This is a genomic window from Balneola sp. (genome assembly GCA_002694685.1).
In the GTDB taxonomy this organism is placed as follows: Bacteria; Bacteroidota; Rhodothermia; order Balneolales; family Balneolaceae; genus Gracilimonas.
In genome coordinates, this window is sequence record NZMW01000011.1 from 1 (window position 1) to 57,671 (window position 57,671).

The 57,671-nt window shown below is 39.6% G+C and carries 50 protein-coding genes and 1 tRNA gene (1 of these 51 running past the window's edge); 21 read left to right on the forward strand and 30 right to left on the reverse strand.

Features of this window, described 5'->3' with window-relative positions; genetic code table 11:
* Nucleotides 1-275 precede the first annotated feature (275 nt).
* Both CL667_12395 and CL667_12400 read right to left on the reverse strand, forming a co-directional pair.
* The gene (locus CL667_12395; GenBank protein MAL18497.1) at nucleotides 276-2,924 is read right to left on the reverse strand and encodes a restriction endonuclease; all 2,649 of its coding nucleotides are present in this window, start codon (nucleotides 2,922-2,924) and stop codon (nucleotides 276-278) included.
* Nucleotides 2,925-3,123: 199 nt separating this feature from the next.
* Nucleotides 3,124-4,944 carry a site-specific DNA-methyltransferase gene (locus CL667_12400; GenBank protein ID MAL18498.1) on the reverse strand — a complete coding sequence of 607 codons (1,821 nt, stop codon included), beginning with the start codon at nucleotides 4,942-4,944 and terminating at the stop codon, nucleotides 3,124-3,126.
* A gap of 200 nt (nucleotides 4,945-5,144) precedes the next feature.
* Here CL667_12400 and CL667_12405 point away from each other — a divergent pair, with 200 nt between their 5' ends.
* Entirely contained in the window at nucleotides 5,145-5,390 is a 246-nt protein-coding gene (locus CL667_12405) for a hypothetical protein (protein ID MAL18499.1), read from the forward strand.
* A 42-nt stretch (nucleotides 5,391-5,432) separates the two neighbouring features.
* Nucleotides 5,433-5,669, forward strand: a complete 237-nt coding sequence (locus CL667_12410; protein MAL18500.1) for a hypothetical protein — start codon at nucleotides 5,433-5,435, stop codon at nucleotides 5,667-5,669.
* A gap of 123 nt (nucleotides 5,670-5,792) precedes the next feature.
* Here the strand turns inward: CL667_12410 and CL667_12415 are convergent, their stop codons facing one another.
* Nucleotides 5,793-6,908, reverse strand: coding sequence for a hypothetical protein (locus CL667_12415; protein MAL18501.1), 1,116 nt, complete (start codon nucleotides 6,906-6,908; stop codon nucleotides 5,793-5,795).
* Between the two features lie 104 nt (nucleotides 6,909-7,012).
* Between CL667_12415 and CL667_12420 the strand changes: the two genes are divergently transcribed.
* Both CL667_12420 and CL667_12425 read left to right on the forward strand, forming a co-directional pair.
* A tRNA-Pro gene (locus CL667_12420) sits at nucleotides 7,013-7,089 on the forward strand.
* A gap of 150 nt (nucleotides 7,090-7,239) precedes the next feature.
* Nucleotides 7,240-8,355 (forward strand): hypothetical protein, encoded by a 1,116-nt coding sequence (locus CL667_12425; protein MAL18502.1) that lies wholly within the window; start codon nucleotides 7,240-7,242, stop codon nucleotides 8,353-8,355.
* A 28-nt stretch (nucleotides 8,356-8,383) separates the two neighbouring features.
* Here the strand turns inward: CL667_12425 and CL667_12430 are convergent, their stop codons facing one another.
* From CL667_12430 to CL667_12440, 3 genes are all read right to left on the reverse strand, one after another.
* A complete protein-coding gene (locus CL667_12430; protein MAL18503.1) occupies nucleotides 8,384-9,823 on the reverse strand; it encodes a hypothetical protein in 1,440 nt (479 codons plus the stop codon).
* A gap of 101 nt (nucleotides 9,824-9,924) precedes the next feature.
* On the reverse strand, nucleotides 9,925-12,171 hold the full coding sequence (locus CL667_12435; GenBank protein ID MAL18504.1) for a hypothetical protein: 2,247 nt from the start codon (nucleotides 12,169-12,171) through the stop codon (nucleotides 9,925-9,927).
* A 90-nt stretch (nucleotides 12,172-12,261) separates the two neighbouring features.
* Complete coding sequence (locus CL667_12440) at nucleotides 12,262-13,599, reverse strand: hypothetical protein (GenBank protein ID MAL18505.1); 1,338 nt, start codon at nucleotides 13,597-13,599, stop codon at nucleotides 12,262-12,264.
* 69 nt (nucleotides 13,600-13,668) lie between these two features.
* Here CL667_12440 and CL667_12445 point away from each other — a divergent pair, with 69 nt between their 5' ends.
* Complete coding sequence (locus CL667_12445; GenBank protein ID MAL18506.1) at nucleotides 13,669-14,271, forward strand: hypothetical protein; 603 nt, start codon at nucleotides 13,669-13,671, stop codon at nucleotides 14,269-14,271.
* 68 nt (nucleotides 14,272-14,339) lie between these two features.
* Nucleotides 14,340-14,723 carry a hypothetical protein gene (locus tag CL667_12450; GenBank protein MAL18507.1) on the forward strand — a complete coding sequence of 128 codons (384 nt, stop codon included), beginning with the start codon at nucleotides 14,340-14,342 and terminating at the stop codon, nucleotides 14,721-14,723.
* A gap of 6 nt (nucleotides 14,724-14,729) precedes the next feature.
* On the opposite strand, the gene CL667_12455 is transcribed toward CL667_12450, so the two are convergent.
* Both CL667_12455 and CL667_12460 read right to left on the reverse strand, forming a co-directional pair.
* Complete coding sequence (locus CL667_12455) at nucleotides 14,730-14,942, reverse strand: hypothetical protein (protein ID MAL18508.1); 213 nt, start codon at nucleotides 14,940-14,942, stop codon at nucleotides 14,730-14,732.
* A 14-nt stretch (nucleotides 14,943-14,956) separates the two neighbouring features.
* The gene (locus CL667_12460) at nucleotides 14,957-15,679 is read right to left on the reverse strand and encodes a hypothetical protein (protein MAL18509.1); all 723 of its coding nucleotides are present in this window, start codon (nucleotides 15,677-15,679) and stop codon (nucleotides 14,957-14,959) included.
* 146 nt (nucleotides 15,680-15,825) lie between these two features.
* Between CL667_12460 and CL667_12465 the strand changes: the two genes are divergently transcribed.
* The gene (locus CL667_12465) at nucleotides 15,826-17,889 is read left to right on the forward strand and encodes a hypothetical protein (GenBank protein ID MAL18510.1); all 2,064 of its coding nucleotides are present in this window, start codon (nucleotides 15,826-15,828) and stop codon (nucleotides 17,887-17,889) included.
* 624 nt (nucleotides 17,890-18,513) lie between these two features.
* On the opposite strand, the gene CL667_12470 is transcribed toward CL667_12465, so the two are convergent.
* The 7 genes from CL667_12470 to CL667_12500 form a co-directional block, all read right to left on the reverse strand.
* On the reverse strand, nucleotides 18,514-21,708 hold the full coding sequence (locus CL667_12470) for a DEAD/DEAH box helicase (GenBank protein ID MAL18511.1): 3,195 nt from the start codon (nucleotides 21,706-21,708) through the stop codon (nucleotides 18,514-18,516).
* A 21-nt stretch (nucleotides 21,709-21,729) separates the two neighbouring features.
* Nucleotides 21,730-22,215, reverse strand: coding sequence for a hypothetical protein (locus CL667_12475; protein MAL18512.1), 486 nt, complete (start codon nucleotides 22,213-22,215; stop codon nucleotides 21,730-21,732).
* Nucleotides 22,188-23,348, reverse strand: a complete 1,161-nt coding sequence (locus tag CL667_12480) for a hypothetical protein (protein ID MAL18513.1) — start codon at nucleotides 23,346-23,348, stop codon at nucleotides 22,188-22,190. The genes CL667_12475 and CL667_12480 overlap by 28 nt, the downstream gene beginning before the upstream one ends.
* A gap of 81 nt (nucleotides 23,349-23,429) precedes the next feature.
* A complete protein-coding gene (locus CL667_12485; GenBank protein MAL18514.1) occupies nucleotides 23,430-24,131 on the reverse strand; it encodes a hypothetical protein in 702 nt (233 codons plus the stop codon).
* A complete protein-coding gene (locus CL667_12490; GenBank protein ID MAL18515.1) occupies nucleotides 24,128-25,312 on the reverse strand; it encodes a restriction endonuclease in 1,185 nt (394 codons plus the stop codon). Before CL667_12490 ends, CL667_12485 begins: the two co-directional genes overlap by 4 nt.
* Nucleotides 25,309-26,904, reverse strand: a complete 1,596-nt coding sequence (locus CL667_12495; protein ID MAL18516.1) for a hypothetical protein — start codon at nucleotides 26,902-26,904, stop codon at nucleotides 25,309-25,311. The genes CL667_12490 and CL667_12495 overlap by 4 nt, the downstream gene beginning before the upstream one ends.
* 152 nt (nucleotides 26,905-27,056) lie before the next feature.
* Nucleotides 27,057-27,257, reverse strand: coding sequence for a hypothetical protein (locus CL667_12500; protein ID MAL18517.1), 201 nt, complete (start codon nucleotides 27,255-27,257; stop codon nucleotides 27,057-27,059).
* A gap of 57 nt (nucleotides 27,258-27,314) precedes the next feature.
* Between CL667_12500 and CL667_12505 the strand changes: the two genes are divergently transcribed.
* Nucleotides 27,315-27,596 carry a hypothetical protein gene (locus CL667_12505; protein MAL18518.1) on the forward strand — a complete coding sequence of 94 codons (282 nt, stop codon included), beginning with the start codon at nucleotides 27,315-27,317 and terminating at the stop codon, nucleotides 27,594-27,596.
* A 51-nt stretch (nucleotides 27,597-27,647) separates the two neighbouring features.
* Complete coding sequence (locus CL667_12510) at nucleotides 27,648-27,839, forward strand: hypothetical protein (protein MAL18519.1); 192 nt, start codon at nucleotides 27,648-27,650, stop codon at nucleotides 27,837-27,839.
* Between the two features lie 21 nt (nucleotides 27,840-27,860).
* Here CL667_12510 and CL667_12515 read toward each other — a convergent pair whose 3' ends face one another.
* Nucleotides 27,861-28,724, reverse strand: coding sequence for a hypothetical protein (locus CL667_12515; GenBank protein ID MAL18520.1), 864 nt, complete (start codon nucleotides 28,722-28,724; stop codon nucleotides 27,861-27,863).
* Nucleotides 28,725-29,289: 565 nt separating this feature from the next.
* Between CL667_12515 and CL667_12520 the strand changes: the two genes are divergently transcribed.
* Together CL667_12520 and CL667_12525 are read left to right on the forward strand one after the other, a co-directional pair.
* Complete coding sequence (locus tag CL667_12520; protein MAL18521.1) at nucleotides 29,290-29,718, forward strand: hypothetical protein; 429 nt, start codon at nucleotides 29,290-29,292, stop codon at nucleotides 29,716-29,718.
* Nucleotides 29,715-29,990: a hypothetical protein gene (locus CL667_12525; protein MAL18522.1), complete on the forward strand. Its 276-nt coding sequence runs from the start codon at nucleotides 29,715-29,717 to the stop codon at nucleotides 29,988-29,990. Before CL667_12520 ends, CL667_12525 begins: the two co-directional genes overlap by 4 nt.
* Before the next feature lie 195 nt (nucleotides 29,991-30,185).
* Here CL667_12525 and CL667_12530 read toward each other — a convergent pair whose 3' ends face one another.
* Complete coding sequence (locus tag CL667_12530; protein MAL18523.1) at nucleotides 30,186-30,605, reverse strand: hypothetical protein; 420 nt, start codon at nucleotides 30,603-30,605, stop codon at nucleotides 30,186-30,188.
* Nucleotides 30,606-30,625: 20 nt separating this feature from the next.
* Here CL667_12530 and CL667_12535 point away from each other — a divergent pair, with 20 nt between their 5' ends.
* Both CL667_12535 and CL667_12540 read left to right on the forward strand, forming a co-directional pair.
* Entirely contained in the window at nucleotides 30,626-31,618 is a 993-nt protein-coding gene (locus CL667_12535; GenBank protein ID MAL18524.1) for a hypothetical protein, read from the forward strand.
* Nucleotides 31,619-31,624: 6 nt separating this feature from the next.
* On the forward strand, nucleotides 31,625-32,533 hold the full coding sequence (locus tag CL667_12540; protein ID MAL18525.1) for a hypothetical protein: 909 nt from the start codon (nucleotides 31,625-31,627) through the stop codon (nucleotides 32,531-32,533).
* Nucleotide 32,534: 1 nt separating this feature from the next.
* Here CL667_12540 and CL667_12545 read toward each other — a convergent pair whose 3' ends face one another.
* Both CL667_12545 and CL667_12550 read right to left on the reverse strand, forming a co-directional pair.
* Nucleotides 32,535-34,937 carry a hypothetical protein gene (locus CL667_12545; GenBank protein ID MAL18526.1) on the reverse strand — a complete coding sequence of 801 codons (2,403 nt, stop codon included), beginning with the start codon at nucleotides 34,935-34,937 and terminating at the stop codon, nucleotides 32,535-32,537.
* Between the two features lie 2 nt (nucleotides 34,938-34,939).
* Nucleotides 34,940-35,914, reverse strand: coding sequence for a hypothetical protein (locus CL667_12550; protein ID MAL18527.1), 975 nt, complete (start codon nucleotides 35,912-35,914; stop codon nucleotides 34,940-34,942).
* A 451-nt stretch (nucleotides 35,915-36,365) separates the two neighbouring features.
* Between CL667_12550 and CL667_12555 the strand changes: the two genes are divergently transcribed.
* The 4 genes from CL667_12555 to CL667_12570 all read left to right on the forward strand — a co-directional run bounded on the left by CL667_12555 (nucleotide 36,366) and on the right by CL667_12570 (nucleotide 40,856).
* The gene (locus CL667_12555; protein MAL18528.1) at nucleotides 36,366-37,643 is read left to right on the forward strand and encodes a hypothetical protein; all 1,278 of its coding nucleotides are present in this window, start codon (nucleotides 36,366-36,368) and stop codon (nucleotides 37,641-37,643) included.
* A 177-nt stretch (nucleotides 37,644-37,820) separates the two neighbouring features.
* On the forward strand, nucleotides 37,821-38,273 hold the full coding sequence (locus tag CL667_12560; GenBank protein MAL18529.1) for a hypothetical protein: 453 nt from the start codon (nucleotides 37,821-37,823) through the stop codon (nucleotides 38,271-38,273).
* A gap of 229 nt (nucleotides 38,274-38,502) precedes the next feature.
* Nucleotides 38,503-38,922 carry a hypothetical protein gene (locus CL667_12565; GenBank protein MAL18530.1) on the forward strand — a complete coding sequence of 140 codons (420 nt, stop codon included), beginning with the start codon at nucleotides 38,503-38,505 and terminating at the stop codon, nucleotides 38,920-38,922.
* 419 nt (nucleotides 38,923-39,341) lie between these two features.
* Nucleotides 39,342-40,856, forward strand: coding sequence for a hypothetical protein (locus CL667_12570; GenBank protein ID MAL18531.1), 1,515 nt, complete (start codon nucleotides 39,342-39,344; stop codon nucleotides 40,854-40,856).
* Between the two features lie 72 nt (nucleotides 40,857-40,928).
* Here CL667_12570 and CL667_12575 read toward each other — a convergent pair whose 3' ends face one another.
* The 6 genes from CL667_12575 to CL667_12600 form a co-directional block, all read right to left on the reverse strand.
* Nucleotides 40,929-41,762, reverse strand: a complete 834-nt coding sequence (locus CL667_12575; protein ID MAL18532.1) for a fatty acid hydroxylase — start codon at nucleotides 41,760-41,762, stop codon at nucleotides 40,929-40,931.
* A gap of 24 nt (nucleotides 41,763-41,786) precedes the next feature.
* On the reverse strand, nucleotides 41,787-42,215 hold the full coding sequence (locus tag CL667_12580) for a hypothetical protein (GenBank protein ID MAL18533.1): 429 nt from the start codon (nucleotides 42,213-42,215) through the stop codon (nucleotides 41,787-41,789).
* On the reverse strand, nucleotides 42,212-42,787 hold the full coding sequence (locus tag CL667_12585; GenBank protein ID MAL18534.1) for an SCO family protein: 576 nt from the start codon (nucleotides 42,785-42,787) through the stop codon (nucleotides 42,212-42,214). Before CL667_12585 ends, CL667_12580 begins: the two co-directional genes overlap by 4 nt.
* 109 nt (nucleotides 42,788-42,896) lie before the next feature.
* Nucleotides 42,897-43,826: a cation transporter gene (locus CL667_12590; GenBank protein MAL18535.1), complete on the reverse strand. Its 930-nt coding sequence runs from the start codon at nucleotides 43,824-43,826 to the stop codon at nucleotides 42,897-42,899.
* A gap of 141 nt (nucleotides 43,827-43,967) precedes the next feature.
* Nucleotides 43,968-44,432, reverse strand: a complete 465-nt coding sequence (locus tag CL667_12595) for a hypothetical protein (GenBank protein ID MAL18536.1) — start codon at nucleotides 44,430-44,432, stop codon at nucleotides 43,968-43,970.
* A gap of 40 nt (nucleotides 44,433-44,472) precedes the next feature.
* Complete coding sequence (locus CL667_12600) at nucleotides 44,473-45,750, reverse strand: hypothetical protein (GenBank protein MAL18537.1); 1,278 nt, start codon at nucleotides 45,748-45,750, stop codon at nucleotides 44,473-44,475.
* Nucleotides 45,751-45,932: 182 nt separating this feature from the next.
* Between CL667_12600 and CL667_12605 the strand changes: the two genes are divergently transcribed.
* Both CL667_12605 and CL667_12610 read left to right on the forward strand, forming a co-directional pair.
* Entirely contained in the window at nucleotides 45,933-47,825 is a 1,893-nt protein-coding gene (locus CL667_12605; protein ID MAL18538.1) for a hypothetical protein, read from the forward strand.
* A 3-nt stretch (nucleotides 47,826-47,828) separates the two neighbouring features.
* On the forward strand, nucleotides 47,829-52,379 hold the full coding sequence (locus tag CL667_12610; protein MAL18539.1) for a hypothetical protein: 4,551 nt from the start codon (nucleotides 47,829-47,831) through the stop codon (nucleotides 52,377-52,379).
* 229 nt (nucleotides 52,380-52,608) lie between these two features.
* Here the strand turns inward: CL667_12610 and CL667_12615 are convergent, their stop codons facing one another.
* From CL667_12615 to CL667_12625, 3 genes are all read right to left on the reverse strand, one after another.
* Nucleotides 52,609-53,523, reverse strand: a complete 915-nt coding sequence (locus tag CL667_12615) for an MBL fold metallo-hydrolase (protein MAL18540.1) — start codon at nucleotides 53,521-53,523, stop codon at nucleotides 52,609-52,611.
* A gap of 606 nt (nucleotides 53,524-54,129) precedes the next feature.
* A complete protein-coding gene (locus tag CL667_12620; protein MAL18541.1) occupies nucleotides 54,130-54,795 on the reverse strand; it encodes a hypothetical protein in 666 nt (221 codons plus the stop codon).
* Nucleotides 54,795-55,166 (reverse strand): chaperonin, encoded by a 372-nt coding sequence (locus CL667_12625; GenBank protein ID MAL18542.1) that lies wholly within the window; start codon nucleotides 55,164-55,166, stop codon nucleotides 54,795-54,797. The genes CL667_12620 and CL667_12625 overlap by 1 nt, the downstream gene beginning before the upstream one ends.
* A gap of 77 nt (nucleotides 55,167-55,243) precedes the next feature.
* On the opposite strand from CL667_12625, the gene CL667_12630 reads away from it, so the two are divergent.
* Entirely contained in the window at nucleotides 55,244-55,696 is a 453-nt protein-coding gene (locus CL667_12630) for a hypothetical protein (protein ID MAL18543.1), read from the forward strand.
* A gap of 275 nt (nucleotides 55,697-55,971) precedes the next feature.
* Complete coding sequence (locus CL667_12635; protein MAL18544.1) at nucleotides 55,972-56,808, forward strand: retinol dehydrogenase; 837 nt, start codon at nucleotides 55,972-55,974, stop codon at nucleotides 56,806-56,808.
* Between the two features lie 346 nt (nucleotides 56,809-57,154).
* Here CL667_12635 and CL667_12640 read toward each other — a convergent pair whose 3' ends face one another.
* Together CL667_12640 and CL667_12645 are read right to left on the reverse strand one after the other, a co-directional pair.
* Entirely contained in the window at nucleotides 57,155-57,358 is a 204-nt protein-coding gene (locus CL667_12640) for a hypothetical protein (protein MAL18545.1), read from the reverse strand.
* Nucleotides 57,359-57,523: 165 nt separating this feature from the next.
* Nucleotides 57,524-57,671, reverse strand: partial view of a hypothetical protein gene (locus CL667_12645; protein ID MAL18546.1) — the end only. 329 nt of this gene lie beyond the right edge of the window; only the last 148 of its 477 coding nucleotides appear in the window; the start codon falls outside the window, past its right edge; it ends in the stop codon at nucleotides 57,524-57,526.

A 57,671-nucleotide genomic window follows, 5' to 3' on the forward strand; every position in this document is an offset into this window, starting at 1 on the left:
TAATTTGGAAGTAGAAGTACAAACATCTGCGTTAGATACATTGCAACTTATGCTGATGGATAACTGGAAAAGTCAGTTAAAGAGAGTTCAAGAGCAGTCTAAATAGTTGTCAAAGTGGTAAAGTGACGAAAAATGCTAAAAACTCTTCTAGAGAAATAATGAGGTTTAATAAACGAACTGATTATACTGATGCTGTTACTAGCTGAGTCAGCGGAAGGAAGGGCGCCTGCTCTTTCATTTAGTTGAACTTTCTTCAGAATTTGGCCACTAAGTCACTATAACTCTGAAACTATGTCCCGAATTTGATTTGCGTTGTATGCTCCCTCTATTGCATTATGATTAAATACCATGAGATAACGATAGCTTTTCCCTGCTAAGTCGGCCCATTGCTTACCCAATTTAAGTTTTGCAATACTATCCGAATTATCACGGTCATCACCTTTAGTCTCTATAATTACCACATTTCCTTTTTCTGTATAAATCAAAAAATCAGGATAGTGATTACCTTTAAAACCATTGATGGCAAAGCCTTTACCCCTCTCAAGATTTCTATGCCAGAATTTAACGTTATCAAGGTTGTGGATTTTTAGCAGGATTTCTTCCTCAAACTTGTTAATTGAAGCCTCTCTTTCATAAAGTGATCTGCTAATATTGGGGGCTAAATTTCCCGGCGCTAGCTGTTCTTTTAGCTTAAAGTTTGGGTGAGCTTTTATCTTATTTGTATCTACTTTCTTTTGGAATTCCTTTTCAGCATGTTCGTCAGCTAAGGTTCTGATCTTTCGTTTTATAATATCTTTGTAGGTATATTTATTTTGCACACAGTCGATGAGCTGCTCACTATTCATATCACTCAAAATTCTACTGACATACAATTTAATATCCTCTTCGGGTATTGGATAAATACTGCCAATAAGCTCAATTAACGTGTGAGCGACATTCTTAACCTGTGTTTCCTTCGGCTGTGATCGGATGTATTCCACCAATGGTTCCCGAACTCTGTCATCTTCTATTCTGGCAAAAGACGGAGTAGATTGATTGTTACCCGTTTCTTCTAGATCCACTTTATAGAGCTCCGATTCTAACTCAGAAAAATTGATTTCTGCGTTTTGGTTACTAAGCCGAAAATCTTCTAACAAATAATTCTGATCTAATGGTACCAATTCAGATTCGGTTCCAAACAATTCATTGCCAGCTCCTTTGATTTCAATAAAAAATTGGGGAAGCTCCAGTTTTAAAGCATCTTCCTTAAAATGGTCTTTCATTCTATACATGTTCACCTTGGCATGTTTGAGGTCATTGTATTTTTCGGCTTCAGAATCTCCTGTACCCTGAATTTTACGCTCAAATTCTTCACTCTCTTTTTTCGCTGTTTCCTGAATGTCAGAGACAATCTCATCTTCAACTTCTGCGTCTTCAGTGTCCTCCGATCTAAATCGGATACGGCTTGTTTCAATAGGTTCATCTTCTTCTACTATGGGCTTTTGTTCGGACTCACCTAAAACCAATTGTTCTAAGGGATCAGTTGATTCTTCTTTTGATTCAGCCTTTCGATCTTTTTTTCGATAATCACGTTTACTAAACCCGGATTCCTGCAATGCCTCAACGATGTTATCAAGGGTTTCAGCAAATTGATTGGAAGCTGTAAGTACATAAGAAAGGTTCAGTAGCGGAGAATCATGTTTTGCCACATAAGGTTGACGTAGAACTCTCCCTAAAATCTGCTCTACATCTACAGCCGATGAACGGTTAGCCAAGGAAGCTAAGATATAGGCAAACGGACAGTCCCATCCTTCTTTCAGTGCGTTAATGGTAATGATATAGCGAATAGGACAATCCTTAGACATCAAATCTTTACCATCAAGATCATTGATGTTTGCTGTTTTGATTGCAATCTGTTCTTCCGGGATCTGAAGCTCTAAAAGCTGTTCTTTGATTTTTGTGAAGGTTGTTGAATCATCGTCTCTATCTGCCTGGGCCTGAAAGAGCACAATAGGGCGAATGTATTTTCCGCCCTTTTCATGTTCCTCTTTAGCCAGCCTTTCTAATTTGCTCTGCAAGTGAAGGGCACTATTTACGACCTCTGTTTTATCATGATGGTTATATACAATTACCGGCAATTTAACCATGTGCTCTCTTTTGAGCGCCATAGCCGAAGCCGAAGAGATGATATTGCTATTACTTTTTGGTGTAGCCGTCAGGTCAAGAATAAAACTTGGCCGTAGATCTTTAAGCATTTCAACACTTAATTCGGTTTCCGCATTATGGCTTTCATCTAAAACAACTACTGGATTCAGTTTTCTTATCACATTAATAAGAGCGGTCTCATCGGTATCTTCCAACACATGATCGCTTGTTTCAAAAGCATCTGCAAAGCTCGCAAGCTGCCCATTTTCCTCAAATACTTTTCGGTCTTCTCTTCTTCTAGCTCGTAAACTTGCAAAACTCATCACAAAAATACTGAGCTGCTCTTCAACTACCGTTGGGTTGAAATTGGCTCCCTGTAGAAGATCCTCTTTTTTATAAATGCCAACTCGATGATTGAATAGTGTATTTAATTTCTGCCGATACGGATGATCCGGGTCCGAAAGTGCTTCATATGCCTGATCTAATAAATTCCTCCAGGGCACCAACCACACTACTGCTTTAGGCTTACTGGTATCAAAGGCATTGAAGATAGTACGGAGGCCGTTTACAGCAATGAATGTTTTACCACCGGCAGTCGGAACTTTAATACAAGCATGAACCGCGCCGGGCACATTATTTTTATACGGACGCATCCCATCTCTGGTAACAGGATTGTAAGCTCCAATCTTATCTTCCCAAAACCGATTGAACGCTTTACCATAGTCATGATCTTCCTGAATGTATTCCAAGTACAATTCCAGATCATCCAGTACATCTTGTTGGTAGGGTTTAAGCTCCATTTTATAAAATCTTACATCCTGAAAGGATCATTATGACAAATTTATTATAGCTGAACTGTAAAGAGCTCTGTAACATTTGATCTCCAACAATTAGCATTTTCTCTGAACTGCACGGATTTTCCGAACATTCGATTTTAGTGAAATTAAACTTGTAAGTAATGCTTACAAGTTGAACAAGTTCTTGTACAATACTTCATTTCTAAAACCTCGAAATATCTCGAGGGATCTTCTTGAAGATGATATTCCGGCTCTGCAAAAATTCTTTGGAAAGCAGACAGTTATCGGCATAGATCACATACTGATCTGACTTTTGTTTAATGGTTGCTAAAAACTCATGATTGAGCGTGGTAATAATTTCCTTCTCGTAAAAGAAGTAGTAATCGGTTTCATCTTTGGTGCCGAGTAAATGTTTATGGGCATCTTCAGCACGTTCTTTGGGGAAAGCCGTTTTAGTTTCGCTGTACCACACGTATTCTCGAATACGTGATTCTTCTACATCTTCGTTAAGTAGTTTATTTTCGTCAAAGAGGGGTTGGCCTAATTGGTAAAAATCGAAACTGCCGCCAATGCCGTTAACCTTCCCAGATACTTTCTTTACTCCAACTATATTAATTTTTTCGCCATCACTTTCAATATTTACCTCATTGTACTCTCCATTCGTTCTCTTTTCTTCATAAAAGTCTACCAGATCATTTGCATTCTTTAAGTTAGTAATATTAATCTTATAACTTTTTAAGGCCTTTTTGACTTTCCCATTAAAATGATAACCTTTTATTACCCTTTTTACTCTTTCAGAGGTAACAGAATCTGCATAATCTTCCATTTCTACTAAAATAAAATTTCGATTTCCTCCATCTTCTTTGTTTAATTGCTGAACAGCTTGGCCAGTAGTTCCCGTACCTGCAAAAGAATCTAATACTATGTCATTCTTACTAGTGACTAGTTTAATAAGGTATTTTATTAGTTCATGTGGTTTTGGAAAGTCAAAATTATTTTCTCCTATAATACCTTCCAGTTCTTTTGAGCCAGATTTTGTATTAGCTAGTTTTCTTATTACAGTAGGTGGATTTATTACACTTTTTTCTTTTCTATAAGTTAGAACACCACTCGAATTAAAATAAAATTCAAGTAATTTTTGCCCTTTAGTATCATACGTTTCATTTTTATTTCCATAAAACCACTCTTTCATTTGAGACTTCATTGCCCAACCTGCTTCTAAAGTAACTTTATCTGGTAACTCACCATCCTCACTTATCATTTCACCGTGCTTTAGAAAAGTTTTTTCAGATCCACCCCAACTTCCATCAAGTTTTGTCCCCGAATCAGCATCAAACCTTGTTCCTTTAGGAAAAGTAAAATCACTTTTTGGATTCTTCTTACTAATTTTCTTTAAAGCCGAATGTTTTATCTCCCCAGCACCTCCTTTAAAGTTTGGGACTAGGTTTTTATTCTTACAATAAACTAAAACATATTCATGTGATCTAACAAAATGACCTGCTTGAGTACCTGTACCTAAATCCCAAACAACTGTCGCTATTTTATTTTTAATTCCAAATATTTCATTTGCGATACTTATTAAGTGGTGGCTTTCATAATCATCTATTGAAATAAAAATTACACCATCATCGGAAAGTAGTTTAAATAAAAGTTGAAGTCGTGGATACATCATACAAAGCCATTTGTCATGACGGCTTAAGTCGTCACCTTCTTTTCCGACAACCTCACCTAACCATTTTTTTATTTTAGGATGATTGACATTATCGTTATATGCCCACCCTTCCTCTCCAGTATTGTAAGGAGGATCAATATAAATGCACTTAATTTTACCTTCGTATCCTGGCAGCAGGCTTTTTAGGGCCTCCAGGTTATCCCCGTGAATAATCTTATTTCCGCTTTCTGTGGGCTCTGTTCTTTCCCCTTGTTCCGCATCAAAGCCATATTGGTGTTCCAACACGCGGTACGGTACATCCTGATGATGATTTACGACTTTTTCTTTGCCAATCCAGTGTAGTGTAGGCATCTACAAAATTCCCTTTTTTATCTGTTGCAATATCAGTGGATTATAGGGAATGAGTGATTCATTAGAAAGAATTGAATGATATTAATCTGTCATGTTGCTATAGGAGCGCAGCATATTTCTGAATATATGTTACACATATATAGTCCGGCATGGTATTTGCACCCCTATGTTCAACAATTAATTAGTTTAAGAGAAACATTATGAAAGATCTAGCAAAACAACTGGAAAAAGAAGCTATGAAGGAAGTAAAGAAAATTGAGAAATCATTCACGAAAGAGTTTAATAAATGGATTAATCAGTTTGCTGATAAACACGAGATTGATTCGGGAAAGCTTGAAGTAAGTCAGAATAACAAGAATAGGTTTGCTGAGGTATTACACGAAGGCAAGATGGTTGCATACGTCAATATCAATAATGACATACTGAAATTTCATGAACTGATTTAAGGTCTTACAGTGAACAAATGATTAAATAAACGAGAGGTTATTATGGCAAAACGAAACACATACCACATAACAAAAACGAAAGATGGTTGGAAAGGATCCACAGAGAACGCTAAGAGAGCATCTGTAACTGGAGATACTAAAAGAGAAGTCCAAGAAAAGACCATTAACATTGCTAAGAATAAAGGCAACTCATCAGTAGTAATTCATGGCAGAAATGGACGGATTCAGGAAGAAAGAACGTACCCAAAAGGAAGCGATCCTTATCCACCAAAGGGCTGATTTTAAATTTTCTCAAGTTTTTTTGTAAGGAACTAGTTTGGGAACGCTCTAAAAACTAACTAAAAAAGCAGTGAAACTCACAAGCGGTTGATCTCTGCAATCTGTTTTGATTGATAATTTGTATTACTTCAATACCCGCCCAACCTGCTTCGAAATATCCATATTCAACAAATCCGCATATCGCTGAGTAGTCTTAACATCTGCATGTCTGAGCCAGCGCTGTACGGTATAAATGGGAACTCCGGCGCGTAGGAGTTCTATACAGCAGGTATGCCGTAAGCTGTGAATGTTCAGGTAGGTCTTCTTGGGAAGAGCCTTTTTCAAATATTTATTGAATAGCCGGTTTGTATGTCTTCTACAGGAATGACCAAACAGACGACCATCCTCTGAGCTACATTCAGCCAGTTTGCTTCGAGCTATCTCCTTCAACGGCTCCACGCTTTCAATGGGTAGCACCTGCTTCTTCTTACTCTTAGTGACGAAGTGGGCATTTCCGATAGTTATTTCCCAGGTATCGGTATTAATGTCTCCGGCGCGCAAGTTTAAAGTTTCAGAAAGCCGCATTCCAGACAAACGCTGCCAGTGAATGAAATCCACCAGCCACATGGCATTCAATTTTTCTGACTGTAAACCTTTTTTGACATCTTTGGCCACTTTGCCACTGATATAGCTGGTTAGCTTTTCAATGTCTTCTTTAGTGAAGTAGTTGATGGATTCTTCCTGCTCACTCCCATCATTATTTACATGCAGCTTCTTAGAGCTTAGCTTAGCTAGATTGTTTTCATCCAGCCAGATCAGGAAGGTCTTCAGCTTCTTCTTATGAGATCGCTTGGTTTCGTATTTGATATCATTACGGTTCAAAAAGGTATTAAAGTGCTTCTCTGTGATTCCACCGACCGGGTGATCATTTCCAATCCTCCTCACAAAATCTTCCAGCACATACTTTGCATTCCTAGCCGTATTAGGTCGCCAATCTTTCTTTGACTTCAGTTTGATGTACTGATCAAGCGCTTCTTTAATAGCAGAATCCTTGCTTAGCTCTTCTCCCTCAATAGTAACGGTTTCATCCAGCCAGGGATCAAAAGCGCCGGTAGCAAATTCATCTTCCAGCTTACGCTGGAGTTTTAATGCAGTTTGTTTAGTTCTTGTTTTTAGCGCTACTCGTTTTCTTTTGGGACGTCTTTTGCTGTTGTAGAATTGTACGTAGTAGAGTCCATGTTGCTTAATTAGTGATGACATCTCGATAGCAATTTTATAGCAGTCACTATCATTTTGCTTATAAAAACCGAAAAAATAAGATTGATGCCTGCCACAAATCGGCTTATCTTATTATTCTATTAAATCGGGGCGTGGCTCAGCTAGGTAGAGCGCTCGGCTGGGGGTCGAGAGGTCGCAAGTTCAAATCTTGTCGCCCCGACTATTAGAAGCTCCCAAGTGGCTTATACAGGTCATGAGGGGGCTTTTTCATTTTTAGCCCTTTTGCTCTTTTACTCTCAAAGTCGGGTAAATCTACTCTTTTGTTACTCTATTGTTATACAGATTGTTCTCCAAAATAACGGAGAATATTGCTATGGCGACCCTTCTGAAGCAGAAAAACTGGTACTACCTGCAATTCTATAATGGAAAAAGACGACCCCAAAGAAAAAGAGTAGCGCTTAAAACCAGAACAAAGAGTGTTGCCATAAAGCAACAACGTAGGTTAGAAGATGAATATGCTACCGGAGATTTCGATCCTTGGCTTGATGATACAGTTTCCATTGAAGGAGAAAAGTTCTCAAAAGATTCTACGCTTAAAGATGCGCTTAATCGCTATATCAAAATTAAAGCTAGAAAAGATTGGCGGCCTACCACAACTCGTAATGCAACATATGTGTTACAAGACTTTATCAAAAGAACAGGAGAAAGCCGTCCAATAGGTTCTATCACCGAAAAACACTTCAATGCTTTTCTGAATAGGAGTGACATCAAGTATGAAACCAAACGATCTCACAAAAAGAAGCTAAAGACATTCCTGATCTGGTTAGATGAAAACAATCTGGCCAAGCTTACCTCTAAAAAGCTCCATATAGATAATGATGGTGTAGAGCAGGAAGAAAACATCAATTACTTTACTAAAGAAGACATAGAAAAGCTGACATGCTATATCAGTGGCAAAGTGGCCAAAGATCTGAAAAAAGGTTTTCAGTCAGAAAAATTGAATGCCTTATGGCTAGTTGATTTCATTCACTGGCAGCGGCTGTCAGGAATGCGGCTTTCTGAAACGCTAAACCTGCGCGCCGGAGATATTAACACTGAGACCTGGGAAATAACTATAGGAAATGCCCACTTCGTAACTAAGAGTAAGAAGAAACAGGTGCTACCCATTGAAAGCGTGGAACCGTTAAAGGAAATAGCACGAAGCAAACTGGCTGAATGTGGCTCAGACGATGACCGCCTATTTGGTCACTCCTGCAGAAGACATACTAATCGGTTATTTAATAAATATCTAAAACAGGCTATACCAAAGAAGACCTATCTAAATATTCACAGCCTCCGGCATACCTGCTGCATTGAACTACTTCGCGCCGGGGTTCCCATTTATACCGTACAACGCTGGCTCAGGCATGCAGATGTTAAAACAACTCAGCGGTATGCTGATTTGCTGAATATGGATATTAGCGAGCAGGTTGGCAGAGTACTAAAGTAGTTGGCTTTTTTTTAAAATATTTATTGAACTAAGTTTTTCTGCAAAGTTCGTCATAACCAATTAAGTTTTTCGGACTAAATGAGTCGAATTGCCACCGTGGAATTTTACGCTTACCTGTTTCAAATTCTTTCCATAGTTTTTCTAATTCATTCTTAGATTCAACACCCAACAGAACCTTTACATTATCAAAGTATTTTGAAGATCTTGAACGTGCAAAAATTTCAAAGGGCCCTGAAAAATGACTTGCATACAAAAGTGTTTCCGGCCACCAATCATGATAAACTTCCTGATAATCGATTTGATGACGTAAATACAATATTAAATCTGCCTGCATCAAATATCTAAATTCAATCCCTGTTTCTTTACACCTATTTTTAAGTAAATCCGCTCTAATTGAAAGCCTATTTTTTTTAAGCCTATTATTTCGATCTTCTAAAGACCTCATATAACGACGAAATTCTGAATAACTAGCCAGATTATTGCCGCCAAATTCAGGATGTCCAGATATATAATATTCATTTTGCATTAAATAATTAGCAGAATCGAACCTCTCATATTTTACAAGTGCAGCAACTGCATATAGAAATAGCTCATGTATTATAAATCTAAAGTTATCAAAATCCCCTTCTTTGTAACGGTTTGTATTATTAGTCTTTGAAAGATATGGAAGCAATTTTTCAAAAAATCTGTGTATTCGAACTCTATTTTCATCGCAATCATTATATAGGGCAATTGTCAAAAAAATTTCAATAGCTTGATTTCTGTAGGGAATAAATGACTCAATACTCTCTATTACAGCCTCATCGAATGGTTTTTCATCTCCACTTAATCTTAGCTTTTCAATTTCTGATGATAATTTTGAGAAATACTCTTCCAGAGCTGCACTTGCATAATCCTTATCATTTTTCAGTGCATTACTTGCTCTTTTAAAAACTACTGAAGTCCCTAACGATACTGAGTTATTATTTTCATCTAGAAATTTTGGTTTATCACCTAACTCAGGCTTTTGATGTAATGGCTTGTCATAAATCCATCGCAATAGTTTCTCAAAATTTTTGACATTAGTGCTTTGGTCGCTCATGTCAATATATATTCGAGATTTGTAATATGTAGGTAGGTATGCGTCCCCATTATCATCCCGCTCTTTGACCACAGCAACAAACTTATCCTGGTCTTGTTTTGAATATATTTCAGAAGATATAATTTGAGCTTCTGTTCCTACACCTCCACTTCTATCATTAGTTTTTTGGACATACTTTTCATCACAGATCAATAAAACTTTCTCTATTTCAGGTTTACTAACCATCTGCTCCATAAAAGCATTAGCGTCATTTCCTTCCTTAAGATCCCATTTATCCAAAATTACATTTATTCCTGAATCCCGGAGCTCAGTCGCAAGATCTAGTACCCATTCTTCATGATCTGGATTGCTCCAACTATATGATATAAATAAATTAGGATTTGACACTTCGACAGACCTTTTTAATTAATATTTCTTCTCAATTATTTCGAGAAATAGCAGTTATGGTGCTATTAAGCAAGTCCATTTTTAGAACAAAAACGTAAATACTATTTTATTAACATCAACTTTCTAGTGTCCACAAACGCTCCAGCTTGAATACGATAAATATAAGCTCCACTGGTAAGCCCTGTTGCATCAAAAGTAGCTGTGTGCCACCCGGCGCTTTGTTTATCATTCACTAAAGTAGCTACTCTTTGACCCAGCATGTTAAAAACGGCCAGTTCAACTTCAGCTGCATCTGGGATACCATAGCGAATTTGTGTAGTAGGATTAAAGGGGTTTGGGTAATTCTGCTGTAGAGAGAACTTATCCGGCTTCGATGATAACAGCTCATTTGAAGTTGTCATTTGGGTAGTAAAGCTAAGTACTTCAGACCAGCCACTAAATCCATAACTGTTTACGGCCTGAACTCTCCAGAAGTATTTTGCACCTTGGTCTAGGGTATTTACCTGGTACTCTGTTTCGAGCAATTCAGTGACCTCTAGTGTAGTATCTGTAAAAGATTCACTGGTTGATAATTGCAGCTGATATGTATCTGCTCCCTTTGACTCATTCCATTTCATAAGGGGCGATGTTGAAACACTATCTTCACCATTATTGGGTTCCCACGAAGGAATTCCTGGAACACCTGATTCGGTAGTAAAAACACCGATTTTACTCCATTGACTATTACCAAATTCATTGTTTCCTCTAACTCGCCAATAGTAGGTTGAGTCATACTCGAGACTATTTACAACTTGGGTAATCTTCCAATCCTTAGTTCTTATCTTAGAAGCTTCTTCATCATTAACTGAAACAAGTTCATTAAATTCGATACCTGTTGAAACTTGTAGCTCATAGTCATCTGCTTCACCAATGGGCAACCAAATAAACTGTACTGGGATTGATGCCAAAGAGCTATCTGTAGGAGCATCAAGTTTAGGTTGATCTAATGCATAGGCTGTTCTAAATGATGTGGTATCACTCCACTCTCCAGTACCAGCTAAGTTGACTCCTCTCAATCTCCAGTAATAATTTGTTCCATAGCTTAATTCTCCGTTTAAAGAAAATGTCGTGTCCTCAATACCGAATTCAGAAATAATTTTACTATCAAAGCTTTTCAGTGCAGAAATTTCAATTTCATACGATTCTGAATTATTAGCATACCAATTAAGTGCAGTATCGATAGGAACATTTTCAACACCATCTAAAGGGTAAATTTTGCTAGTAGCAATTGGCGGTTCTAGGTTTGGTGAAGGAATAGCTTGAACATCTTGCCAGGATAATGCTGGGTAATTATTGGTTAGAACCCAAATTTTCTCAAAGTCTAAAGTATTCATATAATAAAATGCAGAGTCTTCGAGCATCTGATTAGTATCAAGACCAACTCCTCCATCGTCAAAGCCTCTTCCAACTGCATTTGATTGGTTTGAACTTTTTACATCCCAATATGATGAAACTAACTGCGTCCCATTAACACCTACAATGCCTCCAACATCAACATTGCCTATTACATTACCACTTGAATATGAATTCACTATGTTGCCAGTCCCTGTTTTCAATCCTACTAAACCACCTATACTTTCCTCACCTTCAACGTCACCCAATGCATACGAGTTTTCAACGATTCCATCCCCGCCACCTCCTCCACTTCCCATCAATCCACCTACTTGGTTATTACCTGAAATATTTCCAGTTGCAAATGAAGTAATTATGGCTCCGTTTCTATTGTTACCCAATAATCCTCCAACAACATCAGATCCAGTTACAATAGCTCTGGAAAATGAATCAATAATTTTAGCTCCACCAGTATTATTACCAACTAAACCACCTACAACACCAGACCCACTGACAGTACCTGTTGAAGAAGAGTTTTTTATATCACCCCAGGCATTATAACCTGCTAATGCCCCAACAATGCTTTTTCCACTAATCCTACAGTTGATAATTACTACATTACTAATTGGAGCACGGTCAACATATCCAAAAAGTCCAACATAATTTTCATTTCTATTTATGTTTAAGTCACTAATTTTATAGCCTTGCCCATCAAAAGACCCAGTAAAACTTATAATATTATCGCCTATTGGTTCAAACCCTAAACTATCATTCCAAGCAATAGTCTCCCCAGCATCAATGTCGCTAACCTGGATGTAGTGTTTATCTGGCTGACTACTTATCTCCTGTAGCTGTTCTAACGTAGATATTTGATAAGGGTCCTCTTCAGTCCCAGATCCACCAGCAAATTGTGCTTGCACTTGCACTGTTCCTAGAAAAACAAAAAGAAGCCCCAATAAAATTTTATTACCCGACATATTATAAATTTTGTATTTAGAAATCCCATAAATGTAATGATTTCAAATACTAAATGTAATAATCAGAGCACCTGCTTATTGGGCAATACTTTAATTCCTCTCCAAAAAATGCGTCTGGCCCTCCACACGGTGCATCGTATGAGCTTTAACCAACGTCCCTTTACCATATCGATTATTTATCTCATCTAAAGCTTCATTTCGGGCTACAGATTCGGCTTCATCCTGGAAAAACATATTCATCTGCTTGGTCTTATCGATTTTATGTGTGCCAATACCCAGGTTCCTAATCTCCAATCCCTTCTGGCATGCCACTGACAAAGCGTATTCGACTTTATCCATACAGGCCTCGTATACATATTCGTCAACATTAGTGAAGCCTGGAGTCACAAAGCGAAAGCCTACGGCTGGCCGGTCCGTGTTGTTGAATCCGAACATTCCGCTGAAGCTGTTGGCTCGGATTCCATAGGCTCGCATTCGGTAGCAAATTTGGTAGATACCAATGGCAAACTCTCCCTTAATACGTTCAAGATCTAAGCTGCCCTCAGAAAACGTATGACCATAACTTACGCCCCACTTTGGTGAGTATTCATCGTGTTCTTCTAATATCCTGGCCTGGTCCTGCCCGGTTATAGTCTCAAAAATCATTCGTCCGAAGTTGGCCCCGAATAATCGAATGAATGTATTAACGCTTCCCCGATCTACTACATCTCCTATGGTTTGAAATCCTTCACCTAAGATATGTTCATAGCGCCGGCGCCCTACCCCCCAAACCTCGTCTACATCTAAGGGATATATGTAAGCTCTCTCGTCTTCATCATTTAGAACCAGACTTACACCCTTGGGTTTATCTAAGCTGCTGGCCAGTTTGGAGTAAGTCTTAGATCGCGCTATACCAATAGATCCATAGAGTCCAGTCTCCTGAAATATCTCATTCTGTAAGCGTTGACCAAACTCTTTGATCTCTTTTTCACACTTGTCTTTCATGAAGGTTAGATCCATAAAGTATTCGTCCATTGAATACCGCTCTATCTTGTGGGAGTAGTTTCTCATGATGTGGTGGACTTGCTTGGAAATAGCCGTGTAAGTCGTGTAATCCACCTGAAGCATACAGACATAAGGAAAGAGCTGCACGGCCTCGTAGGCGCTCATCCCGGTCTTAACACCGTACTCCCTGGCTTCGTAGGATGCAGTGGCTACTATCCCTTTAACCCTACCATCATCCCTGCGCCACCCACCAATTATTAAGGGTAAACCATAGAGCTTTTTTCTACGCTGTTCTACCTGAGCGTAAAAGCAAGCAAAATCAAAATGAAGATATAGTCGCTCTCGTCGAGATATGTGTTGATGCTCAGGATAAACTGTATTGTATAAAGTAATGCGGTGTACATCATGTTCTGGCTGAAACGGATTCCCTCTTTTTTTTGGCATAGTTTCTTGATCTTTTATTGATATGTGTAATATATGTGTGTAATTTAAAATGACCAAAAAGAGTTGGTCATGAATAAATTCCCCTTAATCGAAATGTTGGCTTATTTCTCGAGACACAGCCGCCCATCTGTGCCTCAATGGAGAGATACCTTTGTACAGAACCAAAAGAGAATCCTAACATCATGTACCAAAGAAGAAGGTGGTATTAAGAAGTCCTATTACAGCATCGAAACAAAAGAAGGTGAGATCATTGACTTAATATTCAATCATGAAGAACTGATCTGGGATCTGGAAGCCTCCGGGAAGCTAAAAGGTTATACCGTAGACAAGGTTCTTGTCCATATGAAACGCCACAAGAATCCTACCTCTGCCTCCCACCGAGTGGTTCCACTACGTTTCGAAGTATTGCCAAGATCAGAGGTCGAGCGTAAATCTCCTATTGAGTTCTCACTTATCGAGCGAATGCAGCCGTATCGGTTTCAGAAGAATAGCAACGGCTCCATCCAGGTTCAACGCGTCGTAGCGCGTAATAATGAAAACAGGATACATGAGGTGAATCTCAACTACGTCGTCGAGGATACTGACAAGCGATTCTACCACTTAATCTTTATCACAAAAGACTTGGACTGGAGATTCATCAAAGAGATGGATCGCTTACTGTTTGAGGACTAAGCCTTCCCTTTTCACTGAATTTCAGTTATTGTAATGCAGATGCAGTTCAATATAAGTTCATACTAATTATGGATAGCCCATTAGACAAAGCGTTATCGGAATATGCGATGGCAAACTTTAAGTTCTTCCGAAGTTTTGCCCGGCTTAATTCTGAGAAGTTCAATTTCTCAGTACCATTAAAAGACTTTGAGAAGAACATCCACAACTATGAAGAAACTGCTTACCAGCTAATTGATGCATTAATCGTAAGTGATATTGGAAAAGAAGACTCTGAGGTGTTAGCTGAAAGTATTGAATTGACACTAAAGCTTGCCAGGTATTCAAAGCAATCTCTTCATCTAATTAAAAGCTTTTTCAATGGTTCTGCTAGCCAGGAGAGGGTATGTGCCCAAAAAAGCATTGAGAAGATTTGGGGGTTTAATGAGAAAATTTTAGAACTGGAACTACCCTAACACAAGTTACGGCTCAATACCCTGAAAGTCCTCCCAGTACCACTCTCTCATGTCTTTGACCAACTGCTCTTTTACTTCATCCGGCGCTAAATCTCCCCATACTACTTTATCAATGAGATCATCGTCATCTCCAAGCAATGCCTGACATCTTGGAAAATCATTGTGGATAATAAAACCTCTGTCAGCTTCAAGTGTAAATTCGAATTTTGGTTTTTCCATAGTACGCCCTCCATTTAACCAAAAAGGTCAGCCTTTTCGATTAGTCCAGGTTCATTGTTTTTCACATTTCCAACGGCTTTCGGCACAATATGTTCTTTTAGCGCATCATCAGGATAGGGCTCTAAGAAATCAAGAAGAAAGTCTGGATCAGTGTTTTCAGGATTCAACCAATCATCAAATTCTTCCGGGTGTAAAATAACAGGCATTCGATCATGTATGCTCTCCATAAGCTTATTCGGAGAAGTAGTAATGATGGAATAGGATTGACCAACACTTGACGATTCCGGCGCTATATCAGAATAAATGCCAGCAAAACCCATAAACTTGCCTTCTTTCGGATAGATGTAGTGCGGAGTCTTATTTCCTTTTGATCCTGTCCATTCATAAAAGCCATTAGCCGGAACTATACACCTTCGATTTAGAAACGGAGACTTCCACATTCGGCTGCTCATAATCTTATCATCTCTGGTATTAATTGGAGTGAATGGCTTATCTCCCTTTTTAGGCTTCCATCCCATAAATCCCCAGTGCATAGATACGATAACTCTTTGGCCTTCTTCATTCACAAACGCGACAGGCATTTCATGAGTTGGAGCAACATTATAATTAGCAAAGAAGATTTCGGTTTGCTTACCAGGGCGCCGGTTTAGAGGAGGAGCAATTCCTTGATCAATGGAATTTAGAAAGTCTTCCAACTCTTGCTGTTCTTCTGCTGTCAGGGTGTATCGTCCGCACATGTTGTCGAATATTTATTTCTAATTAAAAATTTTGTAGATAAACCTTTCCCTTTCTTGTGACTAGATACAGCTTGATTATATTTGCCCTGCAAAAGAAAATACCCCTCCAATTAAGTTTTAATTACATAAGCCACAATGGGAGAGGTATGTCATTAAAACAATCACAAATTCATGAGGAAATAAATTTGAATACCAAAAGTACTCAAAAACAAGATACTCGGACTGCTATAAATCGATTATTAAATGAACCAAATCACCCATTAATTGTCAATACCAAAAAGTATGATCAGCTAGAGTATAATACGCTTGTTAAATTCAACGCCGGCATTATTAATATCTGGGGATATGATTGGCTGTTATTTAAATACAATACCGGCGCACAGCTTTACAGAAGGGAAAATAACAAAAAAGTAATAAGAGCAGTCACAGACTCAAAGCCTGCTGAGAGCTTCTTTGGTCTCGAAAACCTCAACCCACACCATAAACTTATTGTAGCAAAATCACCACGTGAAGCAATGTTACTTGATCAGCTAATGGGTGATGAGTACTCAGTACTGGGTCTCGCTTCAGGTGAGGTAGGCACTTTGAGTTCAGCACAAAAAAAATGCCTGGAACTGGTACTTCCAAGCATTCAAAAAATCTATGTTTTTATGGACACAAATGACATCAATTCTTTAAAAATCTCATCTATGTTAACAGAAGATATATCTAAATTAACTAATAAAGCAACCCGCCAAATTGACATCACTAGGTCGAGTGAGGGGAAATTCAAAGATGTTACTGATGCAATTCGGAATGGAGAAGGTAAAGCATTTATTCAGAAAAGCATGAATAATTCAAAGCTCTTTGAACCTGCAGCTACTGCAAGTACTGCAATAGCTCCAAAAGTTTCTACTTCAATATTCAATGAAACTAATTTTCCTTCAAGACTCCCTGAATTTATTGTTGAGGATATGTCACCCTCAATTGGTAACCTCCTCAAACTTATTAATGAAGACTATAAGCGGGATGTTTTTCTTTTATCTTCACTTCCAGTTATCGCTTCCCACTTAGTAAATGTTAAAATCCATACTAGGGATGGATTGGTAACCCCAGACCTTTATTCAATGGTTGTAGCCCCCCCGGCTTCTGGAAAAGGAGTTGCAAATAAGGCTAGAGATATCGGCAAATCTTTAGAAGAACATTTCAGTTCTCAATACCAAGAATCTTTGAGGCTTTGGAGAAGTCTTCGAAAAGAAGACCCTACTTTAGATAAACCTGAACCTAGAATGCTCTTTTTACCTGCTAACTCTTCAAATAGAGCAATGCACGATAGTCTGAAAGTGAATAATGAGCACGGAATAATATTTGAATCCGAAATTGACACACTAGTAGAAGCTTTCAACCAAGATTGGGGTAACTTTTCAGCATTAGCAAGACAAGCTTTTCATCATGAGAGTGTTTCCATTAACAGAAAGGATGAATACTTCTCTTTAGAAAACCCATCACTATCTATTTTCTTATCTGGAACAGAAGATCAGTTTACAAGGCTATTCAAGAACCCGGATAATGGATTTTTCTCACGATTCCTATTTTACACATATAGAGCCGAAAGAAAGTGGCAAAGTCAAAGAGCTACAAACCAATCAAGGGAGCTTGAATCAAAAATTGATGAACTAAGTAAATCACTAAAAGAATTGTTTCTGTACCTGGATCAAAGAGAGAAACCAATCATAATTTTGATTGGGAAAAGACAATGGGATAGAATAGATAGTTTTTTTAATGATATGACCCAATTCTTAGTTCGTGAAGGTTTCAGTGATCATCATCACTCGATTCTAAGAAGAAACTCTCTAATACTAGTAAGAATTCTAACTATTCTTAGCTGTTTAAGATTATTGCATACTTTAGGAATAGGGGCATTTGATACTGATAAAATTAATACTACTGAGGACGAACTTGATGTCTCCATTAAAATAATTGAAGTATTATTTGAGCACAGCTCTCATTTTCTTGAAAAACTCTTTAGTAGAAGAAAAACTTCAAAGCTAAACCAAAAAGAATCTAGTCTCTTAAAATTACTCCCATTTGAGTTTGAAACAAATGATGCAATTAATATTGGCAGCCAGTTAGAGTACTCTGAAAGGAGCACTTATTATGCTTTAAAAAAGTTAACTAAAGAGGGAATCCTAGAGAATCCAAAAAAAGGACTTTACAAGAAATCAGCATAGCATTGTATCATAATATTGCAGTTTTGCAGTTTTGCAGTTATTCAAAATCTGAAAGGCACCTCTGTCAGGTGCTTTTCATTTTTTCGGCTTTTGGAGCCTGGATTTTTTTCACCCCCCTCATATATTAAAAATCCCTGCTATGGATGGCTACCTCAGTGGCATATGGTCTATAAGGTTCATCAAAAAGGAAACTGGAGTCCCAATAGGGGACCCGTTCAAATGCCTTAAAATCACACCCACTCTAAAACGACGTTAAACGAACTTTTTATTTCCTTATAGCTACCATTATGTAAAGTCGACCTCTTTTCCGAACTAATCTTAGAATATTTATTTATTCTCATAAATTATTAAGGAATTTACATCAACGTGTTTAAATATAGTCAGGTGGGCGCATCATGTTTAAAGTTACATAAGGGCTGATTTACAATTTCCTTAGTTTTTAAGGTATAGAGATAGATATTTGTAAGATCCGGCGCCGGGAATATTGCGCCCAACTCTCAAAAAAACTCTCTAAAATGACCCCACTTACTCCCAACTCAAAGCACCTATTACTACCGATATAAAATGTATCCAGCAGGTAAAAGTTAACTTCTGAAGTCACACTCTCTTTTCCAATTTCAACTGTCAATAGCTTTGCAATACATGATCAAACACTTCGCTACAGGTTTGTGCATATAGCTTTCGATCATACTTGTCAGGCAAGAAGCCATCCAGTTCTTTCTCTATGGTGACTTTCACATCCGAAATTCGCTTCTGGTACTTACTCCAATCCAGCACCAGCTTCTCAGACTTCAGTTTGTCCAGCAGTTCCTTAATCCCTTCTTTTATCTTGTCTCTCTCCTTCTTAGTAAGCTGTACTTTATCATGTAGTGTTACCACATCAAACAGGGCCAACTGCTCTTCAGAAAGGTTTTCCCGCATATGTCTCTCGGACTCATCATCCAGCTTCTTCACAAACTTGAATAACTCTTCAAGCTGGATCTCAGCAGTAACGCTGTAGTTATTGTACCGCTCAATCATTTCTTCAAACTCTTCTTTGAAATCGATTCGGGTGCGGTTCTCTTCCATCATCTGCTCCAGGCGATCTTCAATGGTGGCTTTCACTTTTTGCAGCTCAACCCGCTTATTCTTTTTCTTAGCAAATCGCTCTTTGAGCTTCTCGAAATCGATGTTGCTTAGATCAATCGGTTCAGAGCCTTCATCAATGATATATGGCTTGCTCTTAATAGATTCATCCAGTTTGTTGGAAATCTCTTCTCGTACTTCATTCAGATCGTCCTCAGTAGATGGCCCTAATCGTTTTATTAAATCAGCTATTGCTTTCAGTGCAGCTCGCGCCGGCAGGAACTGGCTGGCCTTAGGATCTGGCAGGATGGACTTATACAACTGATTCACTGTCTTAGCGTGGGCTATGAACTCTTTCTTCTTTTCTTCGTTGATCAGGAGCTTATCAGCAGCTCCCTCTATTTCTTCATTTAACTCTTCAAAGTCTACCAGGATCTTTGCGAACTCTTCCTGGTACTTAGACTTCTCAAACCCTTTTGCATTGATGATCTTATCCAGATCTACACCTTGTTCATTACAATACTTTTTGGCCTTCTGGATGGCTGCTTTTAATTGTTCTATCAATTCGGCTTTATTCTTGACCGGAGGGTCTTCGTCCCCTTCTTTATTATCCTTTCCAGTGGCATAAGTTGCCAGAGCTTTCTGCAGGTGACGAAAGACGCCTACATAGTCAACGATCATTCCATTGTTCTTATCCACAAACACCCGGTTGGCTCTCGCTATGGTCTGCATCAGCGTGTGACTCTTCATCGGCTTATCCAGGTAGAGCGTAGACAGACTTGAAACGGAGAAGCCGGTAATCCACATTGCACAGACAAAAACCAGCCGTAGAGGATCATCATCATCTTTGAACTTATCATCCAGCGATTCTTTTTCCAGGCGCTTTCTGTGCTCCCGGATATCTAATCCCTCTTCATCAAACTCTTTAATCTCATTCTGGGACTTAGAGATTACCACCGCCATATCGGTTTCCTTCATGAAGTTGAGCCGTTCCAATAGCTCATCTGTTTCATGAGCGCCGGCGCTTTGAATCTGCTTCTTGAGTCGCTCTTCTTCAGCCTTCCATTCTTTCTGAACCAGGTCGTACATACGAACGGTCGTAAAACGATCTATACAGATCATCATGCCTTTCCCCATAAAGCCACGATTGAGGAAGTGCTGCACTAAATCCTTAGCTATGGTTTCCAGTCGCTCTTTGCGGGTGATAAGGTGATATTCCTGCTTAAATTCTCGCTCCAGCTTCTTCTCCTGCTCTTCGTTGAGCATTGCATCGTCTAAGAGCTGTTGAAGCTCTTCATTGAGATGTTCGTTGCTGAGCTCCAGTTCTGGTATGCGGTTCTCATAGTATAGGGGAACTGTTGCATTGTCTTCTATGGATTGCTTGAAGTCATACACGCTTACATAGTCACCAAATACCTCGCGGGTTTTCTGATCTTCTCCTTTAATCAGCGGGGTGCCGGTAAAGCCAAGGAATGCAGCATTAGGAAGAGCCTTTCGCATATTCATTGCTAGGGTATCGTATTGAGTACGGTGAGCCTCGTCCGTGATGACAATGATGTTATCATCCTCACTAATGACGGGAAACTCTTCTCCGTCTCGACTGTGGAACTTGTGGATGAGGGTGAATATGTACCGGTGGTTTTCTCCCAGTAGTTGCTGAAGCTGTTCTTTGCTTTCAGCCCGGACTTCAGATTCCGGTTCGGTTACAGCACCAACACCGGCAAAGTTCTTGTAGATTTGCTCATCCAGATCCAGCCGGTCTGTAACGATCACGAACTTCCAGTCGCCCGGAATGGATCGCATAATCTTTCGGGTAAGCAAGGCCATCGAGTAGCTCTTACCGCTGCCTTGGGTGTGCCAGAACACTCCAAGCTTACCCTTGTTCTCCTCAATACGATTTACGGCTTGTATGGCGTTATTTACCCCTAAATACTGGTGATTGCGAGCCATTAATTTCTTTGGCTTGGACTGCACATTCTCAAACAGAATGAAATGCTCCAGCAGATCCATTAGCCGGTTCTTTTCACACATCCCACGAATAGCGGTCTCTAGGGAAACTATGCCGGGTTCTTCTTCATCACTGATCTTCTTCCACTCGGTATAAAATTCCCAGGGATTAGATATCGTGCCTATTTTGGTATCCACACCATTGGATAGGAAGATGAACTGGTTGTACCAAAAGAGCTGTGGAATAGTATCTTTATAGTCACTGATATTATCATTCAAAGCCTCCTCAATCCGGCGCGCCGGCTTCTTGAGTTCAAACAGTAACAGTGGAAGGCCATTTACAAAGCCTACCAGGTCAGGGCGTTTATTGCCGTAATCTCCACTAACCCAGAGTTGAGATACCAGCAGATAGTGATTGTTCTCCGGTTCGTTCCAGTCAATGATCTGGACGGTTACTTCTTTAAGCTTGCCATCGGTTCCACGGTATTCTACATCAACACCTTCCCGGATCAGATCATAGATTTCTTTATTTGCCCGAACCGGATGCATTGAGGATCGGTCTTTGGATAGCTCCTTAATAACCTCATCCACTTGTTCCTTAGGCAGCTTTGGATTGAACTCCCGAATCTTTTCTTTGAGATGCTTCGCTAATACCACCTCATTCCGCGTACTTCTGCTCAGCGTCCCCGAAGACTCATTGGATGCCAGCTCTTCCTGATAGGCATTTAACGTATCCCAATTTATGTTTTTGAAGATGTCTATAGCTGGTTGTTCAACCGATGCATCTTCACTGTAGCTTGATGGCATTTTTTTTAAAGCTTTTAATATTTAACTAAATATTATTCCTTCTTTTGTAATCACTTCCACGAATTTAATTCGATAAATATCCTCAGCCCGACAAATATCAGGAATTTTAGGGCCGTTCATATCATTAGAAGGAGATTCATTAGTAACAACAACGGCATTTTTTACAATTGCTAACGCAACTACATAGGGGTCGCCCTCATTTTTACCCGTGGTGAGCCCAAAATTGTTATAATACGTTACAAGCCGTTGAACTTCAGCTTGAATTGTTTGATCAGAAGGATGAATAAAATAATCTCGCCTTTTTTTAAACCACTCAAAACATTCGTCACCGCCCCTCTCAAGCTCTTTAAATACCACCTCTGACATACCACCGATTTCTTCAATACCTAAAGATTCTATCCACTGCCATATTTTTGGAAAATTTTGGATGGGATAATCCCTCCAGGCATTGATAATTGCATCGGAATCGAGGGAGTATTTCACACGTAAGAGCCCTCCTCTGGCCAATCAAATGTTTTGGCTGCCAGTTCATTGAGATTGGGGACTTTCCAACCGGTTAAATTGGCAAGTTCTGCAACATTTATTTGATCATTGAAATAGTTCTGAAAAGCTGCTTTCAGGTACAATTTCCCCTTTCTTACAATCTTATTGTAATAAGCATTTCCTCCATCTCCCCCGCCTGAGGAATTATTATAGAAGGAGAAATCTGGAATAAGACTATCGTATTCTTCCTGTGTTATATAATCTAAAGTCATTAACCGGATAAGTATTACATAACCAGATACCCGAAATTTATTACTCAACCGGTTTACTTCTCTCACGGATAGTCTATCCCGGTTAAATCCTTCTCTAATATTTTGGTCAGGGACAAGAATCTCAGCAGTAAGACGATTACACTTTTGTTCAAGTGTTTGGTTGTTACCAAAATAATCGGACAACGAATCATTTATGAGAACAGAATCCCGATAAAGTACATGCGCCAGTTCATGTATTAGTGTGAATATTCGAGCATTGTAAGAGTCCTTCGAATTTATGCCAATAACCGGAAACTGCTCTTCAGCAATTGCAAAGCCCCGACATGCGTTTACCTCTACATAAGGAAATTGAGTGATATAAATATCCTTCTCTTCCAACAAGTTTTTCCATTCAGTTAAAGCATTAGAAGAACTGGTCCAGGAGGACTGCACCTCAAATGTAACGCCCAACCACTCCCGGATCTGGCGGGCTTGATCTTGCACAGTGCCTGAAAATACGTTAAGCTTTGGAATCGTTTGCGGTGTCCTTTTTATAGATTCATAAAATGAAAAGAGCTGCTCCCTGTTTCTTTTTGCTTCACGAATAGCTGCAATCAGCTTTGGTGGAGCTCCATCAAGCGGCATATTATTAATTGTGCGGAACTCAGAAAGGGTTTCATTTTCCTCTGGTACATCATTTAAGTAAAAAAATCCTGGAGTGCGATCCAATTGTTCAGCAATCGTCATTAACTGGTTGGTCGTAGGTTTGGCTTCTCCTTTTTCCCACTGCACCCAACGCTCTTCTTTAACCGGTACTTTACCGGCAATAATGGGTATATCATACCCCATACGCTCACGAGAGAACGTTAATAGCTTTGGGTTGATATGTGCCTTAGGGTATTGCATTTAGTTAATATAACGAATCTACACTAATTAGAGTTTTAGCTAACTGATTCTCCAAGTTTTGCTGTAAGTTCATATTGCCTGTCATTTATTTAATTTAACCTGGATAACATCATTTTCATTAATAACAATAGTATTTGGCTTGTCATTATTTTCTATTTCCTCGCATATATAATATTTGCCCCCCATATTAGATATCAATACATAGTCTTTAAAAACATCTTTAGAGTCTTTTAAGTAAAGATCTATTTTGTTTCCAAATACTCCTTTGGCAACACTTCTTGCAACTACATTAGCATAAATTTTAGTTGCCAAAATGGAGAGCATCAATAAAGCAATAGCTATAAAAAATTTTCCGTGGTTATCCTTTATTGCCTTACCTACTGCAAATATTCTATCCCTAATAATTATTTTTATAAAAATGTAGGTAATCAAAAGAGAAAAAATTATAACTATTCGAATCCATAAAGCATCTATAAAGGGTTGTACGCTAAATACTATTATTAAGAAGAGTAATAGTATTATTGGATGAAGAGAAATGCTTATGTCTTCTATGCTATTTATTCTTTTACCTGAATTGTCTAATACAATAATTATATACGCGAACATTATCACTAAACTTGACCAAGCTGAAAGAATAATATTCAAAAAAGAAATATTGAGTGCACTTTCAGGTATGCCAAAAAAACTGTAATAACTCTCCCAATATATCCAACCCATAAGGTATATATAACCAATACCTAAGCTTAGTAATATTGCCAAATCAAATTTTTTGTTTCCACTCATAAACTTTCAATTTCAATCTTCCCCGAAATCAACTTTGGCAAAAGTAAATCTCTGGTTTCCCGAAACTTTCTATTTTTATTTATAAGCGTATCGATTTCCTCATAAATAGGTTGTACAGTGCTATTAAACTGATCTATTATTCCTGATTTTGGTTTTTTTACCATTATACCGTGTAAGTTTTTAGAACTTATATTTGGCTGTGCAGCCCCATAGGCTAAATTGTTCATGATATCTTGATACTCTCTGCTCTTTAAGAGCTCATAAAAGTAATTAATAAGGTGTCTATATTTCTTTGTAAATACTTTGCCAACCCTTTGATTAGCATAGAAGGGCCCTTCTAATTTTGGCACTCGAACAACTCGACCAATGTATCCAGTCATTGTCAGTAAAACATCACCATTTTTTAGCTTAAATTTTTGACCTCTTTCAGGTATTGGACCTTCGTGATAATCAAGGCTGTCGATATCTAACCCATTATCAGTTACATTTTTAATTTTAATTATACCGAAAGCCCCATCATCTGATAAGTTTTTACTTTTAAATGCATATCCTGATTTAACCTTAAATAGGTCTCCAAGCTCTTTAACCTCCCACCCCTCAGGAATCTCCCCCAAATCCGTTCCGGAATCGACCAGAGCATCATTCTCGTGGCCGGGGTAGCGGTAGTGAACAAACCACTCGCGGTAAATGAGCCGGGCCATCTCTTCCAAAATCTCAATGCGCCGGGTGTTGTTTTCGATGAGGTCATCAAAAGTTGAGAGTATTGAAGCTATCTTTTGTTGGGTATTTAAGCCTGGAACTGATACCTGAAGTTTGTGTACATGATTTCTATTTAGCGTTGGGTTTGAAGCACCTACATCGTACTTCTCTAAATGAAGAGTTTTAAGGAAATAATAAATGAACAACGGATCATTACCATTAAACTTTTTAACCCATAAAGTTGTGTCATGTGGCCAGTAATTACTATCACTGTAGTGAACAGTTCCTAAAGATCCCTTCCGTCCAATAATTACACCTGGCCCCTTTACCTTATACTCATTATGATTATAGCTTACTCCAGAAGAAGATATGACATCATATGAACCTTCAACTCGTTCTTTTTTTGTAATATCAAAACCTCTTTGAAGTGTAATAACCTCGCCAAGCTTTTTGTTCTCCCAACTATTCATAACTTCTTTCATTCTAAGATTCTTTGAATATTCTGAGATATCTGATTCTCTAATTTTGAGGCATTAATATTCAAAAGCTCTAATTCTTCATACAACTCTTCCAGCCTGACTTTGAAATCAACATCATTTTCTTCTCGTTCTTTGACTCCCACATAACGACCTGGATTTAAACTCCATCCCTGAGCCTCAATTTCTTCCACTGTAGCCACTTTACACAAGCCGGGAATGTCTTCATACTTCCCATTCGGGAATAGCTCATTCATATTATCAGGTTGAGTAATGGCATTACCATTGGCCTCATATTCTATCCCTTCTTCGGCAGCCATAGGGATGGTCGCTTCCATTTCTTTGCCCCGGTAGCGCCGGACGATGCCTGAGATGAAATCAATCTGTTCCGGAGTATAATCGCGGTGGGCACGGTCAAGCTGCCGGTAGATATTCCGGGCATCAATAAAAAGCACTTTGTCTTCACGGTCGGTGCCTTTCTTTCCTTTATCCAGGAACCAAAGCGTACAGGGCAAGGTCACCGTATAGAAGAAGTTGGAGCTGATCGAGATGATTACATCCACCACGCCTTCCTCAATCATTTTCTTGCGGATCTCCTGCTCACTATGTCGGGCATCGGCTGCGGAGTTGGCCATTACAAAGCCGGCGCGTCCATTGTCGTTCAGGGCCGCATAAAACTCCTGCATCCACAGGTAGTTGGCATTATCGGTACTCGGCACTCCAAATGGGTAGCGGGGATCAGTTTCAATGGCTTCCTTATCCACCCCGCTTACATTAAAAGGTGGATTGGCCATCACATAATCAAACTTACCGACCACATCGTGAAGATTCTCATAATAGGTATTCCCTGCGCGGATGTCGCCCTCCAGTCCGTGGACGGCCAGGTTCATCTTACACAAGCGAACCGTGGCATCCACCTTTTCCTGTCCATAAATAGAAAGCACTTTGGAAGCTTCCTCCCGGTGGCGCTGACGAAACTTCTCACTTTGTATAAACATACCACCCGAACCACAGGCCGGGTCCAGGATCTTCCCGCCATAGGGCTCCATCACTTCCACAATCAATTTTACAAGAGATGTCGGGGTAAAGAACTCGCCGCCTTTTTGCCCCTCACTCATCGCAAACTTACCCAGAAAGTATTCATAGATCTGCCCGAATACATCTCCTTCAACTCCCATTGGAATGTTGGAAAAGGTTTTCAGCAAATCCTTCAGGATAGGGTTATCAAATCGTTTGTATCGCTTCGGCAGCACATCAGCCAGCTCCGGGTTTTCCCGTTCAATAGCTTCCATCGCATCGTTGATGGCCTTGCCAATGTCCTCACTTTCAGGCATCTCTAGGAGCTGATCATACCAGGCTTCTTCCGGGAGATACATAACACCCTCAGCTTTGTAGTCATCCGGTCCAATCGTGCGCCGGCCTGTGGCTTGCTGGGAAAGCTCATCGTGCACTGGCTTAAACCGGCTCCAGGCATACCGCAAAAAGATGAGCCCTAATACCGGATTCGAATATTCGTAGGAACTGAGAGATGAATTGGCCCGAAGACTATCTGCGGCACTCCATAAACGATTCTCCAACTGCTTGATGTCTGTACTCATGTACTGCTAATCCCCAAATTAAGATTATGGTGAAGTGTGGTTATTACAAGAACTTAAAATAGGGTAAAACTCATAAAAGGAAAGCAATAAATAGTGGTGGAGTGGGAGGGACTTGAACCCCCCCTGACCCTATATCTTGGAATAGTCCTACTTTAATGACTTGGTTGTCCCGAAAACGTTGGATCAGCTACCTGCCACTCCACTAGGGCCCCAACGAATAATCGTTCTATTTTAATTTTCCACTCAATCTTAATCTTACCAAACTTGGTCTTCATAACTTTACTCCATTTTATATTTAACTTTACAATTAAAGGGAGAATTAAGCAGATAACCGCTGTAAGCGGATCAACCAAACCTAGGTAGTACCATTGTCCTAAGTTCTCTAATAATTAAAACTAAATTTTGTTGAAATGAAAGTAATTGTCACCTCTGAAGAAGAGTTACAGGAAATGATCAATAGGGCAGTTGAAAAGACCTTTAAAGAATTACTTCCGAAAGCTATTCGTGAGGCCTCACGTAAAGAATGGCTTAATACTGATGATGTAATGGAGTATCTGGGTTGCAGCCGTAGAACTATTCAATATCTTCGTGATGAACGCAGAATCTCATTTACCCAAGACGGTCGTAAGATTCTTTACCATATTGATGATGTCAATGAATACTTAGAGAAAGGAAAGGTCCGGCGCTGGTAGAATGAAATCATTATCTTATACATACATAAACCAATCAAGTTAATAAGCAAAATGGCTAAAGTTACTTATAAAGGCATGTTACCAGACGATCACCCTGTTTATAAGGATGGTGGATACAATGTGATTACAGGGGGCAACTTGAATCCGCTTTGGGTCGAATCGATGAAGCGTCAGGGCAAGCTGACTACCAAACAAAGTGATGATTCTGCCTCAAAAGATAGGCTTGAAGAAGACGATAGTTAGTCTTCCCAATAGTTAATCAACTTAACTATCTGAAAATGCTCTTCTAGCTTGCGCCCAATAAAGTTGCTGATATTCTTTAGTTTTTTGGATGGCGTTAAAGCCAAGCACATCGTGAACAACAAATAACGGTAGTTGATATTTAAGAGCTACCGTAGTTGCAAATGTATACCTAGCAGTTTCAAACTTCAATTTAAATGGGATGCCGATCATCTTCTGTATCTCCTTTAAATCTTTACTTGTAGAAACACCTCCAATACCTGGAAATATCAAATTGCAATTTTTTGCCTTCCGATTATCATCATACTTATTGTCTATATCCATTAACTCTGGTAGGCAAGGAACTAATCGATTTTCAAAACTCTCTCCTCTTTTTAGGGAGAACCAATACAATTTATCTTTATAGATAACGTCTTCAAAACTTACTGATTTCAACTCTTCTAAGGACATCCCGGTGTAACAACTGTACAGAAATAGATCCCGTACCAGATCCGTATCTCCTTTTAAGTCCAACTTATGGAAGGCCTCTATCTGTTTTTCATTTAGGTAATTAATGCTCTTTTGATCTTTGGAGAATGAGAAGTATTGCGCCGGATCAACAGGTACACTAAACCCTCTATTCCTTGCATATCGAAATACCTTTCCCATCATCCACACATAGGTAACAGCTGAATTATTGGATAGATCATATTCTTCTCTTAGAAATGCATAAAACTCGTCAGCAAAGTCTTTTCCAATTTCGTTGAATTCCAGGTCTTCTTGTCTATACTTCGACTGAATGAAATTCCCTAACCTTTTCCTGATTGTCTTATTCTTCGTTAGCGTAGCTTTAGAGCCGGTAAGTGATTCATTATGGTTATCGAATTGTGCTAAGATGTAAGCTTTCATAATAGTTGTGTTTATTCATCCTTAAATGAGGATACACAACAAAAACTATAACTTCAACAAGTTAAATAATTTCAAATGTTTAGCGTGCTTTACAGATTTTCTTTCTATGCTTATAAGTGACGTCTTTATCCTTGTTTGTGAGGCATAACCGTGCCTTTTAGAACTATCAATTTAATTTGAGTGTCAAGCAGACTGTACAACTACGATTCAAAAAATATTATAGCCAAACAATCTTGAATCTTATCTCACATTGAAATAAAATAGAACTTATATTTGATCATTAATCAAAGAACAATTCTGTGTATAAAGTGAATCGTTGTTACTCCATTGTTATACAAAAATACAGTAGCACAAAAAATCACTTATTAGGTAACTTTAAAGCTAGATTTCGATCTATAGAGCGCTCGGCTGGGGGTCGAGAGGTCGCAAGTTCAAATCTTGTCGCCCCGACATATATAAAGCCTTTAAGTATCTTATATGATACTGAGGGCTTTTTTTATTTGTGGGCTCACAAGAACAATGACTCTTGTGTAAACATATAAAGCTGGTTTATCAAAAGAGGTAGGTGGTTGATCACTTTCACTTATTCAACCAATGTGGTTCAGAAGAGTCTTGGCGTATTCTCAAGCTATATCAGGAAAAAGGGTTTGTTACCGTACATGATTGGACAAAGATAGATTCAAAATATCAGCGTTCTACCTTCTTTTTTCAGAAGGATAAGAATCACATGGGATATATCTATGCAGCAACCAATTACCGACAAGAAACAGAATGGCTGTTAAAGATTGATCTGGATGAGTTCTTGTTTATGAATGACAAAAAAGAAAGTATCAAGGGCTGGTTAAAAAAGCTCAAGAAAGACTCTATTCGATCTATCCGCGTGCCTCGCATAGATTTTGGAAGTAATGGGCATGAAAAAATGCCAGAAGAAGGTGTATTAGAGAGTTATATCTGCACTTCGAATTACAAAGATATGGCTAACAAAACTATTTGAATGATAATAAACGATGTCTCTCTTCATATAAATGGACATGCTTATGGTTTTTTGGTGGAAAGTTTTATAAACCTGACCCATTAAAGAGTCTTCGAATCAATCATTACTACACAAAATCAAAAGAAGAATATTTAAATCGGCAGAACATTGCGTACGAACGAAAAGTAAGCGAGGAAAATTTTAGAGTAATCGAAGAACGAACGAATCAAGTAGTGGATAAATCTATGAATCATCATTTTCCCCTTGATTTACAAGCTCTGTACTCCGATTAATCACCGAAATCTGAAAAGAAGTCACCACGGACCCATTCAAGATACAAGCGAAAATCATCCGATTTAGAGTACCAATCAAGAGCTAAGCTAAAAATCTGGTCCTTACGTTCTGTAATATTTCCATCATCATTAACTTGGCTAGCTCGGAAAAAATCAAATCGATTCAATAAAACCGAGTTTTGACCTGTATAAAAATTAGTTTGTAGAACTTTTAGTTTCTAGTCCGGATATAGATTGAAGGTCTTTAGCGATCTGATATCCCCTCCTTATATCAAATATTGTATCATTATGATCTTTTAGTTTTTGATAGATATAACTTATTGTCCCCACCTGTAATAAGTCAATGTTACTTATTCGTGTTGCAGTAATATGTGTACAATCCTTTATGGAGTGGTCGATTAAGCTATTTCTCCCCCACCACGGAATTCTCACACTGCCAGTTATATGCTCTATCTTACAATCAAACTTTCTTTCAAGGCTTGATTTGGTTAAGCTTGGTGCAAATACAATTACCTTGTGATTTTTTCGGACCAGTTCATTACTTAATTGCGTAACATGAGTCTGTACTCCTCCCGGAATTGATAAATCGTAAGGGCACACCTGAATGATATTCATATTTAAACTACGCCAATAATATGTGTGTAAATTACGCTGCCAATGAAATTCGTGTTTTTACGGATAGCGATCATTTTTTTGAGCAGCTTACCACCGACGTTCAAAATGCTAAGCAATCGGTGCGTATCCAATGCATGAGTTTTGAAGCCGATCAGGTTGGCGTCAAACTTATTGAATTGCTCGGCAGTAAGCCAACCATCGAGCGCATTTTATTGATTGACCATTATTCACGCTTTGTTGTTAATGATACCTTTTTAAATGCACCTCAAGGCTGGATGAATAAAGACAATGCCCGCGAAGAACGTAAGGACCTAGACAAGCTTATTCAACGAGCAAAAAAAATGGGCCTTCGTATTAAATTTACTAACCCCATGGGGTTTTTAATGCATCGCTACCCTGCCCGAAACCATAAGAAAATGATCCTCATTGATGAGGATGTATCCTATGTGGGAGGCATGAATTTTACAGAGCATAATTTTCTTTGGAGTGACATGATGGTACGGCAAGAAAACCCGGATATTAATGCTGCTTTAAACGTCTCCTTCATGGCTGACTTAAATGAGACCGAGCCAGAGCCTATTATAGACGTTAATGATGATGTGACCCTTTACACGTTAAATGGATGGAAGACCAAGGCAGTGTTCGGAGACTTAATAAACCGAATAAAATCCAGTAATAAAGTCATCGCCATATCACCTTATATCTCCTACCCAATGCTGGATGCAATTGCTTCGGTAGAGGATAACACCGTAATCCTTCCTAAGAATAATAATAAACCGATTATTCAGTTTTTGCATGGCCTGGAGCGTTATTCGGAAATTAATTTTAAATACGTTCCAGGCAAAATGCTTCACGCAAAATTGCTTATTTTGGACGACCAAACAGCGGTCTATGGATCTTCAAATTTTGACTTGATAAGTTACTTTTTTGAGAAAGAAGTAGTTTTGGTCCACAAAAATGAAAATCTGATAAAACAACTATCAACGTTCACGTCAGAACTAATTAATAAATAACCACGGATGTCTTCAAAGGGTTTTTTCAGTAATTACGATAACTCTATAAAAAATCGAGTTGTTGAGGAAGGTTATGACCTCTACTTCAGCCGGCCTTGTGGTTTTGTACTAGCTAAGTTTTTCCATAAGCTACATTTTACTCCTACAAATATTTCCGTTTTAGGGATGTTGATAGGGGTGGCTGGAGGGACTTTACTCTACTGGCAAGATGTTTTGATGTACACATCTATTGGGTTTGTACTGGTTACTTTTGCAGGTTTAATGGACAGTGCTGATGGACAAGCTGCCCGTTTATACGATCAACGATCGGAAATGGGAAAGTACCTTGATTTCTTTAATGACATGCTGGTATTTATCAGCTGTTATCTCGCAGGAGCACTTTATTTTGCTGACACATATACCCTTGCAGGTATCTTAGCTATCGGTTTTGCTTCCGGATACGTACACAGCATTAAATCTAACCTCTATGAATATTACAAAGGGGAGTTTTTACATTTCAGCCTCACCGATTCCAAGCACCGAAACCCTCCCGTTGATGACATTAAAGACAATTTTGACAGATCTTCAACTCTTCTTCGACGAGTTACTTATCCAGTCCTGATTAACTATGTACAGCTTCAAAACAAGATTAAGTTCAGAAGCGATGAGGTCACCGAGGCTTTTGAACGTGCAAGGAAAAAAGATCCTCAAAAATTCAAAGAAGTTTATCAGCGGCACTGTCGTAAAATGCTAGCGGGCTGGGCTTGGGTTTGTGGGTCAAACATCATGAGAAACGGAATACTGGTTTCCAGTTTATTTGGAAGGTTTGACATCTATCTAATCGCAAATATTGCCTCTTATGGACTTTACTTATTGGTGGGTAAGAAGCAAAACCAAGTAGATCAAAGAATCCTTACAGAAATTAAAGATTGGTAGCTCACCTCTTAAGAAGAAAAGTCTGAACTAATAAGGACGTAATATAAGTTGCCAGAAGGGTTGTTGTTATCCCTGTAATGGCCAAGATACCCACCGACTCCATTCCAGGGTGATCAATAAACAGCAGACCAATAAATCCCAGGATTGTTGTTACTGAGCAAGCGGCTAAAACAGGGAACCTGCTTGAAAGAAAATACTCCAAAAACGACGCCCTTTTATTTATGAGAGCATCTACAAGATGTATTCCATTATCAGCCCCAACACCTATTATTATAGGAAATACAATCACGTTATATAAATTAATATCGAACATATAAACTGACCGAACTGCTAGCATCATTGCAATGGTAAGTAATAGCGGTGTTGCCGCAAGCAGTGCTCTCAGAACAGATCGATAGTACAAAATTAAGATCATCAAAATTGTAATCAGTGGAACCACAAAAAGAAAGGTCGACTCCTGTATCAAAAGCTCTAAAATACTGGATGCAATCATCTGAGTGCTTGCTGCATAAAATGTTTTGCCCGATTCTACTGAAATTGCTCCTGAACTTTTCCTGAATTGAATGGAAGCTTGCCCATTTGATAAACTCATGGCAGAGTACACAACAACGAGTGGCGCCATACTTCCATCTTTATAAAAAAATCTGTTCTTAATGTATTTAGGCAAACCTTCAATGGTAGGCGGTACCGAATTTTGGGCTAGATCAATAAACTCTTTAACATCAGAACTAACATTAGCTAAAAACTCTTCATTTACAGCCAACAACTGTTTTATTGAATCCACTTTTTGAGCTTTCATACTGAGTTCCTCGTCACCTGTAGGATAACGAGCTGAGAAAGATTCTACCGTTTCAATATCCTGATATTTCTTACCTATTCCGGCTTTTATCTCATTAAATAAAGCCTTTGACTCTCTCACATTATCGGTTACAAAAAATGTGGGGTCATGGTAACTCTCACCGGTTTCGATTTGGGTTTTCAATTCATCGAAAGATGTCCTGCTGGATTCCGGTTCTAACTCCGAAAAATTAAAGTTAAAACTCAAAGATTGAGCACCAATAAATCCTCCAACACTTATTAGAAGTAAAAATACGGGTAACCCTATTTTACGGGCTTGTCTACTGATTCCGGACGATGAAGTATTTAGCCAGAGGGTGGCTTGGTCTTTTACCGAACTACTTTTTAGAATAGAAGGTGAAAACAGTAAAAACAGATACGTCGATAGTAAGTTTACAATAATATTGATAAAGAAAATGATGCCAAACTGAATGAAGCCTTCAAACTCAGCAAATATCAGGCTCATAATAGCCAGTCCGGTGGTCAGGCAGCTTAACAAAATGGGCTTCGTTGACGAGAAATAAGAACGAACTATGCTGCTCAGTGAGGATGTATCTAGAGGATATTGCTTATTGATAGAGTAAAGATGCAGTATATAATCCAGATTTATTCCGAAGAGGATGCTGAAAATTATACCCGTGAATACATTGATCTCATTAAAAATAAAGGACGAGAACCCAATTGAAATGATAAAACCGGAAAATAGCACGAAGAACACGAGCAGAATATCTACAATCACATACCGGATTTTATAGCCGGTGTTTTGGTTCACCAGAACCATATATGCAATTAGAAAGCCAACAAGGCTAAAAATACCAATGATTAATGCCTTTGCAATCGTACTCTGCACATCATTAATTTTGTAATAGTGATCTACATAAGAACCTCCCCAATATAACTCCAGATTATTGAAATTTGCTTCCAGTTCATTTTTCTGCCGCTGTAATAGCTGATATGTATTTTTCACCTTATTGTAGTCGCTCTTAGGAAAATCCGCAAGAAATAATATGCTAATCACGGTACTGTCCTCATTCATATTGTACCGGCGTGTACTTGCCACTTCTTCAAGCAGTACTGAAGAGTTTGAGGCTGTTTCGAGCGAAGTCTCTGGTGTGGCGTTTTCATCTTCATCAAAGTTAACATAAAGTGGATTAGCCTCTAGCTTTTGTTGAGTTACGTAGTTACTAATCTCAATGTAAAGGCTATCAAGTTCTGGTTCCGTCATTAGAAACAAGGCAGACTTGCGGATATCAAACAAGTCATTTTCCAACTCTGCGCTTCTAAATACTGGCTTACTTTTATTACTTAATTCTAGCAGGGAGTCCTTGATAGCATGTGACGATGGAACAACTGATTGACCATTTTTGGAACTAATAATGAGCGTAAATCCACCTTCGCTAGAATTTAATTGTTCAAGTTTTTTGTAGGTATTTAGGTGAGGATTATCTGCCGGTAATAGAGCAATGAGCTCGCCGTTGAACTCGAGGTTTAAACTTCGATTAAGTAAGTAGGCGAATGCAACTGAGTAAACAAAAAGAAATAGGAAAAGTAATTTTTGGTGCTTCATTACTAGCTATATGGTTTAAGGTAAGAGCAAATTTCTGAGACCACTCGCTCAACATCCTCCTTATATAAGTCCCCTATTACTGCCATACGGAAAGTATCAGATTCCGGGATTACGCCCGGATAAATCGTGATATCTTTTTTGTACAAATAATCATGAAAATGGTCGAAGCCTTTTGGCAACACCTTATTTAGCTTAATAGCCATCAAAATTCTGGATTGTTGTCCATCAGGTAAATAGAAATTAAATCCAAGATCGCTAAGCCCATCACATAGCACCTGCCAGTTTTCTCTGTACCGATTCCACCAAGAATGGATCGTTTCTTCGAGCGTTTCTTCAATTGCCTGCATAAAAGCATAGCTAACCTGAACGGGCGGAGTAAACCTAAGCTGCTTTTTCTCTTTTAAATACTTCCACTGCTTATACAAATCAAAGTAGAAGTTTCGGGAATTTTGCTTCAGTTCCGGCAATAGTTCTTTACGGAAAATCACGAACGACAGCTCGGCCACCCCTTGAATGCACTTATTGGATGAAGCGGCTAAATACCCAATATTCAGCTTATCTAAATCCATAGGATAAGCACCAAAAGAACTCATAGCATCCACAATCAACGTCACATCAAAATCACTGCATAATTCGGAAATTTCTTCTATGGGATTCATCATTCCTGTTGAGGTTTCATGATGAATCATAGCCAAGTGGGTAAAGTCACCATTTTCTAACCTTTCTTTAATCAGTTTTGGATCCGGATAGTCACCAAAATCGCAAATAGTCTCATGAGGAAGTTCATATGATTCACAAATCTGTTTCATTCGAATGCCATACCCCCCATTTGTAACAATAAGAGCTTTTTTCGTTTTATTGAGTGAAGAATTCAGTATAGCCTCCGCTGCGCCGGTTCCACTAACAGCAAATATGGCACACTCGTATTCTTTGTGACCATTTCCGATAGTTAGAAGGCCACTCAAAATGTCTTGCATAGGAGTTCCAAAATCTTCTTTTCTTGGACATTAATCATTTAATAATAATACTTTTTAATGTTGAATCGGGTTTTGGGTTTGGTAATATTTTTTCAACGAATATTTACTAATTTCTACGCTTAAAGCTAGGGAAGTATGACGTAAATTCGCAGTTTCATTTTAATTAATCCCTTTCGGTTCCTTTGCTTTTATATGTGTTAACGCTGAAGTATTCCTTGTTTTTTCTTCCGCATATTCAATGTGTGCTACTAATGCTTTATTCTAACCTCACATATTATTACTAACTGTTTTGTTTTGCGCAGACTCTCATAACTCATTGAGCATTCAGCTAGTTTATTCTCTTGACTTTCTTATATTATCAGCGCTACTGAAAATTTTTTTGATTACATATTTGTATCATTTAAGGGTTCGGGAACTCAGATTAGCTTAAAAATTTAAAAGGGTATCGGGTATGAAGACCACCATACAGTCAATTAATGGAGACCAGCTTAACCTACTGATGGCTTTAGTAGGTAAAATGAATTCTAACCTTAAGCTGGAAACCCTTTTGTTGGATATTATGGATTCAACAAAAATCATAATGGACAGCCAGGCAAGCTCCTTATTTCTACTATCCGATGATAAAACTAGACTGACCTTAACAGTACCTACAGGTCCTGCAACAGCTGAAGTATCCGGAAAAAGCATTCCTTCTAATCAGGGACTTAGTGGATGGGTTGCACAGAATCGAGAGCCAGTTCTTGTCAAGGATGTTCAGAATGATGAACGCTTTGAAGGGGAACTAAGTGAGTCTACATCATTCGTTACTAACGATTTGATTTGTGTCCCTCTCATCAATAATGAGGATGAAGTAATCGGTGTTCTGCAGGCTATAAATCGGAAAGACGACAAAGAATTTACTGACGATTTAATACCCGTTTTTCAGACTCTAGCCAATCAAGCTGCTATTGCAATCGAGAATGCGAAACTTCAGGAAGAGAGATTAGAAAAAGAATTAATTCATAAAGAGCTGGAAGTTGCACGAACTATTCAGTCCGGGTTCTGGCCTAAGGAAGTACCTAATATCCCAAATTATCGAGTGGCTGGGTGTAGTAAGCCCGCCAAGAGTGTAGGTGGTGATTATTATGACTACATCCCTATTCCAAATACAAGCCGTTGGGGTTTTACCGTGGCCGATGTTACCGGAAAAGGTGTTCCGGCTTCATTATTAATGGCCACTATGCGTGCCTCACTTCGCTCCCATGTGGAGAATAATAATAATGTTAGTGATTCCGTCAATAGAGTGAATAAACTGATTTTTGAAGACTCCCCTATTGATAAGTTTATCACGGCTGTATACGGAGAGCTTGATACCGAGAATCATGTTTTTAATTATGTGAATGCAGGCCATAATAACCCCTACCTTCTTAATGTACATTATAACAAATTGACTCAGCTTGAAGTTGGTGGCGTTATGCTGGGCATCATGGATCCTGTAGATTTTACCGGAGACTCCATTACCATGGAAGCCGGCGAGAAATTAATCCTTTTTTCTGACGGTATTCCGGAAGCCCGAAATGTTGAGGGTGACTTTTTTACCGATGAAGCTTTTGAAGAATGGTTGCTCGATCATAAATCACTGACTCCTTCTCAGATGATGATGAATCTCCTAAAAACCATTGATAATTTCAGTAGAGGTCAGGCACAAAGCGATGATATTACGATTATCATTATAGAACGAGTTGAGTAATACGCCATTCATTTACTTCTTTCGTTTCCTACCTATCAACAATTACAAAATAGCCTGAAATAATTTGTAACAATCTAACTCCTCGGAACTTTTACTATGAGTAGAAGTATCTTTAGATAGAGTAGTCTAATTATGTATATCATCAACAGTAAGCGACAAATTGAACGCATCAGAGATATGGTTCCCGTCCGTAAGGATATGGAAACTTTTGAGGTGTTTTATCACGACCCGTCAACAGGTGAACTCTGGAAGAGTTTTTTCCCGCGTGGCTTTAAAGAGCACCAAGGACCAAAACTTCTCCGCCCCGAACCCCTTCCTGACAACCTTGAACTTCAACTAGAAATCTGCCTCAATAGTCCAGATGATTCAGATGCAATCGGCTTAGGTATTGAATGTTCCATAAAGCCAGAAAAATGGAAGCTCATCTTAAACCTTCTTGATAAAAACAGAAAACGATATCTTCGAAGCCACCTAAATACATTTATCAAACACCTTGGGGTATTAAACCCAGTAGAATCCTTAAAAGAAATTGAAACCGACCCTTCCTCGATAGGCCTTGATGAAAGTACACTTAACAGTTTCAGAAAGAAGGCCCGCATCATTAAAGTAAAGCGCTTCTTTAGAATATAGCCTACCCTGACTTTCCCTTTTATTTACCCATCCTAAGTTCTAAATCAGCTAAGAAAAGCTAAACATTAAAATCCTTTAATATTCTAATAGTTGTAAAAACAGCCTTTATAGCTATTTGAGCCCTCTTTTTTAGACTAATGGAAGAGAATTACTACATTTATAAACATTAGAGTTTTTTAATATTAAAGAAATTTAATATTTTGTGGATGAATTAAAGAAACACCTCTTAATGAAAACAGCTTTATACATAGTGGCCTTATTGGTTTCAGGAATCGGGTTCTCAGCACAAGCTCAGACTACTGCTGTTATGCAGGCCAGAGTTGAAGTTGTAAGCGGCGCAGGATTCACTTCCGTCGAAGATGCCATTATTGACCTGAGTACTTTGGCGTTAGAACAGAATAATACGGTGAAAGCAGGCGCTTTTTCTTTAGTTGCTGCCCCCGGAACTGATGTAAATGTCAGCGTCATTAACTCGAATTCTTTAAGAAATGAAAACGGTGAAGCAATCAACCTTGATTCGCTCTCCATTAATCAAGTCTCTAATGACAAAGGCGAACACAACATTTCAGTAAATGGCTTAGTTAAAAACTCACAAAACCTGAAGGGCCACTTTCAGGGCCAGATAACCGCCGTTGTAGAGTACCTCTAAACCACCTTTCCCACTACTCATTTCTTTTCCACTTGTCCCACTTCTCTATAGAATAGCTAAGGTCACATTAGCTACACCCCTTTTTAATTCCAATCCAAGACTTTATTCGATTCGTATTTTCTCTTGCCGAGATTAAGAGATTGGCAAATTATACTCCGAATAACTCAATAAAGCCTTGGTTTTGATAGATCAAGGCTTTTTTATTTCCTCCTCCCTTAATAGAAACCTACCACACCCGGCATCTTTTCTCCATTTCTAGTCAATGCCTATTTCAACCCTTCTTAGTAGTCAGTTATTGAAAATATTCGGACCAAAAGGCATACGATTTTAAGAAAAATCAGAAATCAACAATCTGATTGAAAACTCACCTCGTATTCAAAACCAGACTAGAAATAAAAAATCATCAAGTAACAATTATTATGAAATCATTAAATAAATTATTCATCATTTTGGCTGCTGTCGGACTTTCCTTCACAGCCTGCGACAATAATAACTCCTCAGGAGAAAACGATGGCGATATTCCATCGGTAGCTGTTAATACCCAGGGCACCTCCAGCGGTAACCAAGTAGTCATTTCTAATGTAGTATCCCCAGAAAATGGCTGGATTGTAATTCACCGCTCTAATGCTGACGGTAACGGACCTCAGGTTCCTGAAATTATCGGAAAAGCTATGGTTGAAGCCGGTACAAACACTGACGTTTCTATTCAATTAGAAGAAGGCGTACAGAATAATGAAACCCTCTGGGCTATGCTTCACGAGGATACCGGAACAATCGGCGAATACGAATTTGACGGAAGCAGTGGGCTAGACCTTCCTGTAACCCTCAATGACGAAATCGTCATGACTTCGTTTTCTATCTCTCAAACCGATCCTTCAATAACATCAATGGATCAGGTTAACAGAGGGAATATCTTTAGAATCACATCGGTATCAGCCGCAGAAGATGGCTGGATTGTAATTCATGGTCCAAATGCTAATAATGACGGACCACAGATCCCTGAAATTATTGGTAAAGCTCCAGTTACAGCCGGTGTAAATGAGAACGTTGAAATTGTTCTTAATGAAGGAGCTGAAGTCTCTACCGGTGATAACCTTTTCCCAATGCTCCATTATGATACGGGAACAATTGGCGAGTATGAATTTGACGGTAATAGCGGATTAGATTTACCAGTAATCACTCCCGCCGGCGATATTGTACTTACTTCGTTTGAAGTGATTGAAAACATGTCCACAATAACAGCTGAGGACCAAATGGTTATGGACAACTCCATTTCTGTTGATGTTGAGTCTGACACTGATGGGTGGATTGTAGTTCATGCATCTAATGCTAACAACGACGGACCGCAGATACCTGAAATTATTGGTAAAGCTCCTATTTCAGAAGGAATGAATACCGACGTTCAAATTACTTTTAATGAAGGTGTAGTAGTAGAAGATGGAGATGTTCTTTACCCAATGGCGCACTATGACACCGGTGTTATTGGTGAGTATGAATTTGACGGAGCCGGCCCACATGACCAACCGGTTATCACCGCAAACGGAATTCTTTTAACCAGTATTACTGTGAGTGGTTCCGCTTCCCCAGCCGTAATGGTCGAAAATCAAACTGCTGAAGATGGAATGATTACCATTTCAGAAACTATGACTAACCAAATAGGTTTTGTAGTGCTTCACAGAGATACAGGCAGCGACAGCCCTGTTGTGCCCGCAAGCATTGGACACGGTCAGGTTTACACAGGCGCCAATAATGATTTGGTAATTGAGCTTGACGAAGGAGAGACCGTAGAGTCAGGAGAAAAAGTATGGGCGATGTTGCACATCGATAATGGAACAATCGGGTCTTACGATTTCGATGGTTCTGAAGGATCAGACGATCCCCCCGTATTTGACGAAATGCAAAACATAGTAATGGTTCAGTTTACGATAGAGTAATCTGATTGGTTAAGTGGTTGAGGCTGTCGGGTGTTCCCCGGCAGCCTTTTTTATTTGTATGAAATAAAAGCGTCACTCTTCTTTCTTCCCTTCTCTAAACGGCATGGAAAACATTCCTTTCACCTGCTGATCTTCTTCTGAATCAAATTCATCCAGACCCATTTTAATTGTTTCTAAAGGATCATGTAGACGAAATGTGCTCCAAATCCGATCCCAAAAAGAAAAAATGGTACTGTAGTTTGAATCCGTTTCCGGCTGCCACCGAGAGTGATGAACTTTATGCATATGCGGGGTCACAATCACCCATCTTAAAATAGAATCCATCTTGCCAGGGAGGTTGATGTTAGCATGATGAAACTGAACAACGATAGCTACCAAAATTCCATAAATCAGCAATTCCCACAGGTACAATCCAGTGATGATAATGATTGGAATTCTCAATATTGAAGAGAACAAAATCTCACCTGTGTGAAACCTCGTTGCTGTAGAAACATCCATATTGGGATCTGAATGATGAACCCGATGAAACCTCCATAGAAAGGGTATTCGGTGATTCATCCGGTGCCAGGCGTACATCCAGATATCAAATATAAGTACCGCAACTACTACCCTTGGCCATCCAGCGAAAGCGGGAAATGAGCTTTCCAGCCAGTTTAGTAACCCGAAATTATGATTATCAGCCCATGTAGATGCCCATAGCCAAAGCCCTACAAATATCAGGGCATTCATAAGCGCATTTACCACTCCCAAACTGATGTTAGCCAAAAAATGTCGCCCTCGGTTTTTGAAGGATCCTTTAAAAAAATCAAAAAAGGGGTGAATGCTCTCTATCAAGAATAGAATAACAAGACCAACAAAAGCGACCAAAACCTGAGTTTGTTCTACAGCGCTCACTAATTCTTGCATCGCGTATCCTCTATTTGTTCAAACCTATTGAAGTACCGGTAGTTTTTTATCAACTACTCCGGCGTTTGAAAAATTCAACCCTAACTGAACAGAATCACCCAGAGCAAGTTCCCGGTTTGTATTCATGAGCATAACGTGGAGTCCGCCTTGCCTGAAACGCAACTCCTCACCGGGCTGAACTATAACTTCTTTTTGCTCCCTCATCCCCATCATCCCATCTTCTGTTTCATATGATTCGTGAACCTGAGCCATTGCTGCAAAATCAGCCTGTATTGCAATCAAGGTATCGGCTTTTTCTAATGGATTGGTATAAACAAAATAAGCTGCTGTTGTGCCTCCTAAAGCTGCTGGGCGAACCCGCTCAGTAATTTGATTTTCTTGGGGAACAGGCTTGTCATTAGAACAAGCTGTCAGAAACATTCCTGCCACTATAACTAATACTGCTTTTCTCATCGTACTTTATTTAAATCTTCAACGACTAAAGAAGGGATCATTTTTTGGCTGCCGCCATACTCAAAAATCACCCTTGCTTGTTTATCAAGAACCATGATTTTGTCTGAGTGATTGATAAAATACAACTTCTCTCCACTCTCGGTTTCTCGTGATAACGAAATCTGGCTGCGAACACGAGCACTGTCCATCAGTGCAAAAACTTCGGTGGAGTCTCCCGTTAGAAAGGTGAAGTTTTTATCCACGCCAAATGCATTTCCATATTTTTTTAATGCTGATGGGGTGTCTCTGTTTGGATCAAAAGTAGCTGCTATAAACTGAACATCCTCCGGGTAGTTCAGGTCTTTTTGGATCTTTACCAGGTTCTGTGTTATCAATGAGCATATATCCGGGCAATTGGTATATATAAATCCCATCACCACATAATCGCCTTCAAAATCATCGGGGAAGGTAACGCTGTTACTATCTGCATCTACCAACTTGAAAGAAGCGTCTCCCATATCTTCAATTACATCCGGGTTATTTCCGCAGGCAATTACTAAAAAGGGTAATGCTAATAAAAGTAGTTTCTTCATTCTTGGTATTTTTTCAAAGTTTGTTGAAGATAATCATTAATTCTTATGATCATTAAAGTCGCTAAATACGAAACTTCATCAACACAGCACTTCTGCGATAATGAAAACTCTAATGCTTATGAACAACTTCGTGGCTGTGAGCTCCACATGGTTCAAATTCAAACTCGAGCGTACTGTGATGAATTTCGAACTCGTCGTGCAGTATTTTTTTAAGGGATGATTTTATAGACTCCATATCACCAATATCGTCTTTTTCGATAACTACATGGCTTTCTAATAAAGTGCTCTTTTCATCAAGCCTCCAAACATGGACATGATGCACATCGCACACTTTTTCTACGCTTTTCATACTGGTTGTGAGCTCAGAAATATCAATGCCCTCCGGCTTCGACTCCATCAAAATATTGATGGTTTCACGAAGCATATAATAGGAATGCCAAAGAATGTAGATCCCAATTATAACTGTCAGAATCGTATCTACGATATACCACTCATACTTCAGAATTAACCAACCGCCAATAATCACCCCAACCGAAGAAAGTCCATCTGACAGAATATGGATGAAAGCACTCCTCATGTTGATGTTATCTTTCGAGTCTTTCCAGAGTAATGCAGCCGTTGCAAAATTTCCTATCAATCCTACAATAGCTACCACAAACATGATGTAACCATCAATAGGCTGAGGATCAAAAAAGCGCTCTACTCCTTCTTTGATCAGGAATAAAGCTACAATCACCAATGTAATCAGGTTTATAAAAGCACCGATAATTTCAGCTCGTTTGTAACCAAATGTTTTGGAGGGATTGGCTCCCTTTTTTGAAATCTTCTTGGCAACTAGGGTTATTCCTAACGACATCGTGTCGTTCAGGTTGTGGATAGCATCAGAAAGAAGAGCTAAGCTATTGGAAAGTATACCACCCACAAACTCAGCAATGGTGATTGCCAGATTAAAGAATATAGAAGCCCACAGCTTCCAAATAGAGGCATCATCTACATTATTATGATGATGGTGGTGATGATGATTATGATTATGGCCCATATATATGTGCTTTTCTCTTAGTTAAAGCAGCTAAAATATAACAGATTTAGTTACTGAACAGTTTGAAGATGGGACTTAAAAAAGAAAAGATACTTGCTGATTTCTGCCTTCTTCTTGTCTAATATTTTGACGCACTAGAAATTAAGAATGCTCTACGTACCAAATTGCAAAACTTGCAATCAAAGAAACTAAGAACAGGAAGTAGGCTTGCTTAACTGGTTTATCAGGCAGGAAGTTGTAGAGTGGGTTTTCAATAAAAAAAGCTTCTAACTGCTCCCGGCGAGACTTTTCTTCCGGAGCCAGCTCAGCTTCTTTCTTGACTAATACTTCAGCATCGCCATCAATTTCTTTCAGGCTTTCATTCAAGAATCCGGCTATAGTATATTGATCTACTTTACCGAGGTTACTTGCAATAAGGTAAGCGGGCGTACCCACCATAAAAATAGCTATACCAACTATAGACCGGTCAAGTACCGAGAGTTCTACAACCAACCCAAGTGCCATGCTTATTAAAATGCCTAAGCCCATGATGCAAAGTAATGCACTCAAAACCAGTCTTAGCTTCCAGTTATAAATTCCTTCTAGTAGTACTTGTGAACCTGTCATTGCCTTTTATTTAATTGTCCAGAATATGTGCATCCCAAATTTAGTTTTCAAGAGCTGTTTTCTCCCATTCATCCAATAATAACTGCATAAGAGACCTTATGGCTGAGCGTGATACGGCCTCCATATCCTCCTCCGTGATTTTATCGTTTACCTCGTAAGTAACCGCATCAATGCCAAAGGTATGATAAAACCAGTTTTTTGCAATAGGAGATGAAGTGTCAAATTCTTCAATATTGAAAGCCACATTCGGGTTTTCCGAAACCACCTTTCCAGTCCATTTTTGTGTGATGTTATCCGGAGACGTTCTCACTTCTTCATTAATTGGATAAAAGATATTTTCGTTGGTTGAATGAAAATCCAGCGCATAGAACATCACTTTTGATTCATCTTTTTTAATAGGCGTCAGGGCATCTCTCACCACTCTGTTTTCGGGTTGATTGAAGTTTTCCCAATCCCTGTTTAAGTCAACACCTCCGGCATTATGCCGCCAGTGGCCCATATCAACCCCATCTGGATTTAGCATTGGAAATGCTTCTACTATAAAGGTCTCTCGGAATCTTTTTGCTAAGTCCGTATCTGAGGCCAGTTCCTCCAGGAAAAATAATGAGGCAACGTACCCAGTCACTTCGGGAGGGTGCTGCCGACCCACCATAGCCAGAACAGGTGCCTTCTGACCTTCCGGAACTTCGGTAATCTCCAGCTTCCAAATAGTGCGTCCAAGCTTAGATTTTCCAGCTTCTTCTATCTGTACAAAATCTTTGCCAAGCACACCTCGCTTTTTAAGCTCGGGCTTTATTTCTGAGGATGTGTTCAAAGGCTGTCCACTTATTATGATTGGATCTTTGGCGAGAAGCACATTAAATGAGGCCGTGCCGGATACCGTGTCATATTCAACGGGTAATTGCATTTGCTCTTTCCAGATACTGTCGGGCCATACCCAGCTCTGCAGCTTTGGAATATATCTGTGTGTGGCATCCCGGTAATTTAGCCTTATCTTTGCTGTTCGAACGGTATCGCTCCATACTTTAAAAGCGTACCATGGACTATTATTTATAGGATAATTTTCCGACTCGATAAAAACCTCAAATGTGGAGTCATTAACAGCATAAAAATCATTCACGCGAGCGCCTTCAAATTCGTTACTAATCCAGACCTTTGGTGAGCCAACCCCAATTACCCTACGATCTTGAAGTTTTATTTTTTTGTCGGTCGTATTGGTGACGTCAGGTGGATCGTAAGAAAAGCCTGTAAACTCTTCCGTGCTTTTGCACGAAATCAGCAATAGTGAAACAATTGTTACCAGAAAATACTTAATCATAAAAGGACGTTGCTTGCATTAATAATGCAACAAAATTTAAAGCTTAAACTAAGATTTCAAAGATAACTAACATTCAGTTATACTTATCTCAAATAATATAAATCACTCGTTTGTTTACTACTAATTTAAAACTTCTAATTCGGCTGCTCTCGCTACTTGGCGTCTTCTGCCTGTCATTTAATATGGCAAATGCACAGGATGATTCTGATGATCCGGTACCACCACGGGTATGGAGTGTTAAGGTTGAAGGAAACAGAACTTTTGAATCTATTGTAATCAAAGATGTGATTTACAATGAATCTCCCTCTCCCTTAAAAAAGTTAATCTTTTGGAAAAAACCGGGAATGCTGCTAAACCTCAATGAGGTAAAAAGGGACGTTATCCGGATACAGCGGTTTTACCAGCGGCGTGGATTTGATGATGTAATAGTGAACTACAGAATAGAAGACTTGAATAAAGACTGGAGGAAATCAGTCATATTCGAAATTACGGAAAACACACCTATTCGAATTGAGACGGTTGATTTTGAAATTGCCTCATCTGAAGAAGACAGCTCCCTTATTATTAACAATGATGATTTTAGCCAGATCAAGAAAAAACTACCATATAAAAAGGGACAGCGATACGAGACGATTAATATAACTGAGGAGGAAGGACGGCTCACCGGATCCCTGAGAAACCTTGGTTATCCTTATGCCAAAACTCAAATCAATGCAGATATTGACAGCGTTTCTAAAAAAGCCTACCTAAACCTGATAAGCACACCGGGGCCACGAGCACGGTTTGATTCTGTTATTGTTGAGGGAGAAGAAAATCTGGCTGCAAAATACATTATTCGCGAAACTGGAATTGACCGTGGTGAATTATTCCGCGAAAACAAACTCAGGGAAGCACAACGTGAGGTATTCAGTCATCATCTCCTTCGCTTTGCATTGATTAACATTCCTGAACAACCCCAAGATTCTTCCATAAATGTCCAGGTTCGTGTTAAAGAAGCTCCCCTTCGGTCTGTTCAGCTTCAGTTTGGGGTTGGTAACTTAACCCGCATTGATGACGGCTGGGCTGATTTCTATAAAATATTCCGCGGACAAGCTTCGTGGACACATCGAAATGTACGGAGCCGTGGTGAACGACTGACTGTTACTGCGAATGCATCAGCCATTGAGCAACGATTTGGGACTACCTACTTGTTTCCGTACTTGTATAACACGAAAAGCTCGCTGGTACTTTCTCCATTTGTACAGCACAAGCTGGAGCCTTCTTATGAAATTGTTCGAGGTGGTGCTGTCAGTAGTTTTATCTATCAATATAGCCCGAATCTTACGGGTACTATTTCCTATGAATTTACCCTGAACAATGAGGTTACCTTAAATTCACAGGAAAGCCTGCCAGACAGTATCGAAGCTTACAACGTTTCCTCTTTTAATTTGAATGCTTTTTATTCTAAGAGTCTGCGTCGAGGTCAAAAAGGGTGGTCTCTTCAACCTTTTTGGGAGTTATCAGGACTATTTGGAGAAGCAACCTACAGCTTCCAGGAATTTGGCATGGATACCCGGAAGTTCACATCCTTAACTGACAACATTGTATTCGCCAAACGGTTAAACTTTGCCGGAATCTATTATGCCAAGCAAGACTCTCTCCCATCCGATATTCGAATATACAGTGGAGGCACAAACTCCGTCCGTGGATGGAACCGGCAGGAACTGGGGCCTAAGCGCGCCATCATTAATGAACAAGGAGAGTTTGAACAATTTGTCCCGATTGGTGGCCGTGCGATGGTTAGTTTTAATACCGAATTTCGTTTTCAGCTGAATGACTTAATCAAAGGCTTTGGCGTTGCTGCTTTTTTAGATGGCGGACAGGTTTGGAGAAATTTTGGTGATACCGGCACAAGCCCAATACAATTTGGTGTTGGAGGAGGCTTCAGGTATCAATCCCCTATTGGCCCAATCCGGATTGACCTCGCTTATAAAGTCAACCCTACTGATGAGGATTTACGTATTTATCAGGGGCAGAATTTTGGAAGTGCCTGGGACCGGTGGGGCCTCCACTTTAGTATAGGGCAAGCATTTTAACGTATGAGTGAAAACAAACCACATATCGCAGTCCGTATCTTAAAAGCTTTAGGGTGGACTATATTCAGCTTAGTCGTTTTGGCTACTGCGCTTCGGTTCTCGCTCAAAACATCAGCTGTACATAACTTTGCAAAAAGCAAAGTCACTGAACTTGCAAATCAGCAGCTGAACGGAACCCTAAGTATCGGTGATATTAACGGTGATTTATGGAATGACTTCTCAATCATTAACCTGACAATCACTCAATCTGACACTCTTGCTACTCTAGATACCGCACGAATTCAATACAACATTTGGAGCTTACTCGACTATACTTTCAGTGCTTCCCAAGTCAGTATTTCAGGCTTAAATGCCAATGTAATTGAAACCGCTGACAGCACCTTTAATGTTCAGCAATTGATAAAACCCGCCACTCCCAAGGGTCAAGTTGAAGACAGCTCAAGCACGCCTTTTGCCGTAGATATTCAGGCTATAAATCTCAATAACAGCAATATATTTGTACGGTCACATTCTTACCTCCCGGATTCAACTTTGCGGGTAAAAGACCTAAATGCCTCAGCTGGTTTTAGTTTATATGATGAAATTTCAGCCTCGCTATCCTCCCTCTCTTTTAAACTGATAGAAGGCAGGCTTCCAAACCCAATCGCTTTTGAAACGTCGGGTTCTTATTCCGATCAGGAAATCACACTAAACCAATTGGTTATTGAAACAGGCCGTTCCATGTTGAAGGCTAATGGTTTTGCAAATCTTCAGGACTCGACACTACAGGCTCAAGCCGATACCCGGCCCATTTCCTTTGCAGATATTCAGCCTTATTTAACTCAGGAAATTCCTGCACAGGAACTGCAGATTAGCTTAAAAGCAGGTGGAAATCCCGATTCGTTGCACATTGAATTGAAAGCAGAAGGTGAAGGCTTTGATGACTTTGTTGCCATCTCCGATCTTTCTTTCACGAGAAGCCCAACCCTGACAAAATTTGGGGTAAGCGCTCAAAATATTGATGTCGGTTATTTCACAAATGATTCTGTAAAAGCTACCATCTCCGGTTTTCAGGCGACCGTTGAGGGACAAATCACACAAGATTACCCTGCCATGAATGCCACCTGGGGATTTACTTTTTATGATATTAGCTATCAGCAGTATGTATTTGAGCGATTTTTTGGAAGCGGCACCATTATAAATGGAGAGCTACGATCTAATTTCCAAGTTAGTGATGGGGAAGATAAAATTGTCATCAACCCTTATGTAGATCAACTATTTGGTGACTCACCAAACTGGCGGGCTCCCCTTTTTGCTTCTAATCTGGATATTGGATGGTGGTTACAAAACCCTGAATTAACCGGTGAGTTAAGTTTCAGAGGCAATGCTGCTGGTAAAGGGTTCGAGCTTTCTGACGAGACCTGGACTTTCAGTCTCAAAACATCCAGATCCATGAACCGGCCTCCAAGGATCAAAGAAGATGAAAATGGAAAACCTGTAGCGATTTTTCCAAGCGTTGTGGATGACACACTAAGAGTCAACGGTCAGGTGATCTCGCTATTTGATATTGATGGAAGCATCAACAAAGATTCGCTACGTGTTGATGGCTTTGTACAGCTACTTACTGACCGTATTAACTTCTCTACGGTACTCAATGATTATTCAAGCGAAAAACCGACTTATAATTTTGACCTGAATACATCTGAATTTGATTTAACTGAAGTGAATGGACTCGAGGAATTCCCAACCCGAATTAATCTAAAAGCCAATGGCTCAGGCACTTACTTCGATCCGGAGAAATTAGAACTTCAAGCTAACCTTCTTATTGATTCCAGCTATGCCAATGGGGCTTCTTTTGATCGGCTGAACATTATCGCTAATCTGAATAATAATATTCTCACAATATCTGAAGGAGAGCTAAATAGCGAAGTGATTGAAGGAGAGTTTTCCGGTCGCCGAAATCTCGAAGATCAGTCCGATCCTTTAAATAAGTTCAACCTTGATATGCAGATCAAAAACCTGCAGCCGTTAGCCTCTTTGGTCGGAGCTCAAACGTTGAGTGCTTCGGGTACAGTTACAGGAAATGTGACAGAAATTACCCCCGGAAACCTCCTATTTGATGGTGGAATTCAGCTTAATGATATTAATTACGACACTTTATTCTACGCAAACTCCATTTCAGGAAATACCAAAATATCTATTCAGGATCAGTATGGGTATGATTTCTCTCTTAATATCACAGAACCCACTTTTAATGATTTAAGCCTTCAGGATATCAGTCTCTCTACTTTGGGCACCGCGAGTCCCGACTCTGTCTCCGGGAACTTCAACCTCGATATCTCCAGTGATGATGCCGGGAAAATTTCACAGTCCGGAAACTTCGGTGTCAGCCTTGAATCACTCAAAACACATATCCTATGGAATACCTTCACTTTCCAAACGCCGGCCAGTTTACTTTCACTTCAGGCACCGTTCAACCTCACTTATCAGGATGCCTCAATACAAACCGATACGCTTGTACTAAGCTCAGATGACGGAACATATATGAGTTTAGCAATCCCATACGCCGACTCCCTTAATCAGGAAGCCTGGGCGAGTGGACGGGATTTTAACTTTGGTGTCATCCAGGAAATTCTTTTTGATGAGCGTTTTGTTGATGGAATTCTTTCCGGTAACCTGAGCTTTAAAAATAGCCCGGAAGAATTATCAGGCGACGGCCAGTTTACCGTCGATAATCTGGTCTATAAAGGTACAAATGTTGATGTTTTAGACCTCGAATATTACATCGCCTCCAAGCGACTTAAAGCCGAGCTTGGGCTGATTATGAATGGAGAGGAAAAAGTATATGGAAATCTGGATATCCCGTTTGTTCCTGAAGATCCAGAGACTTTGGGCGATGCTTTCTTCAGGGAATCGGTAAGTGGAGTACTCGTTATCAATCCCGTTCGGCTGAGTGAATTTCAAAGCATATTAGATGCGTATCAAATTACCGGAACCGAAGGTATTATCAGCTTTAACGGGGAGCTTTCCGGAACGGCTGGCGAGCCTAATTTTGATGGCGCTTTAACACTGGGAGACCCTACTCTTTCCGGCATTAAAATTGATTCTGCTTTTGCTGAATTCAAATACCATCACCTTGAGAAAAACGTAACTACAAATGCCGAAATTAATGCCCAGGGGCAGACGGCTGCATCTATCCGCTCCAGATTACCAATCTCTGTCGATTTCAGAACCATGGCTTTAAATATGCCGGATGAAACTGATTCTATTTCGGTAAACATGATCACCGACAACTTTAACCTTTCGGTGTTCAATGACTTCCTTGATAAACAATATCTAAACCGATTACGCGGAGTTCTGAATGCTGATATCAATATTGAAGGGACTACGAATACCCTCACGCCAAAAGGATATTTCCGACTGCAGAACGGCCAAATTTCAGTACCAATCGCAGGTATAAAATTGACAGGAATTACTTCTGAACTCAACTTTAGTCAGTCTGGCTTACAGCTTAGTCAGCTTAGTGCCCGCAGTGGAAGCGGCTCCTTTTCAGCTTCGGGAAATATTGATTTGGAAGGTATTGTTCCAACTAACTTAGACATAACAGCCAAAGCAAACCGATTCCGGTTGGCCAACACTTCCGATTATAACCTAACTATAGACCTGGACAGTAAACTCACCGGTAAGCCAACCCAGCCTAAAGCATCCGGAGAATTACGGGTTAAGAACGGCTTTGTATTTCTTCAGGATTTTGGGGAAAAATCGGTTGAGACCATAGAACTTGAAGGTGAAGAAACTTCTTCGTTCAGCGCTTATGACTCCCTTGCAATGGATATGCGGTTTGTTATTGAGCGGAATTTCCTGATTCGAAATAGCAGATATCTTGACTTGGAAATTGCACTCACCGGAGAGCTGGATGCCCAGAAGCAACGAAGCGAAGACCTGCAACTATTCGGCACTTTAGATGCTCAACGCGGATATGTGCGCCCTCTTGGCAAGCAATTTACGCTGGATGAAGGTACGTTTACTTTCAGCGGGCCGGTCGAGGAGCCTGATTTATTTATCAAAACCAGTTATGTGCCTCAATCATCGCAAAAACAGGGCGACCCTATTATCCTCTACTACATTATTGAGGGAAATGCCCAAGATCCGACTTTCCGATTTGAAAGCCAGCCACAAATGGAACAGCAAGATATAATCTGTTACACCTTGTTCAACAAACCTTGCTATGCTCTTGAATCCTGGCAACAAGTGGTGAGTGGAAGCGGCGGCTCTTCCCCAACCGATTTACTGGTAGATGTGCTTTTGGATGAATTTGAAGCTCTCGCTACCCAGCAGCTGGGCATTGACGTCGTTCAGATTGACAACTCCTCGATAAACGGAGGTACGTCTATCAAAACAGGTTGGTACTTAAACCGACGCACCTTCTTCGCTATTGTGAATGAGATCAGCAGCACGACTCCTGAAACACTCTTTATCCTGGAATATCTTCTTACCAAAAATCTGGATCTAATTATTACCCAGGGAGATGATAACCGGCAAGGAATCGATATTCGCTGGCAGTACGACTATTGAAAGTATAAAAGTGTTTAGGTGTTTAAGTGCTTAAGTGCTTACGTGTTGATACTTAAACACTCTAACACTTCAACACTTAGTCTCCCCCCTGCAGCATTCTTCAGCGTTGATTCCACAAGCAGAACATTGACCATGACCGTGAACCCAAACCAGTTCGGCTACCTGCCCACAAAACAGGCATCGGCGTTTGGTTTCCTTATTAGTATTTGTTTGGGGTGATGTTGGTACTTTATCCATCGCCTTCAGTGAGTTCAGCATATGCTACTTCAAGATTAGCACTCAGCGGCAGCCTCCAGCCCGGTGCTTTAAATTCCTCAAAACCGGGTAAGGTTTCGATGCCCGTTATTTCCTCTTTCGACTTTCCTGCATCAATTCCCTTCTGGGTATAATCAAGTAATTCGGCTAAGAAGTCTTTCATAACCATGAGGTCTTCGTTACTCCCAGTAATTCCATAATCCGTGTTACCATGGCCAAAGATATACACCGCATCTTCAGGAAGATCTTCGGCAGTCTTATTGAGCGTTGTGACCCAGTTGGAAATTGAGGCTCCTGAGCCCCGATCAATAAATGGATGAGCTCGATTAAACATCAAATCTCCCATGTGAGCTACATTCGCTTTTTCGAAATAGATTACGGAATCGCCACTTGTATGGGCGCGGCCATAATGGGTCAAATGAACAACTTCATCACCTACCGTTTCTTTCCATGAGGTTTCGTACGTCGTATCGGGATAAACCTGGGCGTCTAAAGTTTCTTGTCCGCGAGACTCTGCAGCTTTTCTCTGTAAATCAGGCACATTCTGATGAGCCACAATTCGCTTCACCTTATCCTTAAATACTGGGTTTCCTGCAGTGTGATCGCCGTGATGATGCGTATTAATCAGCATATCAAAATCAATATCTGTCATCTCCTCCAAACCTGTTACACAATTTTGTGCCGATTCCGGAAACTGGGAGTCGATAATAACAACGGCATCACTATTAACCAACCATCCGATGGTCCCACCGCTTCCTCTAAACGTTCCAACATTTCTTCGAAGAGTTGTAAACGGACTGTCCTGCCCCAGTGCAAAAAGTTTATGGAATGGCATAGTTGCAGCCGCTCCCATTAAAGCAGATTTCAATATAAATTCCCGACGTTTCATATGGCTTCTAATTAGGTTAAGGTGAAGATGCTCATTCAACGCAATATAAAAGACAAAACATTCCGTGCAAGCTTTGAATAGCTATTTCGAGCTATAATACGTGCCGAGGCAGAGTGTCAGTACGAGGAAGAGTCAGTTTATGTCTGGTTTTATTAGCCACTAAATATCTAAAGCACAAAAAGGTTAGGGAAACGGATTTGTAATCAGTTTTGAATTGCTATTTATTTCTTTGATACTATGTTAGCAAACATAACTTCGTTAGTCCTGAGTGATTACATCTTTTCCCCTTAAGAGCTTATCAAGCATTCGACCTCTTCTGTCTTTACTGAATCGAGTTCAGCACAGGCCTCCTTCACAAGGAGAAGGACGCGTTGATAAAATTCATAATCATGAACATATATCGCAGCTATTATAAGATTAGAAAAAGTCTCTCCTTGAGAAGGAGAGATTTAGAGAGGTCGGAGGTATAGGGCTAGAAATAGTTACCGCCTGACTGTGAATATTAACCAATAACGTCTACTCAAAAGCCCACCTTATTTCCTTTCAGCGAACATCCGTAACATCCGCTTTATCCGTGTTCAATTCCGAAGTTTGTAGAAGAACAGCTCAGCTCATTCCTCGATAGCGGCCAGGCTTGTGATTAATCGCCAGAATGATATTCAATGCAATAGAAGCAAGCACCGAAAAGGCTACCGCCTTCCAATCCACAATAAAGAATGCCGCGCAAATAATGATGACATCCGCCACCATTTGAAATTTACCGGCACTGATATCATAATTCTCCTGCAGGAAGATGGACACGATATTCAATCCGCCCAAGCTGGCCTTGTGACGGAATAATGCCAGCAAGCCACTGCCAATCAAGAAGCCACCTAAAATGGCAGCAAACCAGGGATTGATCTCTCCAAATTCAAATATCAGCGGTATCATTTCGGTGAGGAAAGAAACCGTAAAAACAGCCAAAAAGGTTTTGATGGTGAATTCCCAGCCCAGCTTTTTGACCGCTAACACATAAAATGGAAGATTGATCACAAAAAAGATCGGCCCGAAGGTAAAGGGGGTAGCATACTGAGTCAGGAAGGCTACTCCGGCTGTACCGCCAATCAAAAAATTCATATGGGAAAAAATAGCGATGCCAAAAGAGGCTAATAATGAGCCAATGATAATGCCTTGAACATCATCAAAAATGGAGTGTTTCTTTACGCTGGGCGGTGATTGTTCTTCTTGGGTTTTCTCTTGTCTCTTTTCGTCGGGGGATTGGGTTTGTGTCATTAAGTCGTTTCTTCATCCCGGATGAGCAACAAGATTGCTGCGTGCGGGACGATTAAATATTTTTCGTTTTCAAATTCAATTTCATAAGCCTGCTTTTTCAGGAAGATGGCTAAGTCGCCCTCAATGGCCTGCATGCCGATATACTTTGTATCTGTGCTTCCCTTCCATGTTTCTTCAATATCGGTATTGGGAATAGGATAGCCCGGTCCAGTCTTCACGATATAACCGCTTTGGATTTCCTCCTTCTCTTTGACCGAAGCCGGAAGCACCAATCCACTGCGCGTATGGGTTTCCATATCGCGGGGTTTGATGAGTACGCGATCACCTACTACAACAAATTTTTCAATAGAATTCAGATATTCTTGTATCATGTCTTTTGCTTTAGTTCAAAGATAAGGAATTTGATACTTCAATAAACCGTTAGCGTGAATCATTCACACCACTAAAAATGAACTTATCAAGAGCCACAATTTTTCTCTGCATAGCAGGAGTATTTACATCATATGGACATTTCAAAAACCTTAAAAAAGATCCTTGTTGGGCAGAAGACGATTATTTGAGAGAGGTTATGGAACATTTCATTACAAGTGAGAATTGGTCGCCAGAGAGAATTGAAACCGGAACTACTCATTTATCCACCTCACAAATTGAACTGCTCACCAACTCACAAGATTTCCAGACCTGTGTAGATTTGAATGAAGAGTTTGAAGAAGCTATTGCAGCCACCTGGAACAATAATGACAGGAAATTTGACTTCAATTACTATAAAGCCGGGAATTTCTTTTTTGTTATAACTGGAATGGCTCAAAGTTCCGATCCGAATATTCTAGTATCGGGAGTTACCACAATTAGTATTTTTGATAACAATCTGAATGTTTTAGGTGGATATTCTTTCCGCTAACTACAATATGTAAATGGAATTGGACTAAAAATCTCTTAAGTCTTATAGCCAGCCCATATAGTTGCTTTAACCCAACTTTATCGAGCGATGAATCAATCGGAATAGAAATGTGTATCTTCAACAGGACTTCACCCATATTGGAATCGTGCAGGGTTATTCTTTTGAAGATTCCTCGTACTATGATTGAGAGTCCTTCCAAACATATTCTACTCGGAATGACTCTTATGTATTCTATCTTTGATTAATTTTGAATCGAGCTGTTTAACCTTCTTTTTATGAACAACAAATTATGTGTAATCACCGGGGCTAATTCCGGTATCGGTTTTGAAACTACAAAGGCGCTGGCTAAACAAGGCGCATATATTGTGATGGTTTGCCGGAATGAAGACAAAGCTGAAGCTGCCCGCCAGCAGATCATTGATGAAACGTCAAATCCGGGCATTGAAATCGTGCTTTGTGATTTTGCCATCCAGTCTGAAATACGAACAGCGGCCGAACACATCAAAAAGAATTACGAGAAAATAGATGTGCTGATTAATAATCATGGCTTTGTTGCTGCTGAACGAGAAGAAACAGTAGATGGGCTGGAAAAGACTTTTGCCGTAAACCACATTGGCTACTTTTTATTCACCAATTTATTACTGGATCACATCAAAGCCTCCGACTATGCGCGTATTGTAAGCGTTGCTTCCGAAGCTCATAAAACCGGAGAGTTTAATCCCGAAAACATTCAGCTTTCAGAGGGATTTTCTCCAATGAAAGCTTATGGGAATTCAAAGCTTTTCAACATTCTGTTCACTAAAGAGCTTGCTCATCGCCTAACTGAAACCCATGTAACTGCCAACTGCCTTCATCCGGGTGTAGTCGCTTCAAATTTCGCCCAAAGTGGCAGCTGGCTGTTGAGGACCTTCTTCACCATTGGAAAGCTGTTTATGGTTTCTCCAAAAAAGGGAGCCCAAACTTCTATTTATCTGGCTACATCTGATGATGTGGAGAATGTGAATGGTGCTTACTTCAAAAACGAAAAAGCAGCCACACCAAGTAAAACCGCCCGAGATGCGGATGCTGCGGCAGAACTCTGGAAGATGAGTGAAAAGCTCTGTGGGATGTAAATCAGTAAAAGAATTCATTGTTGTAGAAGTAAGGTGTGTCAAATAAGAACCAATATTCAAGCTTCTGATACTTGGCTACTACCCTAAATCGACACAAACATTTGCAGATCCCTCGTATATGACATCGAAACATCCCTTACACTTTGCTCTCGGGATGACAATTAAGTAAAAACAGCCATTAGAAAGGTTATTACATCGTATCCAACGCCGTTGTCATTTCGAATGAAATGAGAAATCTAAGGATGAAAAGCTCGACATTCGTTGCCTGTTTTAGAAAAAATATCCTGACATAAAAAAGCCCGAACTAACTGAATAGTCCGGGCTCGATTTCTTAAATACCTGAATGCTACTTAATATTCATTTTTGAGATTACAATACCTGCCACCAATACTACAGCTGAAATGATGATTGGAGTATAATCTCCTGTACTTATTGCTACATCTGCTCCAAATGCTTCAAATGATTCGGAGTTTTCAAAATATTGGTACCCATAGAAAATAATGCCGATTAATCCACCGGCTGTTAAAATTCCACCAATCGCCTTTTTCATAATTAGTTGTTTTGTTTGTATTCACCTTATTAAAGACTTTAAGTGGCATTTTGTTTCATATTTTTATGTAAAACACATAAAAAAAGCCCTTATCACTACAATAAAGGCTTTGTCAATTTCAAAAAATTCAGATTTCGGGCATCCGCCGCGAAATAACTGCTAAGTTTAGTAAGAAGAGAACACGCTGGTGGTTCCGTCTTTCTTCAGCAAAAGCACGTCGTAACTGTCCGGCATTTGTCCCGGCATTTCCATTCCCGGTGAGCCTGTTGGCATTCCCGGCACGGCAAGTCCGATAGCATCAGGTTTTTCTTTT

Coding starts and splice junctions, on each gene's coding strand:
- CL667_12435 (MAL18504.1), bottom strand. CDS start 12,171: ATGTCGGGTAATAAAATTTTATTGGGGCTTCTTTTTGTTTTTCTAGGA.
- CL667_12550 (MAL18527.1), bottom strand. CDS start 35,914: ATGCAAGACATTTTGAGTGGCCTTCTAACTATCGGAAATGGTCACAAA.
- CL667_12565 (MAL18530.1), top strand. CDS start 38,503: ATGAAAACAGCTTTATACATAGTGGCCTTATTGGTTTCAGGAATCGGG.
- CL667_12570 (MAL18531.1), top strand. CDS start 39,342: ATGAAATCATTAAATAAATTATTCATCATTTTGGCTGCTGTCGGACTT.
- CL667_12415 (MAL18501.1), bottom strand. CDS start 6,908: ATGTCATCACTAATTAAGCAACATGGACTCTACTACGTACAATTCTAC.
- CL667_12405 (MAL18499.1), top strand. CDS start 5,145: ATGAAAGATCTAGCAAAACAACTGGAAAAAGAAGCTATGAAGGAAGTA.
- CL667_12620 (MAL18541.1), bottom strand. CDS start 54,795: ATGACACAAACCCAATCCCCCGACGAAAAGAGACAAGAGAAAACCCAA.
- CL667_12625 (MAL18542.1), bottom strand. CDS start 55,166: ATGATACAAGAATATCTGAATTCTATTGAAAAATTTGTTGTAGTAGGT.
- CL667_12585 (MAL18534.1), bottom strand. CDS start 42,787: ATGAAGAAACTACTTTTATTAGCATTACCCTTTTTAGTAATTGCCTGC.
- CL667_12580 (MAL18533.1), bottom strand. CDS start 42,215: ATGAGAAAAGCAGTATTAGTTATAGTGGCAGGAATGTTTCTGACAGCT.
- CL667_12615 (MAL18540.1), bottom strand. CDS start 53,523: ATGAAACGTCGGGAATTTATATTGAAATCTGCTTTAATGGGAGCGGCT.
- CL667_12575 (MAL18532.1), bottom strand. CDS start 41,762: ATGCAAGAATTAGTGAGCGCTGTAGAACAAACTCAGGTTTTGGTCGCT.
- CL667_12425 (MAL18502.1), top strand. CDS start 7,240: ATGGCGACCCTTCTGAAGCAGAAAAACTGGTACTACCTGCAATTCTAT.
- CL667_12400 (MAL18498.1), bottom strand. CDS start 4,944: ATGCCTACACTACACTGGATTGGCAAAGAAAAAGTCGTAAATCATCAT.
- CL667_12480 (MAL18513.1), bottom strand. CDS start 23,348: ATGCAATACCCTAAGGCACATATCAACCCAAAGCTATTAACGTTCTCT.
- CL667_12455 (MAL18508.1), bottom strand. CDS start 14,942: ATGGAAAAACCAAAATTCGAATTTACACTTGAAGCTGACAGAGGTTTT.
- CL667_12540 (MAL18525.1), top strand. CDS start 31,625: ATGTCTTCAAAGGGTTTTTTCAGTAATTACGATAACTCTATAAAAAAT.
- CL667_12560 (MAL18529.1), top strand. CDS start 37,821: ATGGTTCCCGTCCGTAAGGATATGGAAACTTTTGAGGTGTTTTATCAC.
- CL667_12440 (MAL18505.1), bottom strand. CDS start 13,599: ATGCCAAAAAAAAGAGGGAATCCGTTTCAGCCAGAACATGATGTACAC.
- CL667_12450 (MAL18507.1), top strand. CDS start 14,340: ATGGATAGCCCATTAGACAAAGCGTTATCGGAATATGCGATGGCAAAC.
- CL667_12485 (MAL18514.1), bottom strand. CDS start 24,131: ATGAGTGGAAACAAAAAATTTGATTTGGCAATATTACTAAGCTTAGGT.
- CL667_12535 (MAL18524.1), top strand. CDS start 30,626: ATGTGTGTAAATTACGCTGCCAATGAAATTCGTGTTTTTACGGATAGC.
- CL667_12630 (MAL18543.1), top strand. CDS start 55,244: ATGAACTTATCAAGAGCCACAATTTTTCTCTGCATAGCAGGAGTATTT.
- CL667_12605 (MAL18538.1), top strand. CDS start 45,933: ATGGCAAATGCACAGGATGATTCTGATGATCCGGTACCACCACGGGTA.
- CL667_12510 (MAL18519.1), top strand. CDS start 27,648: ATGGCTAAAGTTACTTATAAAGGCATGTTACCAGACGATCACCCTGTT.
- CL667_12465 (MAL18510.1), top strand. CDS start 15,826: ATGTCATTAAAACAATCACAAATTCATGAGGAAATAAATTTGAATACC.
- CL667_12515 (MAL18520.1), bottom strand. CDS start 28,724: ATGAAAGCTTACATCTTAGCACAATTCGATAACCATAATGAATCACTT.
- CL667_12490 (MAL18515.1), bottom strand. CDS start 25,312: ATGAAAGAAGTTATGAATAGTTGGGAGAACAAAAAGCTTGGCGAGGTT.
- CL667_12635 (MAL18544.1), top strand. CDS start 55,972: ATGAACAACAAATTATGTGTAATCACCGGGGCTAATTCCGGTATCGGT.
- CL667_12495 (MAL18516.1), bottom strand. CDS start 26,904: ATGAGTACAGACATCAAGCAGTTGGAGAATCGTTTATGGAGTGCCGCA.
- CL667_12555 (MAL18528.1), top strand. CDS start 36,366: ATGAAGACCACCATACAGTCAATTAATGGAGACCAGCTTAACCTACTG.
- CL667_12545 (MAL18526.1), bottom strand. CDS start 34,937: ATGAAGCACCAAAAATTACTTTTCCTATTTCTTTTTGTTTACTCAGTT.
- CL667_12445 (MAL18506.1), top strand. CDS start 13,669: ATGAATAAATTCCCCTTAATCGAAATGTTGGCTTATTTCTCGAGACAC.
- CL667_12505 (MAL18518.1), top strand. CDS start 27,315: ATGAAAGTAATTGTCACCTCTGAAGAAGAGTTACAGGAAATGATCAAT.
- CL667_12460 (MAL18509.1), bottom strand. CDS start 15,679: ATGTGCGGACGATACACCCTGACAGCAGAAGAACAGCAAGAGTTGGAA.
- CL667_12595 (MAL18536.1), bottom strand. CDS start 44,432: ATGACAGGTTCACAAGTACTACTAGAAGGAATTTATAACTGGAAGCTA.
- CL667_12600 (MAL18537.1), bottom strand. CDS start 45,750: ATGATTAAGTATTTTCTGGTAACAATTGTTTCACTATTGCTGATTTCG.
- CL667_12395 (MAL18497.1), bottom strand. CDS start 2,924: ATGGAGCTTAAACCCTACCAACAAGATGTACTGGATGATCTGGAATTG.
- CL667_12640 (MAL18545.1), bottom strand. CDS start 57,358: ATGAAAAAGGCGATTGGTGGAATTTTAACAGCCGGTGGATTAATCGGC.
- CL667_12530 (MAL18523.1), bottom strand. CDS start 30,605: ATGAATATCATTCAGGTGTGCCCTTACGATTTATCAATTCCGGGAGGA.
- CL667_12610 (MAL18539.1), top strand. CDS start 47,829: ATGAGTGAAAACAAACCACATATCGCAGTCCGTATCTTAAAAGCTTTA.
- CL667_12410 (MAL18500.1), top strand. CDS start 5,433: ATGGCAAAACGAAACACATACCACATAACAAAAACGAAAGATGGTTGG.
- CL667_12590 (MAL18535.1), bottom strand. CDS start 43,826: ATGGGCCATAATCATAATCATCATCACCACCATCATCATAATAATGTA.
- CL667_12470 (MAL18511.1), bottom strand. CDS start 21,708: ATGCCATCAAGCTACAGTGAAGATGCATCGGTTGAACAACCAGCTATA.